General features: G+C 64.9%; 43 protein-coding genes, 1 tRNA gene and 3 pseudogenes. 27 read left to right on the forward strand and 20 right to left on the reverse strand.

Annotated elements, in window-relative coordinates; all coding sequences use genetic code 11:
- Positions 1-149: 149 nt before the first annotated feature.
- Positions 150-599, reverse strand: a pseudogene (gene trhA / locus IV498_RS08660) (PAQR family membrane homeostasis protein TrhA); the annotation flags it as partial.
- 251 nt (positions 600-850) lie between these two features.
- Between trhA and IV498_RS08665 the strand changes: the two are divergent.
- A complete protein-coding gene (locus IV498_RS08665; protein WP_330059339.1) occupies positions 851-1,633 on the forward strand; it encodes an isoprenyl transferase in 783 nt (260 codons plus the stop codon).
- Positions 1,634-2,106: 473 nt separating this feature from the next.
- Positions 2,107-3,414, forward strand: a complete 1,308-nt coding sequence (locus tag IV498_RS08670) for a PhoH family protein (protein ID WP_269046200.1) — start codon at positions 2,107-2,109, stop codon at positions 3,412-3,414.
- Between the two features lie 47 nt (positions 3,415-3,461).
- On the opposite strand, the gene IV498_RS08675 is transcribed toward IV498_RS08670, so the two are convergent.
- On the reverse strand, positions 3,462-4,346 hold the full coding sequence (locus IV498_RS08675) for a hypothetical protein (protein ID WP_269046165.1): 885 nt from the start codon (positions 4,344-4,346) through the stop codon (positions 3,462-3,464).
- Between the two features lie 58 nt (positions 4,347-4,404).
- Here IV498_RS08675 and IV498_RS08680 point away from each other — a divergent pair, with 58 nt between their 5' ends.
- Positions 4,405-4,914: a prepilin peptidase gene (locus tag IV498_RS08680; RefSeq protein WP_269046166.1), complete on the forward strand. Its 510-nt coding sequence runs from the start codon at positions 4,405-4,407 to the stop codon at positions 4,912-4,914.
- Positions 4,915-4,922: 8 nt separating this feature from the next.
- Positions 4,923-5,393, forward strand: coding sequence for an NUDIX hydrolase (locus IV498_RS08685; protein ID WP_269046167.1), 471 nt, complete (start codon positions 4,923-4,925; stop codon positions 5,391-5,393).
- Between the two features lie 29 nt (positions 5,394-5,422).
- Here IV498_RS08685 and IV498_RS08690 read toward each other — a convergent pair.
- From IV498_RS08690 to IV498_RS08710, 5 genes and pseudogenes are all read right to left on the reverse strand, one after another.
- Positions 5,423-7,009: pseudogene (locus IV498_RS08690) on the reverse strand (MDR family MFS transporter).
- Positions 7,006-7,740 carry a TetR/AcrR family transcriptional regulator gene (locus IV498_RS08695; RefSeq protein WP_269046168.1) on the reverse strand — a complete coding sequence of 245 codons (735 nt, stop codon included), beginning with the start codon at positions 7,738-7,740 and terminating at the stop codon, positions 7,006-7,008. Before IV498_RS08695 ends, IV498_RS08690 begins: the two are co-directional and overlap by 4 nt.
- A gap of 64 nt (positions 7,741-7,804) precedes the next feature.
- The gene (locus tag IV498_RS08700; protein ID WP_269046169.1) at positions 7,805-9,238 is read right to left on the reverse strand and encodes a class II fumarate hydratase; all 1,434 of its coding nucleotides are present in this window, start codon (positions 9,236-9,238) and stop codon (positions 7,805-7,807) included.
- A gap of 131 nt (positions 9,239-9,369) precedes the next feature.
- Positions 9,370-10,020 carry a carbonic anhydrase gene (locus tag IV498_RS08705; protein ID WP_269046170.1) on the reverse strand — a complete coding sequence of 217 codons (651 nt, stop codon included), beginning with the start codon at positions 10,018-10,020 and terminating at the stop codon, positions 9,370-9,372.
- Positions 10,017-10,682 (reverse strand): DUF4245 domain-containing protein, encoded by a 666-nt coding sequence (locus tag IV498_RS08710; protein WP_269046171.1) that lies wholly within the window; start codon positions 10,680-10,682, stop codon positions 10,017-10,019. Before IV498_RS08710 ends, IV498_RS08705 begins: the two co-directional genes overlap by 4 nt.
- 160 nt (positions 10,683-10,842) lie before the next feature.
- Between IV498_RS08710 and glpX the strand changes: the two genes are divergently transcribed.
- Both glpX and IV498_RS08720 read left to right on the forward strand, forming a co-directional pair.
- Positions 10,843-11,880 (forward strand): class II fructose-bisphosphatase, encoded by a 1,038-nt coding sequence (gene glpX / locus IV498_RS08715; protein WP_269046172.1) that lies wholly within the window; start codon positions 10,843-10,845, stop codon positions 11,878-11,880.
- 176 nt (positions 11,881-12,056) lie between these two features.
- The gene (locus IV498_RS08720) at positions 12,057-13,103 is read left to right on the forward strand and encodes a lipid II:glycine glycyltransferase FemX (protein WP_269046173.1); all 1,047 of its coding nucleotides are present in this window, start codon (positions 12,057-12,059) and stop codon (positions 13,101-13,103) included.
- 69 nt (positions 13,104-13,172) lie between these two features.
- Here the strand turns inward: IV498_RS08720 and manA are convergent, their stop codons facing one another.
- The 4 genes from manA to IV498_RS08740 all read right to left on the reverse strand — a co-directional run bounded on the left by manA (position 13,173) and on the right by IV498_RS08740 (position 17,913).
- The gene (gene manA, locus IV498_RS08725; RefSeq protein ID WP_269046174.1) at positions 13,173-14,432 is read right to left on the reverse strand and encodes a mannose-6-phosphate isomerase, class I; all 1,260 of its coding nucleotides are present in this window, start codon (positions 14,430-14,432) and stop codon (positions 13,173-13,175) included.
- 21 nt (positions 14,433-14,453) lie between these two features.
- On the reverse strand, positions 14,454-16,070 hold the full coding sequence (locus IV498_RS08730) for an LCP family protein (RefSeq protein WP_269046175.1): 1,617 nt from the start codon (positions 16,068-16,070) through the stop codon (positions 14,454-14,456).
- Positions 16,067-16,609, reverse strand: coding sequence for a 5-(carboxyamino)imidazole ribonucleotide mutase (purE, locus tag IV498_RS08735; protein ID WP_269046201.1), 543 nt, complete (start codon positions 16,607-16,609; stop codon positions 16,067-16,069). Before purE ends, IV498_RS08730 begins: the two co-directional genes overlap by 4 nt.
- Before the next feature lie 83 nt (positions 16,610-16,692).
- Positions 16,693-17,913 (reverse strand): 5-(carboxyamino)imidazole ribonucleotide synthase, encoded by a 1,221-nt coding sequence (locus tag IV498_RS08740; protein WP_269046176.1) that lies wholly within the window; start codon positions 17,911-17,913, stop codon positions 16,693-16,695.
- Between the two features lie 228 nt (positions 17,914-18,141).
- On the opposite strand from IV498_RS08740, the gene IV498_RS08745 reads away from it, so the two are divergent.
- Positions 18,142-18,717: a GtrA family protein gene (locus tag IV498_RS08745; protein ID WP_269046177.1), complete on the forward strand. Its 576-nt coding sequence runs from the start codon at positions 18,142-18,144 to the stop codon at positions 18,715-18,717.
- A gap of 117 nt (positions 18,718-18,834) precedes the next feature.
- Here IV498_RS08745 and IV498_RS08750 read toward each other — a convergent pair whose 3' ends face one another.
- On the reverse strand, positions 18,835-19,548 hold the full coding sequence (locus IV498_RS08750) for a TIGR03089 family protein (RefSeq protein WP_269046178.1): 714 nt from the start codon (positions 19,546-19,548) through the stop codon (positions 18,835-18,837).
- A 380-nt stretch (positions 19,549-19,928) separates the two neighbouring features.
- Between IV498_RS08750 and IV498_RS08755 the strand changes: the two genes are divergently transcribed.
- Positions 19,929-20,519, forward strand: a complete 591-nt coding sequence (locus IV498_RS08755) for a WhiB family transcriptional regulator (RefSeq protein WP_269046179.1) — start codon at positions 19,929-19,931, stop codon at positions 20,517-20,519.
- The gene (locus IV498_RS08760; RefSeq protein WP_269046180.1) at positions 20,465-23,938 is read left to right on the forward strand and encodes a glycosyltransferase; all 3,474 of its coding nucleotides are present in this window, start codon (positions 20,465-20,467) and stop codon (positions 23,936-23,938) included. Before IV498_RS08755 ends, IV498_RS08760 begins: the two co-directional genes overlap by 55 nt.
- A gap of 6 nt (positions 23,939-23,944) precedes the next feature.
- Here IV498_RS08760 and IV498_RS08765 read toward each other — a convergent pair whose 3' ends face one another.
- On the reverse strand, positions 23,945-24,121 hold the full coding sequence (locus tag IV498_RS08765; RefSeq protein ID WP_269046181.1) for a hypothetical protein: 177 nt from the start codon (positions 24,119-24,121) through the stop codon (positions 23,945-23,947).
- Between the two features lie 136 nt (positions 24,122-24,257).
- On the opposite strand from IV498_RS08765, the gene IV498_RS08770 reads away from it, so the two are divergent.
- Entirely contained in the window at positions 24,258-25,604 is a 1,347-nt protein-coding gene (locus IV498_RS08770) for a DUF5719 family protein (protein ID WP_269046182.1), read from the forward strand.
- A gap of 45 nt (positions 25,605-25,649) precedes the next feature.
- On the opposite strand, the gene IV498_RS08775 is transcribed toward IV498_RS08770, so the two are convergent.
- Positions 25,650-26,159, reverse strand: coding sequence for a metallopeptidase family protein (locus IV498_RS08775; protein ID WP_269046183.1), 510 nt, complete (start codon positions 26,157-26,159; stop codon positions 25,650-25,652).
- Positions 26,160-26,507: 348 nt separating this feature from the next.
- Between IV498_RS08775 and IV498_RS08780 the strand changes: the two genes are divergently transcribed.
- The 4 genes from IV498_RS08780 (at position 26,508) to IV498_RS08795 (ending at position 30,251) form a co-directional block, all read left to right on the forward strand.
- Complete coding sequence (locus IV498_RS08780; protein ID WP_269046184.1) at positions 26,508-26,897, forward strand: DUF3499 domain-containing protein; 390 nt, start codon at positions 26,508-26,510, stop codon at positions 26,895-26,897.
- 102 nt (positions 26,898-26,999) lie between these two features.
- Positions 27,000-27,359, forward strand: a complete 360-nt coding sequence (locus IV498_RS19055; protein WP_442951326.1) for a hypothetical protein — start codon at positions 27,000-27,002, stop codon at positions 27,357-27,359.
- 10 nt (positions 27,360-27,369) lie between these two features.
- The gene (ahcY, locus tag IV498_RS08790; RefSeq protein WP_269046185.1) at positions 27,370-28,863 is read left to right on the forward strand and encodes an adenosylhomocysteinase; all 1,494 of its coding nucleotides are present in this window, start codon (positions 27,370-27,372) and stop codon (positions 28,861-28,863) included.
- A gap of 143 nt (positions 28,864-29,006) precedes the next feature.
- A complete protein-coding gene (locus IV498_RS08795; protein WP_269046186.1) occupies positions 29,007-30,251 on the forward strand; it encodes a L,D-transpeptidase in 1,245 nt (414 codons plus the stop codon).
- Positions 30,252-30,303: 52 nt separating this feature from the next.
- Here IV498_RS08795 and IV498_RS08800 read toward each other — a convergent pair whose 3' ends face one another.
- Positions 30,304-31,125, reverse strand: coding sequence for an RDD family protein (locus IV498_RS08800; RefSeq protein ID WP_269046187.1), 822 nt, complete (start codon positions 31,123-31,125; stop codon positions 30,304-30,306).
- 34 nt (positions 31,126-31,159) lie between these two features.
- Between IV498_RS08800 and IV498_RS08805 the strand changes: the two genes are divergently transcribed.
- Together IV498_RS08805 and IV498_RS08810 are read left to right on the forward strand one after the other, a co-directional pair.
- On the forward strand, positions 31,160-32,152 hold the full coding sequence (locus IV498_RS08805; protein ID WP_269046202.1) for a stage II sporulation protein M: 993 nt from the start codon (positions 31,160-31,162) through the stop codon (positions 32,150-32,152).
- A 76-nt stretch (positions 32,153-32,228) separates the two neighbouring features.
- Positions 32,229-33,452, forward strand: coding sequence for a TIGR01906 family membrane protein (locus IV498_RS08810; protein ID WP_269046188.1), 1,224 nt, complete (start codon positions 32,229-32,231; stop codon positions 33,450-33,452).
- Positions 33,453-33,473: 21 nt separating this feature from the next.
- Here the strand turns inward: IV498_RS08810 and IV498_RS08815 are convergent.
- Positions 33,474-35,150, reverse strand: a pseudogene (locus IV498_RS08815) (dolichyl-phosphate-mannose--protein mannosyltransferase).
- A 110-nt stretch (positions 35,151-35,260) separates the two neighbouring features.
- On the opposite strand from IV498_RS08815, the gene rsmI reads away from it, so the two are divergent.
- A complete protein-coding gene (rsmI, locus tag IV498_RS08820) occupies positions 35,261-36,211 on the forward strand; it encodes a 16S rRNA (cytidine(1402)-2'-O)-methyltransferase (RefSeq protein WP_269046189.1) in 951 nt (316 codons plus the stop codon).
- Between the two features lie 57 nt (positions 36,212-36,268).
- On the opposite strand, the gene IV498_RS08825 is transcribed toward rsmI, so the two are convergent.
- Positions 36,269-39,496 (reverse strand): glycoside hydrolase family 2 TIM barrel-domain containing protein, encoded by a 3,228-nt coding sequence (locus tag IV498_RS08825; protein WP_269046190.1) that lies wholly within the window; start codon positions 39,494-39,496, stop codon positions 36,269-36,271.
- A gap of 193 nt (positions 39,497-39,689) precedes the next feature.
- Between IV498_RS08825 and IV498_RS08830 the strand changes: the two genes are divergently transcribed.
- Positions 39,690-40,304: a TetR/AcrR family transcriptional regulator gene (locus tag IV498_RS08830; protein WP_269046191.1), complete on the forward strand. Its 615-nt coding sequence runs from the start codon at positions 39,690-39,692 to the stop codon at positions 40,302-40,304.
- Between the two features lie 124 nt (positions 40,305-40,428).
- Positions 40,429-41,925, forward strand: a complete 1,497-nt coding sequence (locus IV498_RS08835; RefSeq protein ID WP_269046192.1) for an NAD-dependent succinate-semialdehyde dehydrogenase — start codon at positions 40,429-40,431, stop codon at positions 41,923-41,925.
- Between the two features lie 96 nt (positions 41,926-42,021).
- Here the strand turns inward: IV498_RS08835 and IV498_RS08840 are convergent, their stop codons facing one another.
- From IV498_RS08840 to IV498_RS08850, 3 genes are all read right to left on the reverse strand, one after another.
- The gene (locus tag IV498_RS08840; protein ID WP_269046193.1) at positions 42,022-44,658 is read right to left on the reverse strand and encodes a transglutaminase family protein; all 2,637 of its coding nucleotides are present in this window, start codon (positions 44,656-44,658) and stop codon (positions 42,022-42,024) included.
- 146 nt (positions 44,659-44,804) lie between these two features.
- A complete protein-coding gene (locus IV498_RS08845; protein WP_269046194.1) occupies positions 44,805-46,217 on the reverse strand; it encodes a DUF58 domain-containing protein in 1,413 nt (470 codons plus the stop codon).
- A gap of 4 nt (positions 46,218-46,221) precedes the next feature.
- Entirely contained in the window at positions 46,222-47,304 is a 1,083-nt protein-coding gene (locus IV498_RS08850) for an AAA family ATPase (protein WP_269046195.1), read from the reverse strand.
- Between the two features lie 219 nt (positions 47,305-47,523).
- Between IV498_RS08850 and IV498_RS08855 the strand changes: the two genes are divergently transcribed.
- From IV498_RS08855 to IV498_RS08895, 8 genes are all read left to right on the forward strand, one after another.
- Entirely contained in the window at positions 47,524-48,453 is a 930-nt protein-coding gene (locus IV498_RS08855; protein ID WP_269046203.1) for a TatD family hydrolase, read from the forward strand.
- A gap of 324 nt (positions 48,454-48,777) precedes the next feature.
- A complete protein-coding gene (locus IV498_RS18855) occupies positions 48,778-50,091 on the forward strand; it encodes a transglycosylase family protein (RefSeq protein WP_330059345.1) in 1,314 nt (437 codons plus the stop codon).
- Positions 50,092-50,258: 167 nt separating this feature from the next.
- Positions 50,259-51,110 (forward strand): 16S rRNA (adenine(1518)-N(6)/adenine(1519)-N(6))-dimethyltransferase RsmA, encoded by an 852-nt coding sequence (rsmA, locus tag IV498_RS08870; protein WP_442951327.1) that lies wholly within the window; start codon positions 50,259-50,261, stop codon positions 51,108-51,110.
- A 142-nt stretch (positions 51,111-51,252) separates the two neighbouring features.
- Complete coding sequence (locus IV498_RS08875; RefSeq protein ID WP_269046196.1) at positions 51,253-52,215, forward strand: 4-(cytidine 5'-diphospho)-2-C-methyl-D-erythritol kinase; 963 nt, start codon at positions 51,253-51,255, stop codon at positions 52,213-52,215.
- Positions 52,216-52,295: 80 nt separating this feature from the next.
- Positions 52,296-54,200, forward strand: coding sequence for an ABC-F family ATP-binding cassette domain-containing protein (locus tag IV498_RS08880; RefSeq protein ID WP_269046197.1), 1,905 nt, complete (start codon positions 52,296-52,298; stop codon positions 54,198-54,200).
- Between the two features lie 190 nt (positions 54,201-54,390).
- Positions 54,391-54,465, forward strand: a tRNA-Gln gene (locus IV498_RS08885).
- Positions 54,466-54,595: 130 nt separating this feature from the next.
- Entirely contained in the window at positions 54,596-56,242 is a 1,647-nt protein-coding gene (gene glmU, locus IV498_RS08890) for a bifunctional UDP-N-acetylglucosamine diphosphorylase/glucosamine-1-phosphate N-acetyltransferase GlmU (RefSeq protein WP_269046206.1), read from the forward strand.
- Positions 56,239-57,219 (forward strand): ribose-phosphate diphosphokinase, encoded by a 981-nt coding sequence (locus IV498_RS08895; RefSeq protein WP_269046198.1) that lies wholly within the window; start codon positions 56,239-56,241, stop codon positions 57,217-57,219. Before glmU ends, IV498_RS08895 begins: the two co-directional genes overlap by 4 nt.
- The last annotated feature ends 231 nt before the right edge of the window (positions 57,220-57,450 follow it).

Raw genomic sequence — 57,450 nt, forward strand, 5'->3', positions numbered from 1 at the left:
CATGAACCCGCCCTTAACAATGAAAGGACAACGCCTTATGCGTTGGCCTTTCACAGCAGAGCAGTACACCGCCCGCCAGCGCTACCGTGTTCCCGGAAACTTGCTACCAACTACATGGACTGGCGCTACCACCAAGCGCTACTCGCCAGCGGGGCACCGACCCAGAGCACACGAAACAGCACGCCCAGAACGGCGCCCACCCAAATCACCCACAGCAGCAGAGTTGCCTTCGCAGGCGGCAGAAGCAACGCGGATAACGGCGTGTAAGTGCCAGCTATCACCAGCATGATGTTGGAATGATCCAGCCGTTTCAGTACGGCTTTGCCCCGTGGCGACCAATTGCCACGGTGGTACAGGGCGCTGGTGCCAAAAAGCAGGACACCGGTGAAGGCATAGACAGCCGAGGTCACTTTAGCCAAGGCAGAGGGCGCAATGCAGATCAGCACGATGCCCGCGGCGAGGGCCGCAGGCGTGGCACCAAGGTGTATCCAGCCGCGCCAGGTTGGCTTGAAGTCAAGTGCCGGCACCAACTTGTCTGTGGCGGAGCCGGCATGCTGTCTGGAGTTTTCATCGGAGCTGCGGAAAGCCTTGCTCGTCATGGTCAGAATTCTAACAACGAGGCGCGAAGGGTTGGGGCCGCTGTCTCGTCCAAGCAGCGGCGCTGCCGGGGTTGCTGCTGGGCGCATGCGGCGGCACTGTCGTTAGGTGCATGCGGCGGCGCTGCGGGGACGGCGGGGGCTGGTCCGGAATTGGCGCGGCTGCGGGTAACGTAGGAAAAGCTGCGGCAACGCAGAAAAAAGCAGATCATTGTGGCCACAAGGCCCAGCCAGTGGAAGCCAGGTGACATTCTTTGCAGCCGTACTCGTGGCCACAGAGAATACCGGGCTTACTCTATGACTTCTACGAACGGCGGCTGAGGCGCTCGCTGGACCTGGAGCGGATCCCCAACCACATTGGTGTCATGGTGGATGGTAACCGCCGCTGGGCCAAGCAATTCAATGCCCCCACACGCCAGGGCCATCAGGCCGGCGCGGACAAAATCCTCGAATTCCTGGGCTGGTGCCAGGAGCTCGGCGTCAAAGTCGTCACCCTCTACATGCTGTCCACCGACAACATGGGGCGCTCGGCCGAAGAGCTGGACGTCCTGATGGGCATCATTGCCAATACCCTTGACCGGCTGGACGAAGACGCCACCATCAGCGTCCACGCCATGGGTGCGCCGGAGCTGCTTCCGGATTACCTGGCCGAGCGGCTCTCCGGTCTGGCCGCTCGCCGGCCCAAACAGGAGCGGCTGCATGTGAACGTCGCTGTGGGATACGGGGGCCGGCGTGAAATCGTGGATGCGGTGCGCGAACTGCTGCGGGACGCGGTGGCGCAGGGGCGGGACATCGGCGTCCTGGCCGACCAGTTGGATGTGGATGATATTTCCAAATACCTCTACACACGCGGCCAACCCGATCCCGACCTGGTGATCCGCACCTCCGGCGAGCAGCGCCTCTCCGGCTTCCTGATGTGGCAGAGCGCCTACAGCGAGTTCTATTTCTGCGAGGCGCTCTGGCCGGCTTTCCGCAAAGTGGACTTTCTGCGCGCGCTGCGCGACTACGCCGGCCGGCAGCGGCGCTTCGGCGCCTGAAGATACCCCAAAGGCGGCGGACGAAGGACTTCCCAGCGTCCCCGTCCGGACTTGCCGTCGTCGTGCGTGTCCCCGTCCGGACTTGCCGTCGTCGTGCGTGTCCCCGTCCGGACTTGCCGTCGTCGTGCGTGTCCCCACGACACACGGCAACCGTTTATCCACCGCTTCATTACGTGGCCGCGTTCATAGGCGTAGCTTGGTCTTATCGCCACGGCACACCGCCCGGCGGTCGGGAGGCCAGCTATGAAGCGCAGAATTTGCGCAGCATGCAGAGGAGGCCGCGCGCGGTCTTCCGGCGGCCCGCCTTACCCTAACAATTCCGGGTGCGTGCGCCCGGGGCTGGAGTCGATGTGACTATTTCTGAACGGGCACAGGATGTTGCAACGAAGGCTGCTGTGAGCAGCGCGTGGGCAGGAACGGGAGCCAGGAAGGCCGGCACAGCACCTAAGGATGCTGCCGGCCTTTCGCATCCGGTGGTGCAGCCGTCGACGGCAGTACGCAGCTACGTGGTGGATACTTCCGTCCTGCTTTCGGATCCGCGGGCGATCCTGCGTTTCGCCGAACATGAGGTGATCCTGCCGATCGTGGTGATTTCCGAGCTGGAGGGCAAGCGGCATGACCCGGAGCTGGGCTATTTCGCCCGCAAGGCGCTGCGGCTGCTGGACGAACTGCGGATTGAGCACGGCGGGCTGAATAAGTCGCTGCCGATTGGAACGGAGGGCGGCTCGCTGCGGGTGGAGCTGAACCACATTTCGGCGGAGGTGCTGCCGGCGGGGTTCCGAAGTGGGGACAATGACAGCCGGATCCTGGCCGTGGCGATGAATCTGGCCAACGAGGGCCGCAACGTCACTGTGGTGTCCAAGGACTTGCCGATGCGGGTAAAGGCTTCGGCGATGGGGCTGCAGGCGGACGAGTACCGCAATGAGTTGGTGCGCGACAGCGGCTGGACGGGGATGGCCGAGTTGGATGTGCTCGAGGACGAGATCGGAGCGCTGTACGGACACGAACCGGTATTCATCCCGGCGGCCGCGGAATTGCCCACCAACACCGGGTTGGTGCTGCTGTCCAACCGCGGCTCGGCGCTGGGCCGGGTCGGGGCGGACAAGCAGGTCCGGCTGGTGAAAGGGGACCGGGATATTTTTGGCCTGCACGGGCGCTCTGCCGAGCAGCGGTTGGCCATAGATCTGCTGATGGACCCCGAAGTGGGCATTGTTTCCCTCGGTGGCCGGGCGGGTACCGGAAAGTCCGCGCTGGCGCTCTGTGCCGGGCTGGAGGCGGTATTGGAGCGCCGCGAGCACCGCAAGGTGATCGTATTCCGCCCGCTGTACGCGGTGGGCGGCCAGGAGTTGGGCTACCTGCCGGGCTCGGAGGGCGAGAAAATGAACCCTTGGGCTCAGGCCGTGTTCGACACCCTGGGGGCGCTGGTGTCCCAGGAAGTGGTGGAGGAAGTGATGGACCGGGGGATGCTGGAGGTGATGCCGCTGACGCATATCCGCGGCCGCTCGCTGAACGATGCCTTCGTCATTGTCGATGAGGCCCAGTCGCTGGAAAAAAACGTCCTGCTGACGGTGATGAGCCGGATGGGACAGAGTTCAAAGATTGTCCTCACCCACGACGTCGCCCAGCGGGACAACCTGAGGGTGGGACGCCACGACGGCATAGCCGCCGTCGTGGAAACGCTCAAGGGCCATCCGCTCTTCGGTCACATAACGCTGACCAGATCCGAGCGGTCTCCGATCGCCGCCCTCGTGACGGAACTGCTGGAGGAGGCGGAGGTCTAGCAGGGGATGGATGCAGGATTTTGGGACAGAAGCCCGGCGGCCGCGGATCAGGCGGCCGGGCCGATGTCCCAGCTGATGTGCTTGCGGACGTCAGTGAGCCCCATGCTGACCTCCAGGAAGAGGTCATCCAGCATGTACTCATCCACGGCCAGGATTTCCAGGATGTGTCCGGCTCCGGCGGTGGAGCCATCCAGCGACCGGCTGGCGACGCAGACCCCGGTTCCGGCATCGATGCGGATGGCGGTACGTCCGGGATAGAGCAGCGGCGCCGCCGCTAGGGCCGGATGGTAGCTGACATTAGCGGTGAGAATGCTCTCCAATGAGGTGCGGCCGCCTTCATCAACGACCGTTACGGGGCCCACTTCGGCCACGTTGGCAAAGGGAAAGTCCAACGGAACCGGCGCGTTGCCGGCCAATTCCACTGGATCCAGCACGGCGGCGAACCGTGCATCGCCATAGGCTGGCTCCCCATAGGCCGCCTCCGGCCGGCGGCGGACCAGCCCGTCGTCGTCGTACACCGGTGTCACCAGGTAGGCGGGCAACAGCCAGGGCTTCCTGGTGCCACTGGTGAAGAGGGCGTCCTTGGAGTCGTTGATGCCCGTGGTGCTGTGCAGCAGGACGCCGCTCACGGTCTCCACGCGCAGCGCCTGCGGGCGGCGCAACCAGCAGTGCAGAGCTCCCGGGCCGGCATCCGGGGCGTCGGATCCCGGCTCGTTGTCGGTCTCACCGGGGGCCGCGCCTGGCCGGTCGGTGCTGAACCTGTGCTCAGGCCGGGGGTCGGGCATGGCAGCGGGTAAGCGATTGAACAGGTGCTCGGGCGTGGACGCGGACAGCTTGTCAGGGTGTTGCCACGAAAGTTCGAAGCGCAGGCTCTGCCATTTCCAGGGGGAGGATCTGCACAGGTTCCGGAACCGCTCCACCATCGCGTCCATATCCACAGTTTACGCATCGGGATAAGCGGAAAGGGAGGCACCCGGGTAGCATTCGGCTATGATCGTTCGCCTGAGCGGGTTATTGCCGGGCCATCCGGTGTCCTGGTGGATGACGGCGTTGGCATGCGGGTATTTTGTGCTGGTGGCCGTGCGGCTGAGCGTGATTGACATCCGCACCCACCTGCTGCCGAACCGGATCATTTTTCCCGCGTGTGCCGCCGCCGGTCCCGTGCTGGTGCTCGCCTGTCTGCTCTCCGGTGATGCTGCGGCCGCAGCACGCACGGTGCTGGCAGCCGTAGCCCTGTGGTGCTTCTATTTGGGACTTCGGCTTCTGCATCCGGCTGGGATGGGAATGGGGGACGTGAAATTGGCGCTCCTGCTGGGTCTAGATCTGGGTTTTCTGGGCTGGAGTCAGGTGCTCTACGGCACCGTGGCTGCGTTCCTGCTGGGCGGGGTCTGGGGCGTCGCCCTGATTGTGACGCGCCGGGGAAATGGCAGGACGCAGATTCCGTTCGGCCCGTTCATGCTCGGCGGGGCGCTCGCGTCCATGCTGTTGGTGTCCGGATAGTCTGAGGTATGCCAACCCCGGATTTTGTCCTCAAACTGCGCGAAAAAATCGGCCATGACCTGCTGTGGCTGCCCGGCGTGACGGCTGTCGTGTTCGACGACGACGGCCGTGTTCTGCTGGGTCAACGCGCCGACACCGGCCGGTGGACGCTGATCACCGGCATGCTGGATCCCGGCGAAGAACCGGCCATCGGCGCGGCCCGTGAAGTTCTGGAAGAAACTGGCGTTACGGTGCGGATCGAGTCTTTGGTGGCGGTGCACAGTGAGGACGCGATCGAATTCCCAAATGGGGACAAGTGCCAGTTCATGAACCTGGTCTTCCGTGGCCGGGCTGCGTCCGGGCAGGTCGCAGTCGGTGACGACGAGTCACTGGCGGTTGGCTGGTTTGAGCTCGACGCACTGCCCGAGCTCGCCGGCACGCACCGGGCGCGGCTGCAATGGGCGCTGGACTTCAGCGGGGAAACTCACTTCCAACGCTGAGCGCCCAAACCCGGGAATTGACCGCGGAATCAGGAGATGAGTTGCCCGGGCCCCGCGGCATGATCATCGTCCATGCCGGCGGTACTGCTCAGCGGGATCACCTTCAGGGTCAGCGCCAGAACCAGGGCCACGACCAGGAACGGCACCAGGTTCAGAACACCGGGCCCAGCGAATCCGCGTAAGCGGTGATGATGGCGTCCCTGACGGCGCCGGGCAGCGCAGCGAGTGTTTCGGGGTCCAGTGTCGAGGTGGCCTGGGGTGCTGCGTCCGCCGCACTGGCTCCTGCGCCGGTGAAAGCCTGGGTCAGTGAGGTCGCCAACCGTGTCGTGAAGATGGATCCAAATACTGCCACTCCCAGCGCAGCGCCGACCTCTCGGAAATAGTTGTTCGTGCTCGTGGCGGTGCCGATCTCAGTGACCGGCACGGCATTCTGGACCACGAGGACGATGACCTGCATGATCAGGCCCAGGCCGGCTCCGAAGACGAACAGCTGGATGCAGATGATCCAGATCGGCGTGGAGGCCGTCAGGGTCGTGAACCACAGCATGGCGGTGATGGTCAGGATGGCACCCAAGATCGGGTACATCTTGTACTTGCCGGTCTTGGAGATGGCGATGCCGGAGTAGATCGATGTGCCCATCAATCCGACCATCATCGGCAGCATCAGCAGCCCGGAGACGGCGGCTGAAGTTCCGGAGGACATCTGCAGGAACGTCGGTACGAAGGCGAGGGCTGCGAACATGCCCAGACCGAGGGTGAAGCCGATCGCGGTGGAGTTGACGAAAATACGGTTCCGGAACAGACTCAGCGGAATGATTGGATCCGCCGCCTTCCGTTCGACGGAGACGAAGGCGATGGCGGCCAGCACCACGACGGCCCCGCAGGCCCAGGTTAGCAGCGAGTCCCAACCGTAGAGGTTCTGGCCGGCCTTGTCCGCCTTGCCACCGAAGTCCGTGAAGAAGATCAGGGCGGCGGTGAAGAGCGAGAGCAGGACGACACCGGCAATGTCCACCGGCTTGGTGGCCTTCTTGTTCGGCAGGGTCAGCGTGACCCAGGCGATGGCGAAGGCGGCGATCCCCACCGGGATGTTGATGTAGAACGCCCATTCCCAGGTCAGGTGGTCCACGAAGTAGCCACCCAGGAGAGGGCCGCCGACAGCCGAAAGACCGAAGATCCCGCCCAAGGGTCCCATATATTTACCGCGCTGGTCCGCCGGGACGATGTCCGCAATGATGGCCTGCGAAAGGATCATCAGCCCACCGCCGCCCAGGCCCTGCACGGAAGACGACGAAGGTCCAGAAGCTCGTGGAGAAGGCGGCGCCGGCCGACGCCAGCGTGAACAGCGCGATGGCAATCAGGAACAGGTTCCGCCGTCCCAGAACATCGCCAAACTTGCCGTAGATGGGCATCACGATGGTGGTCGCCAGCAGATAGGCGGTGGTGATCCAGGCCTGGTTTTCCACGCCGCCCAGCTTGCCGACAATGGTGGGCATGGCAGTGGAGACGATGGTCTGGTCAAGGCTGGAGAGCAGCATTCCGGCGATCAGCGCGGAGAAGATGATCCAGATCCGCCGCTGTGTGAGAAGCAGCGGTGGGGCAGCGATGGCGGTGCTCATGAGGGTCCTCGGGTGGTGACGGAGGGGGTGGTGACGGAGGGGGTGGTGACGGAGGGGGTGGTGACGGAGGGAGTTGTGAGGGAGGGGGCGGTGACTGCTTGGGAGAAAAGTTCGACCGCGGCATGGACGTTGGTCAGCAGGAGGGCACGATAATCCTTGCTGGCGCCCGGGCTGAAGTACTGGGAGCTGGACTTTCGTGCGATGGCCCCAAAAAGCAAAGTGGCCATCTGCACCATCGGGTGATCTGATCTGACGCCCTCGCGCCGGGCAATGAGTTCGGCGAAATCCTCCTCGCGGGTTTCCGAGGCGCCCACCATCTTGGCCATGATCTGCGGCTCCTTGCCGATGACCTCAATCAGCTGGGCGATGTCCTCGCGCGGCATGGACATGCCCGAGGCGATGCCCAGCAGGAATTCCAGCAGATCCTGGAGCAGCGTGGGGGAAATAGTGCCAGCCGGAGAATCCTTTCCACCGGCGAGAAAAGCCGCTACCAATTCTTCGGAAACCTCGTCGTCAAAATGGCCGATGAGGGCGTCTTCCTTGGTGGGGAAGTAGTTGAAGAAGGTGCGGCGGGAAATGCCCACCTGCTCACACAGCTCTTCGACCGTGTATCCGTGCAGGCCGCGTCCCGCCGTGAGGGAGCGCGCTGCCGCGGTGATGGCCGCCCGGGTGGCGGCGCGCTTGCGCTCGCGGAGGCCACCGCCGTCGTCCAACTTTGCACTATCGCTCATTAGTACATATTTGCACTACTTACGTCATGGTGCAAATTTCTCCCGACCCCTGTACCCAGTTTTGTTACTGCGGCGGCTTCGTCATGGAGAGAACATCCAGCGCCTTGTCCAACTGCTCCTCGGTCAGTTCGCCGCGTTCCAGGAAGCCCAGCGCCAGCACGGATTGACGGATCGTAAGGCCGTCCTTGACCGCGTGCTTGGCGATCTTGGCCGCGTTCTCGTAGCCGATGAACTTGTTCAGCGGGGTCACAATCGAAGGCGAGGCTTCCGCGAGGAAGCGTGCGCGCTCCACATTGGCGCTGATGCCGTCGATCATCTTGTCCGCCATTACCCGGCTGGTGTTGGTCAGCAGCCGGATGGACTGCAGCAGGTTGGCGGCCATCACCGGGATCCCCACATTGAGCTCAAAGGCACCGTTCGTGGAGGACAACGCAATCGTGGTGTCGTTGCCGATCACCTGCGCGGCGACCATGATGGCCGCCTCGCAGATCACCGGATTGACCTTGCCCGGCATGATCGAGGAGCCCGGCTGCAAGTCGGGGATCGCGATTTCGCCCAGCCCAGTGTTCGGTCCGGAGCCGAGCCAGCGCAGGTCGTTGCTGATCTTCATGATCGAGTAGGCGATATTGCGCAGCTGCCCGGAGGCCTCGATCAGGCCGTCGCGGTTGGCCTGTGCCTCGAAATGGTTGCGCGCTTCGGTCAGCGGAAGCCCGGTCTCTTCGGCCAGCAGGGCGATGACGCGCTGCGGGAAGCCGGCTGGGGTGTTGATGCCGGTGCCGACGGCGGTCCCGCCCAGCGGCACCTCGGCCACCCGCGGCAGGGATGCCTGGATGCGTTCGACGGCGTAGCGCATCTGTGCGGCGTAGCCGCCGAATTCCTGTCCCAGCGTTACGGGCGTGGCATCCATCAGGTGGGTGCGGCCGGACTTGACGACGCCGGCGAATTCCTCCGCCTTGCGCTCCAGCGAAGCGGCCAGGTATTCCAGCGCCGGGATGAGGTCATTGATCAGCGCCGACGTTGCCGCAACGTGCACCGAAGTGGGGAAGACGTCGTTGGAGGACTGTGACGCGTTGACATGGTCGTTCGGATGCACCACCTTGTCGCTGCCCGCGGACTTCAGCGCGCGCGAGGCGAGTTCGGCGATGACCTCGTTGATGTTCATGTTCGACGACGTTCCGGACCCGGTCTGGAAAATGTCGATGGGGAAGTCGTCGTCGTACTTGCCTGATGCGACCTCCTCGGCCGCCGCCTCGATGGCCCGGGCCAGGTCGTCGTCCAACACGCCCAATTCGGCATTCGCCGTGGCAGCTGCCTTCTTAATCCGGGCCAGGGCCGCAATATGCGCCCGTTCCAGCGTGGCGCCGGAGATCGGGAAATTTTCGACCGCACGCTGCGTCTGGGCACTATACAGGGCGTTGACCGGAACCCGGACCTCGCCCATCGTGTCGTGTTCAATGCGGAACTGCTGGTCGGTCACGGGGGCGGAAGTCTCAGTCATGATTCCAAGAATAACGCCCGCCGCAGGCTCCGCCGAAACCGCCGGTGCGCGGATGCGCCGATGTGGAGCACAGGTTCCACGGATGATTCCATGGCTTCGGGGCCGACCTGCGGGAGCTGCCGCAGGCGTCGCTAGAGCGTGCCGAAAGTCGAGACCAGTTCCGCCCGTCCCTCGTCGAGGCGATAAGACAGCCCGACGACGGCGGTTCGCTGCTGTTCGAGCGCAGCGGCGATGACAGGGGAGGTCTCCACCAGCCGTTGCGCGGTCTGCTTGACGTGTTCGACCACCATTTCGTTCACTTCGGTCTCGCCATTCCGCAGCGAGGTGAGGACCGAGGGGGTGATGCGCTCCACCAGATCGCGGACGAAACCAGCGGGCATCGCACCTGTCTCCACCGCGCCCTTGGTGGCTGTCACGGCACCGCAGCTGTCGTGGCCAAGAATGACGATCAGCGGCACCTGCAGGTAGTCAATGCTGTACTCCAGCGAGCCCAGCACGGTGTTATCAATCACATGTCCCGCGGTCCGCACCACAAAAGCGTCCCCGAGGCCCAGATCGAAAATTATTTCCGCGGCCAGGCGTGAGTCGGAGCAACCGAATATGACGGCAAACGGGTGCTGCGTATTCACCAGGGCGGCGCGGTGAGAGGCATCCTGGTTAGGGTGTGAGGACGTACCGCTGACAAACCGGTTATTGCCGTCCCGCAGCTTCGTCCAGGCCTGTGCCGGCGTCAGCACTTGGCCGAAGGGGCGATCGGCGGCGCAGTCTTTGTGCCCGCTCATTTGCTTGCTCCCGCGGTGCTGCGTGAAGCGTCAAGAGAATTGACGACGGCGGCCGCCAGCACATCGAATTCCTTCAGCTGCGCGCTGCCGGTCAGGACCAGGGTTGTGCCCCCGTGCTGCAGGATAAGACTCTTGTCCACACCCGGTTTGTCCCGCAGTTGCCAGTCGCTGTTGCCCACCGGCCGGTCGCCGGTAATCGGGGCGTTGTTGGTGTGCTGCGACAACCAGGTTGGGTTCGACTTGGCCGTCTGCGTCAGGGCGATGAATTGCTGATCCGGTGTCACGTAACCGACCTCCCAGGTGGGTACTCCGTCGGGTCCGGCGCCGGACCAGCGGGCATAGTTGGTGCTCCAGCCGTCCGGGAGGACCGCTGCGGCAGGGGTAAATCCGGCGGCGTCCTTCGCCTGCGCGGCCACGGCAGCCACGTCCACCGGTGGCCGGTAGACCTGGGACTTTGGGTGCACATTGAGCAGGATGATGGGCAGGATGACGGCGAAACTGACCAGCAGGGCCAGCACCATGCCCATCACAGAGGCGTTGGCACGTTTGGCCGCCGCCGCCGGGATCACCGGCTTCGGGGCAGCGGGGACGGGATCCGCGGCGCGATCCCGGCCGGGCGTTGAGGTGTTGGCGGCCGGGGCCGGGTTCTGCGTTTCACTCACCCTTCTATAGTCGCCTATCCGGGCACTCTTTCGCGCATGAGACGAAACACACGGCGCTGTCAGGGCCACGGCGAACTATGATCGTAGGGACGGGAAGCCGCTGTGCACCTGCTGGTGCGGCGAACCCGAGTGGCCAACGAAACTCAAGGATGAGGTAAACGTGACTGACGCAAAACAGGCAGCCCGCTACTCGACACTTTCCCCGGCGCTGGCCGTGGGCGACGACGAACCGGACCGGAATCTGGCGCTGGAACTGGTCAGGGTTACCGAGGCCGCAGCCATTGCCGGCGGACACTGGGTGGGCTTCGGGGACAAGAACAAGGCCGACGGTGCCGCCGTTGACGCCATGCGGTCGTTGCTCTCCACTGTGCACTTCAACGGCGTAGTCGTCATCGGCGAGGGCGAAAAGGACCAGGCCCCGATGCTGTATAACGGTGAGCAGGTCGGGGATGGCTCCGGGCCCGAGTGCGACGTCGCCGTGGACCCGATCGATGGAACCCGGCTGACCGCCTTGGGCATTAACAATGCACTCGCCGTGCTGGCTGTGGCCGAACGCGGCACCATGTTCGATCCGTCTGCGGTGTTTTACATGGAGAAGCTCGTCACCGGGCCCGAGGCGGCGGACATGGTGGATCTGCGCCTGCCCGTTAAGCAGAACCTTCACCTTATCGCCAAGGCCAAGGGCGTAAAGGTTAACCAGCTGACCGTAATGGTTTTGGATCGGGACCGGCACCGGCCGCTGATCGATGAAATCCGGAACGCGGGTGCCCGCACCAAGATCATCATGGACGGAGACGTGGCGGGTGCCATCGCGGCGGCGCGGATCGGAACCGGCGTCGATGCCCTGATGGGGGTTGGCGGGACGCCGGAAGGAATCGTGGCGGCCTGCGCCATCAAGACCCTCGGTGGCGTGATCCAAGGACGGCTCTGGCCCACCAACGACGAGGAGAAACAGAAAGCGATCGATGCTGGCCACGATCTGGACCGTGTGCTCTCCACGAACGACCTGGTCACCAGTGACAACTGCTATTTCGCCGCAACCGGCATTACGGATGGGGACCTGCTGCGCGGCGTGCGCTACGACAAAAACAAGGTGCTCACCCAATCCATTGTGATGCGCTCCAAATCCGGCACCATCCGTTTCGTCGACGGGGAGCACCAGGCGCACAAATGGGAGTCCTACGCCCGCCTGTCTTAGTTGGCGCGTCCCCGGAGGCTTGACCGCAAAGGGGCAGCGATCGCGCAAAATGACGGCGTAAGGGACAGTGATCCCGCGAAATGACGGCGAATTACCGAAAAGCTCTGTCGCTTCGCGGGATCACTGTCGTGCGGGCAGCAGAGGCCGGTAGCGGCGGCTGCGGATAGGGTTGGGGTATGAGTTTGAGCGTGGAAGTGTGCACTGACCGGAACCGATGGGACAGCGAGGTCAACGCCGCTGGCGGCCATCCCATGCAGTTGTGGGGCTGGGGCCAGACCAAGGCGGCGCATAGCTGGACCGTAGAGCGGCTGCTGGTCAAAGGTTCGGCCGGTGACGTTGTTGGCTCAGCACAGGTGCTCTTCCGCCGGCTGCCGTTCCCGTTCCGATCGCTGGCCTACGTTGCCCGCGGACCTCAGGCGGCAGAAGGGCACAGCACCGAGGTGCTGGACGCCGTGGCCGCCTTCACCAAGGCCCGGCACCGCCCGGTTGTGCTCAGTATTGAACCGGACTGGCGGCAGGACTCCGGCCAGGCCACCGCGCTGGGAGCCGCTTGGTGGAAGCCGTCCAGCAATACGATCCTGATTCCGCGCACGCTGATCCTGGATCTGAATCGGTCCGAGGAGGAACTGCTGGCGGCGATGACCAAGAAAACCCGCCAGTACATCCGCAAGTCCTCCCGCGAAGACTTGTCCTACCGGCGGGTGGATCGCAGCGAACTGGCCCAGTGCCTGGCCGTCTACCGGCTCACCGCCGCGCGCGCGGGTTTCGGTATTCACACGGACAGCTATTACCTCGATCTTTTCGACAACCTGGGCGAGGATTCGCCGGTATTTGGCGCCTTCCGCGGTGAGCGCGTCGTGGCGTTCCTGTGGCTGGCCGCCAGCGGCAGCACCGCCTTTGAGCTATACGGTGGAATGAACGACGACGGCAGCACGCTGCGGGCGAATTTCTCCCTTAAGTGGACGGCGATTACGGCGATGAAGGAACGCGGCATCTCCCGTTACGACTTTAATGGTCTGCTCAATGACGGGGTTTCCCAGTTCAAATTCGGTTTCGCGGACCATGAGGATCAGCTGGCCGGAAGCTGGGACAGGCCGCTGTCGCCGCTGTATCCGCTCTACGCCCGGGCCCTGCCACTGGCCCGCAGGGGGATCCGGAAGGCGCGGGGCCTGCCCGGCCGGCTCAACCCGCGAAACCCGGGCAAGGCCGCCAAACCCGAGTGATACAGCTGGGGTTTCGCGGCAAGCTTGGGTTTCGCGGAATTACCGGGGCTGCAGCGCGGCGGGTTTGGGTCAGGGCTGCGGAGGGATGGTCACGGCGAAGACGACGGCGTTCTCCGCGGCACCGCTGACCGGATGCAGCAGGATCGGACTTTCGTAGGCCGGGATGAAGGCGCTGCCGCCACGCTCCAGACGCAGGTCTCCGCGCGGGGAGTCCAACAGGACGGAGCCGGAGACCGCGATCAGCAGCAGCGGGCCGTTCTGCGCCAGCGGAACCGGCCCATCGTCCGGACGCAGTTCCGCCCGCTGCAGCGCGAACTCCCGGAACGGCGGGGTCCAGAGCTGCTGGCCCAGTTCGGTTGTTTGTTCGGCGATCAGCGGTACCGGCTGGGCCGCGAAATCCACCGTCTTCATCAATTCCGGCACGTCCACATATTTTGCCGTCAGGCCGCCACGCAGCACATTGTCCGAGGAGGCCATGACCTCCACTCCCATGCCCCGCAAATAGGCGTGGATGTTGCCGGCCGGCAGGTAGATGGCCTCGCCGGGGGAGAGTGAGACGCGGTTGAGCAGCAGCGAAATCAGGACCCCCGGATCCGTCGGGTAGAGCTCCTGCAGACTGACGACCGTGGATAATTCCGCGGCATACTGCGAATCCGCGCTGTGCGGTGCGCCGGAGCGCAGCAATGCAGCGGTGGCGGCCGTGGCGGCTTCCACCGCAGTTCCGCCGCTAATCAGGAGTTCAAAGGCCGCACGGAGTGCCGCACGCTCGTCCTCGCCGGCAAGAAGGTGGCGGACCTCGGCCAATACGCTCGGTTCCGGCTCGCCCGCCTCCTCGAAGCGGGAGGCCAGGTCTTCCAGCAGGCTGAGCGTTCCGGCGATGGGACGGAATCCGCAGAGAGCCGCGAAGTGGGTCAGGGCCAGAATCATCTCTGGCTTGTGGTTGTCGTCCTTGTAATTCCGCTCTGCCGCCGTCCGGGGCACACCGGCCGCCTCTTCAGCCGCAAAGCCTGCCCTGGCCTGCTCCTGGGTGGGGTGCACCTGCAGCGACAAAGGCTGCTCGGCGGCCAGGATCTTGAGCAAGAACGGCAGCTTGTCGCCAAAGGCGGATTGGGCCACGGAGCCGAGGGCAGCCTCCGGATCGGCTTGGATCAGTGCGTCGAGAGCCATGGCCGTGCCATCGGGCAGGACCGCCTGCGAAGGCGAATCCGGGTGCGCCCCCAACCACAGCTCGGCCTCGGGAGAACCGGACGGCTCTCGTCCCAGCAGCTGTGCTATCGCCGTCGTCGAGCCCCAAGCGTAGGGGCGCAGCACGTTCGTCAGGCTATACATCGGTTCTCCTTGAGGAAGCAGCTATCCGGGCGTGCAATTGCCGTTGTTGGCCAGCAGCCCCTCCAGGGCCGCGTCATTGCCCTGTTCGGCCAACTGTTGCAGGTAGGCCTGCGTGACTTGAGGCTTCGGCGCCGCAGGTGCGGCAGGTGCGGCAGGTGCCGCAGCTGCGGGAGCCGGGGACGACTGGCCCGCCGCTGCAGGGGCCGAGGGAGCCTTTGCGGCACCGCCGGAAGCCGCGGACGGCACCGGCGCCTTCGTCTTGCCGGAGATCAGATCCTGGACCCGTGCATGGATCGTCGGGAAATCGGGATAGGTGGAGAAATTTATTCCAAAGTCCGGCGGCCCGATTGTGAGTCGCTGGAGCGGATGCTGTTTGGACTTCAGCGCCAGGTCCACGAAACTACCCAGCTGCGCGGCAGGAATGTCGGACTCAATAACTTTGGTTCCAGCATTGGCAATGGATTCGAATTTTGTCAGCACAGTGGTCGGGTCCATCTGGTGCAGCAGCGCCTGCTGGATGCATTGCTGGCGCTGGCTGCGCGAGTACTCCAGCACCCATTGGCGCGAGCGGGCGTACCACAGCGCGTGGTACCCGTCCAGGGTTTGTTCACCCGGGGCGATCCATCCGGTGGGGGGCAGATGTGTGCCGTCGCCGTTGACGTCATCTCCGCTGATCGGCACCCAGCCGCCGGCATTGATTTTGACCCCGCCCAGGGCGTCGATGAGCTTGGAGAATCCTGCCATGTCGATGAGCACGTAACCCTGGATTTTCAGGCCGAGGGTACCTGAGGCGGCATCCATCATCGCGGCCGCTCCAGGGTCCGGCCGGCCGGGATATAGGTTGGCGTACTTTTGTGTCACTTCGGTATAGAGGAAGTTGATGATGCAGTTGTCGCCGCAGTTGTAACCATCCGGATAGATAGCGTGCATCGGTGAATCTGCCGGGAACTGGGCGTTCTGCAGGTTGCGCGGGATGCTGATGGTGACGGCCGCGCCGGTCGTTGCATCGACGCTGACCACGATGATGCTGTCCGGTCGGCGCCCGCTGCGGTTGGCGCCGGCGTCGCCGCCCATGATCAGGAAATTGTAGCGGCCGTTCACCGGTGCCATGGTAGGCCCGCTGGCGTTGAAAATGTCGCTGATGGCGTTGCGCCCAACGTTGATCAGATAAGCACCGTAGCCGATGGAACCGGAGGTGAGCACCATCAGCACCACCAGGGCGCCGCTGATGATGCCGCGCATGCCCGGTTCCAGCAGCGGCGGCCGGATGATCCGCAGCGTGTCCAGGAACAGGAAGGCCCAGCCCAGCGCAAGGAACACCAACAGGGCGATCACGAAGATGGAGGTGAACGGGTTGGTGAAGACGGTGAGCAGTGCCACGCGGCTGAAAAGGGCGAGCAGCACGGCCAGCACGGCCAACAGCCACACCAGGAAGGTGACCCGCAGCGCCACTCGTCCCAATTTCCGGTTCCCCGCCACCACCTGGGCGCTGCCGGGCACCAGCAGGGTCATCAGCAGCAGCAGGAAGGCGCGTTTGATGCGCACCGGAGGCGGAGCCGCCTGCGGATAGCGGACCGGGTTGGTCAAGACCATCGGTTTTCTGGACGAACGTGAAATCTGCCCGCTGGTGATGCTCATGGATCCTGCCTAGCGGTCTGCCCAGGGGAGGAGTGTGCCTGCGGAGACGGGAAAACGGTTTGGACTTTTTGGGCCAGTGCGGCGCCTTTGGCACTGGCCACACGATTCAGCTCGCTGGCGAAATCTGCCAGCTCAATGCGCAGCTGCGCGGCCAGCGGATCCGTCCCAGCGGCGAGGATGCGTACGGCCAGCAGCCCGGCGTTGCGGGCTCCGCCGATCGAGACTGTCGCCACCGGGACGCCGGCTGGCATTTGGACGATGGAGAGCAGCGAATCGAGCCCGTCAAGGGTTTTCAGTGCCACCGGAACGCCGACGACGGGCAGCGTGGTTACGGAGGCCAGCATGCCCGGCAAGTGAGCCGCGCCGCCGGCACCGGCGATCAGCACGCGGAGGCCGCGCGCCGCGGCACCCTGTCCATAGGCCAGCATCTCTGCCGGCATTCGGTGCGCGGAGACGACATCTGCCTCAAAGGGAATACCGAACTCGGCCAAGGCTTCCGCCGCGGCCTCCATCACCGGCCAATCCGAATCCGAGCCCATCACCAAACCGACCAGCGGCGCTGCCCCCGACCCGGCCGTTCCAGTTCGGCCTCGGTTCAGCCGGTTCCTGTTGCTTTGCTCGCTCATCGGCTTTCCTTCTCTGCTGTTTCGGCGGCGGTCCCGGGGATCTCCCGGCCGGCTGCGGTGTCAGCCGGGCCATCACGTAGTATGGCCGCCACCAAGGCGGCCCGGTTCCGCAGCGCGGCAATGCTCTCGCCGGCGCCGCCCACCACACTCACGTGGCCAATCTTCCTCCCGGGACGGACGGACTTGCCATAGCTGTGCACTTTGACTGCGGGATCTGCCGCCAGAGCCGCCGGATATGCCGCAAAGATGTCCTGATTGTCACCGCCCAGAAAATTTTTCATCACCACCGTGGCGCCGAGCACCGTCGTCGCTCCTAAGGGCAGGTTCAGCACGGCGCGCAGGTGCTGTTCAAACTGAGACGTGGCGGAGCCGTCAATGGTCCAGTGCCCGGTGTTGTGGGGACGCATGGCCAATTCGTTAACCAGGAAGCCGACCTCGGAGCCGGGCGTTTCAAACAACTCCACGGCCATAACGCCGGTGACGCCCAGCTCTGCGGCAATCCGCAGCGCCGCTTCGGTGGCCGCGGCCGCGACCTCCGGCGCAAGCCCCGGTGCCGGCGCAATCACTTCGTCGCACACGCCGTCGCGCTGGATCGACTCCACAACCGGCCAGCCGTGTGCTTCCCCACCGGGGGTGCGCGCCACCAAGGCGGACAGCTCCCGGCTGAATTCCACCTTGGCCTCCACCAAGAGCGGGTTCATCGCCCCGAACCATTCCTCAGCGGCGCCGGCGGCCGCGGCGTCGTCGAGCATTTTGACGCCCTTGCCGTCGTAGCCACCGCGTGGCATCTTCAGCACCACGGGCCAGCCGTGGGCGTTACCGAAGGAGACGACGTCCGCCACGCTCCGGACCGCTGCCCAGGCCGGATTCGGCAGCCCCAACCGTTCGATGGCGGCACGCATCACCAGTTTGTCCTGTGCGTGGATCAGTGCAGCGGGCCCGGGCTGGACGTTGATGCCCTCGCCTATCAGGGTGCGCAGGTGCTCGGCCGGAACATGCTCGTGGTCAAAAGTAAGGACGTCGACGCCCTTGGCAAACCGGCGCAGGGTGTCCAGATCGCGGTAATCGCCCACCTCGGAAAAGGCCGCCGCTCCGACGGCGGAGACGTCCGGCGCTTCGGCCAGGACGCGGAGTTTGAAACCAAGGGCGACGGCGGCAGGGGCCATCATGCGGGCCAGCTGGCCACCGCCAACAACGCCAATAACAGGAAAAGTCACGACCCAAGCGTACCCAACGGTTTGGGCTAAACCGGGGTCGGCAGGGCCGACGCGGGCAGCTGGGGCACTTTGCCAGCCGCGGCTCGGCAAACGTCAAGCCTTTGCCCGTAGAATAACTTGTTGGCCGTTAGCTGGGGCCGCCCGCCGGAAAACGCTGATGCAGGCGGCCCGCGGGCGTCGGGAGTCCACGCCACAAGCCACCTTAGGACGCGGCCATTCTGGAGGATCATGTTTCAGTCACTTATCGAGCGCTTTAAAGGCCTTGTCGGGCTCTTTTGGCGCGAGGTCGCCAAATTTGGTGTGGTGGGTGGAATCGGTTTCGTCATCGACACCAGCATTTTCCTTTGGCTGCGAAATGGCTCGCTGGCCGATCATCCGACGAAGGCGAAAATAATCTCCGCGGTCGTGGCCACGATTTTCTCCTGGGTCGCGAACCGCTACTGGACTTTTCGGCACCGGCGACGCGCCAACATTGGCCGCGAAATCCTGCTCTTCGCCCTGATGAATGGCATCGGTATCGGCATCGCTGGCGCCTGCGTATATGTCTCACACTGGGTACTCGGTTTTACTTCAGCCTTTGCCGATTTTATGGCCGGAAGCGTTGTAGGCCTGGTGCTGGGCACCATCTTCCGGTTCTTTGCTTATCGGTTCTGGGTCTTCACCGAGGAGTTGGATGAAGAGCCGGGCTACGCAAGGGACCATGAGCTGATTGAGGGCGACGGACGAGAAGCCGCACGAAAGAAGGCGTCCCTGGGCAACGTGGCCGTGGACACCACCAAGCCGGAGACCGACTCCAAACACTGATCCGGGACCGGGTATGTCCGCAGCAGGACGGGAGCCTCGGGTCTGCGGGTCCTGCCCCGCGCAGGGTCCGGCTTCGAGTGGGCAGGGTCCGGCTTCGGACCGTTCGGACGGTCGAGACTAGCTGACGGTGACCTTTTCCGAATTAATCAGGGCCTCCGTAACCTCGACATCCGGATGGACCAGCACCAGAGAGCCGCCACCGGCCCAGATCCCCAGGGCAGCGCGCACCGCCTTCTCCAGCAGATCCGTCTGCAGCAGTACCCGCCCCGGCTTTGCTGCCGGCTTCGAATAATCGGTCAAGAGGTCACCGTAGGTTATTTCTTGACCGGCAGCCATGAGGGCCACGTCGTTATCGGAGGCTTTGGCGAAGGGTGCGAAAACGTCGCCATGAGCGCGCACCTGGTCCGCGTAATCCACCATCCCGGCGGGCAGAGCGCCGCGCCAGCGCATGTCCAAGGCACCCAGAGCGACGGCGACGGTCGTCGCCGCCGGCGGGGAGTCTTCGGGCCGTGAAGTCGCGGCGATCTCTACTGGTGCGGCACCCGGGCTTTCGGGGCTGAGCCAAAGGTTTGTTCCGCACTGCCAGCCAGCCAAGGCCCAGCACAGCGACTTCCAGTGCGCGGGCAGATCGAGCAGCAGCGTGGTTCCCGGCTCGGCGTCGAGTTCGTCGGTCAGGAAATTGGCCGTCTTGGCGGCCCAATTGTCCAGCACCCGACCGGAGAGTTCGATCCGCTCCTGCTGTGGTCCGTACCAGGTCAGTCGGGGCGCGGTCGGATCCCTCTGACGCAGGGCGGCCATCAATGTAGCGATACTGGAGCTTGGCGACGTCATAGCAGGCATACTTGTATCTTGCCATCGTTGGACCGGACATCGTTGGACCGGCTGTAGTTGGACCGGCTGGGAGGTCGCGGGACCGGCCCCGGTTACCGCAGTGATCTCAGGCACAGTCGGAAAAGTTTGCCGCCGCGCCTGGGACAGGTGCAACCCCAGAAATCCGGGCTTCTGTCCGCCGCTTTCCCGGTCGGATTTCGCCACGCCGGAGATGGTCCGCGAAATTTCCGGGCGTGGCGTGCCGGTCCGGAAGGGTCGGATGTGGATAAGATCAGCGGCCGCTTGACGCGGACCGTATTACACCGCTGTAATTAGAGCAATACAAAGTACCCGTTGACGCCTGCTGACAGGATGCGGCGGACACCTCAGGAGGGGCCATTATGGGACAAGCAGAGCGCAGTGCAACGGCATTTGCAGAGCCGTCCACGGCAGGTTCAGCAGCCCAGGCCAGCCAGTCGGCACTGGCATCGCAGGCATCCGCCCAGTATGGGTCGCGCGGTGTGCCCGCCGACTGGTACGTCGACCCGGCAGATCCCCTGGCCGCCGAGCGGTACAGCGCGGGTACCCGTGAGTCGCTGGACGACCAGGCTACTGCCTTCCTGTCCGACCACGAAGCCTTGGAACGCGACGCGGATCTGCGCTCTGACCTTCGGCGGGGACCGGCGGAACTGTTGCTGCCGCAGAACCCGCAGCCGGTGCAGCCCGTGTGGATCGGACTGCCGGCGCGCAAGGACGACTTCAGCGATGAAGGCGAATTGGGATGGCAAACGGATGCCCTCTGCGCGCAGACCGATCCGGAGGCCTTTTTTCCCGAAAAAGGTGGTTCCACCCGCGACGCCAAGAAGGTCTGCGGTGCCTGCAATGTCAGGTCCCAGTGCTTGGAGTACGCGCTGTCCAACGATGAGCGCTTCGGTATTTGGGGCGGACTCTCCGAGCGGGAGCGGCGTCGTCTGCGGAAGCGAGCGGTCTAATTCCTGCCGCAGTAACAGTTACCGCCATTGTCATAGCGCACGACGGCGGCCATTACCTCCCCCGCGTCCTCGCGGCCGTAGCGGCCCAGACCCGGTCCCCGGACGCCGTATTCGCCGGCGATGTGGGCTCGGACGATAACTCTCCGCAACTCCTCGAAGACGCCATCGGCAAGGACCGTGTGCGGCACGACGTGCCGACCAAGGGCGGATTCGGTTCGGCCGTCAAGGCAGTTCTGGAGCAGTTTGCTCCGGCTGGAAGCGCGGGAAGCGGGACCCGGACCGATGCGCAGTGGCTCTGGCTGCTCCACGATGACGCGGCGCCGGCACCTGATGCATTGTCGGAGCTGCTCCATGCTGTGGAACGGGCACCGTCGGTGACAGTGGCCGGCTGTAAACAACTTGAATGGGCGCAGCCGCGCAAACTCCTGGACGTTGGGCTGTCGGTCAGCCGCTGGGCCGAGCGCGTTGCCCTGATCGACGTCGAGGAACAGGACCAAGGCCAGTATGACGGGCGCAGCGACGTCTTCGCCGTGAACTCGGCAGGCATGCTGGTGCGGCGCGACATTTGGGACAAACTGGGGGGATTCGACCCGGCGCTGCCCAGTACCGGTGACGATGTGGATTTTTGTTGGCGTAACAGGCTCTCCGGAAACCGCGTGGTGGTGGTTCCCGCGGCCCGGATGTTCCATGTTCCCCGGCGACCGCACTCGTTGACCACACCGAGGTCCGCACGCAAAGCCGAGATCCATCTGCGGCTCAAACACGGGCAGTGGTGGACGGTTCCCTTCCTGGCCGCCGGCGCGTTATTCGGTGGCATTTTCCGCCTGATCGTTGGCATTGCCTTGAAGGATCCGGGCCATGGCGGGGGTCAGTTCACGGCAACCTGTGCGGCGCTGTGCCGTCCTTTCGCTATAGCGCGGGGCCGCTCCGCCGCATCCCGCACCCGAACGGTCGGACGTTCCGTGATCCGCGGCCTGCAGACATCCCGGCAGGAGATCTGGTCGCACCGGCGATCCATGCGCGAGTCGCTTGCCGTGGGAGAAGACGCCCGGGACGACGCGGACCTCAGGGACGCCGCCGCACCGATGCCGGTCCCGAGCGGAGACGCCGCGAATGACTTTGCCGCCCTGAGCAGCGGACCGCGCGGCGCCAAAAGCGCCGGCGTCCTGCTCTCATGTCTGCTGCTGCTGGTGGCCGGGGTGCTGGCGCTGTCCCGGCTGCTCGGTGCCGACGCGGTGGCTGGCGGGGCGGCGCTTCCGCTCTCCGACAGCCTGGGCGACATTTGGGAGAACGCATCCGCCTGGTGGATCCACACAGCGGCTGGCATGCCTGGACATGGGGATCCCTTCGGCTATGTTCTGTGGCTGCTGGCGGCGGTTGGCTTCGGCCATGGCTCGGCTGCGGTGGGATGGTTGCTGGTTCTTGCCCTTCCGCTGGCCGGTCTGGGTGCCTGGTTCGCTGCCGGCTCGCTGACCCGGCACCGCGGCGCCCGTTTTCTCACCGCCCTGATCTGGGGCGCTGCACCTGCACTGCAGGTGGCCATCGGGCAGGGAAGGCTGGGTGCACTGCTGGCTCATGTCCTGATTCCGTGGGTTGCACTCGGTGTCCTCCGGGCCACCGGCGCGGCCATCGGCAAAGGTCAGCAACGCCCGATCGGCCGTCCGGGTTCCGGTGGCACCCCGTCCTGGACAGCGGCCGCAGCCGCCGGGTTGGGCCTGGCTCTCGTCACGGCCTCGGCGCCGAGCCTGCTGCTGCCGGCGATTGCCGTCGTCGTGCTGTCGATGCTCCGCCTTGGCCGGCGTGGGCGGACGCTGTGGTGGTCGCTGCTACCCAGTGCCGCCCTGTTCGTGCCCTATTTGGTGTCCACGCTGGAACACCCGCGCGCCATTCTGGCTGATCCCGGCGTGCCGTTGCCTTACGTCAATGCCCCGCTGTGGCAGCAGGTGCTTGGCCAGCCTGTGCAGACTGGAACGGGCGCGGGTATCACTGGTCTGTCCTGGTTTGCCGACGGTAATTTTCCCTGGGCGCTGACGGCGATGCTGGCCGTGGGCGCACCTGTGGTGCTCCTGGCCTTGGCTGCGCTGCTGTTGCCCGGCCGCCGGCGCGGCTTGGTCAGGGCGCTGTGGGGCACGGCCGTGCTGACCCTGGCCAGCGGATATTTCTGCGGGCGGATCGCCGTTGCAGTTGGCGGCACGTCGCTGGTGACGCCGTTCAGCGGGCCAAGCGTTTCGGTCACGGCGTTTGCCCTCCTGGCTGCCGCTGTGCTCGGCCTTGACGCACTGCTGCGTCGACCGGGACGCGGACAGGATGTGCGCCGCCAACCGGTACGTGCCGCCGCCGTCGTCGTGTCTGTAGTGCTGGCCGCGTCCCCGCTGGCCAGCCTGACGCTGTGGACCGTACAAAGTATGACGGCGGCCGCCGGCACGGACGCGGCGGCCACTGCGGGCGCGGATGGTTACGGAGTGCCGACGCTGATTCATGCCAGTGCTGCGCGAACCCTTCCGGCCACTGCCGCGGATCGCGGCAGCGGACCCGAACGCAGCCGCACACTGGTGATCGCACTAAACGCCGATGACAGCGTCAGCGCCGCCCTGATGCGCGGCGCGGGGACCACGTTGGATTCCCTCTCCACTATTGCGGCGGCGGCCCGGATCGAAGGCGCAGCCGGTGCGGAGAACACTTCGGCACCGGGGAGCGTCAGCGCTGTTATTCGTAAATCGGTGGCGGCGGTTGTCGCCGGAACCGGCGTGGATCCCCGTCCCGAGCTCGCCACCTTGGGCGTGGGCTTCGTGGTCCTGCAGCACGGTACTACCGCCACCGAACTGCTCGCGGCACAGATCGAAGCCGTGCCTGGGCTCGCCACAGTGGGCCCCACCGATGTTGGTTGGCTGTGGCGGGTCAGCCCGGCCGCGACCGCAGCCGGACAGAATCCGGATATCGGTTCACGCGTGCGGATCGTCAATGGCGCCGGCGGCGTTCTTTCGTATCTCCCGTCGGAAGACACAGAGGTGGACACCACTGTGCCGGCAGGAGCCGATGATCGGCGGCTGGTGCTCGCCGAGTTGGCCGCCCCGGGTTGGAGCGCTTCCCTGAACGGCCGAAAGCTGGTCCCGCTAACCTCGGATTGGGCGCAGGCATTCACCTTGCCGGCCGGAGGAGGACACCTGGAGGTGGGCTACCACAGGCCCTGGTCATTGCTCTGGAATATCATCACCGTGGTGGTGCTGGGGCTGACGGTGCTGCTGGCCATCCCCATCCCCGCCACCCGGCGCCGGGTGGGTGCCGGCCGCACCGAGGCCTCGATGCGCAGCTCATCCGTCCCCGCCGCAGTTTCCTCGAACGCAAACAATGCGCAAGCAGCCGGACAATCCGGATCTGGCCGCACCAGGACATCGCGCAAGGTGGGTACACGTGCTTGAGGACATTCAGCCGAGCACGGACCAGGCCCCGCCCGCGGCTTCGTTCCGCACCCGGACCACCGGACGACGACGGCGCATGGTCACCTCGTTGTTGGCAGGCTTAGGTGTCGCCGTCGCTGCGGCTGGCGTCATCACGGCCGGGTCGATCCTGCCGGCTCCTCCCGCATCCAGGACGACAGACACAGTTCCTGTCGCCCTACCCGCCGGGCAGAGCGTGCGAAGCTGCCCCGGACCGGCCCGGTTGCTGACGGGCACCGGGGCCGGCAGCGATCCGCAGTTTTCACCCGTATCATCCAGCTCTAAGACCGCGGTACGCGCGATGCTGCTCAGCTCGGAGCGCGGGGCGCTCCCCAAGACGGTTCTGGACCCGCTGGGACCGGGCGGCCCGCTGGCCACACTGGCTCCCGCGCCATCGGCCGCCGAAGCCGCTGCCGCAGCCCAGGCCGTACCTTCGCAGCCGGACGCACCGGATAGCCGCAGCGCCGCCATACTGGCGCTGCACAGCGTCGGCGCACCGTCGGTGCTGCGGGCCGAGCCGCTCGGGGGGCGGCAGACGACGGCCAACGGTCTGCTCACCTATACCGCTGTCGACGGAGACTTGGCCGGACTGGCCGCGGCCAATTGCCAAGCGCCGTCGAATGAGGCATGGCTAATGGGTGCCAGCACCACGGTGGGACGCACCGCCGTGCTGAACATCGTGAACCCGTCCTCCACGGCGGCCACGGTCAGCCTGGATCTGTACGGCGACCAGGGAGTTCTGCCGGCTCCCGGCGCCAAGGGACTGCTGGTTCCGGCAGGGACCAAGCGGTCAATTGTGCTGGCTGGTCTCGCTGCCGATCAGAAGAACCTGGCCGTGCGGCTCAAAAGCACAGGTGGACCGGTTGCAGCCAGTATCCAGCAATCCGTCCTGCGCGGGCTGACTCCCGGCGGCGTGGAGATTCTGAACCCCGTGGCAGGGCCCGCGGTGCGGCAGGTGATTACCGGCGTCGACGTTCAGGACCCCAAGCTGGCGGCGGACCTCACAGCCCAGGCCGGCTATGCCGACGCAGCCGCCGCCCTGCAGGTCGTTGTGTCCAGCGGTGCTGACGCCCTCGTCCAGGTCAAGGTCTATGGCACCAGTGGTCAAAGCCCGCTGCCCCACGGCGGAGTTTTTACAGCCAAGGCCGGCAGCGTCTCGCAACTGCCGCTCACCGGACTTCCAGCCGGCACCTACACCGTGGAGGCCCGCTCTGACTCCGCCTTCGCCGCAACCGCGCGGGTGGTTCATGGCAGCAAGGCCGGGCAGCGGCTGGACTTCGGGTTTTCCGCAGCGGCCGAACAGTTGGGCAGTGGATCGTTGATCATCCTGCCCAAGGATGCGGCCTCGCGACTGTCGTTCGGGGTGCCGGAGGGCCGGGCGAAAGTCGCGCTGGTACCCGTCACCAGCGCGGGGAAACTCCTGCCGGTCAAGACCGTCGATGTTGCGGGCGGAACCACCGTACTGGTGGACCCACTGCAGCTGGGAGGCAGCTCGGCAGCAGGATTTATCGCCTCGGCCACCGGCGACCCGGTCTATGGCGCGCAGCTGTTCACGGGCAGCGGAAAGGACAATACAGCAGTGTCGGTACTGGGCATTCCCCGCAGCGTGGCAGGGGAACAAAGCGTGAACGTCATTCTCGGGTATTAGCCCGGCAGAACCTCGGCGCGTGCATCCAGACCCTGGTTGGCGAACCTAAAAGCGCCGTGGCCGCCGGAAAATCGGATCCACGGTTTCCGGCGCGACATTGAGGATTCCGGCTGCCTGCTCGATGACCACCTCGTGGACTATCTCGCGCAGTTCATCGAAATTATCCGCGATCTGCTCGATCGGCCGGCGGTAGATGATAATGCTCGCCGCCCCCTCGACCCCCGCGGCGCGGCAGATTCCCAGTGGAGCCCGCTCGCCGGCTGCGACCAGCTCCTCGAGTGAGCCTGGGATGTCCTCGACGATAAAGTTCACCGCTTCCATCGCAGCACCCCACAGCTCGTTCAGCCGCTCCGCGGATTCCATCACCACTTCGTCAAATTTATCCCCGCGGGTTCGGATGCCGGGCAGCGGTGGCAGCAGCAGATCCCCCCGCAGACCGCGGCCGTGCCGGTTCCGCCGTCGGGCGCGGAATGACCGCCCCCGGGAGGTTACTGAACCGTCGATCCGGGGCTGCAGCGTGATGCTGAAACCGGATACGTTGGACTCGAACTCCATACCTCGACTCTACCTCCCCAAACCCGTTTCCCGTCGTTAAATCCACAGCTCAAGCCGACCCTCGCACGGCCCTCCGTGGCCCGTACTGTGACCGGCCGGTGGTGGGCCCCGGTGGCGTTACGGCAATTCTGAACCAATGCTGTCCGCCGGCATCGGATTTGGCATCCGTCGGGACCGGAGCGGTTGCGGACGGGCATCGGACCTGGCATCCGTCGGGACCGGAGCGGTTGCGGACGGGCATCGGACCTGGCATCCGTCGAGACCGGAGCGGTGCAGGACCAGGCGCAGCCTGCAGAGCGGAACCGCGGTTCTGCCGGCCTTTGCGCCAAAGCCGGGTAACCTTGAAGCGTGGGAAACATGCGCCAGTGTTCAAGATCAGCGTGCCGGGAATCGGCAGTCGCAACGCTGACGTATGTCTATTCGGATTCGACGGCGGTGCTCGGGCCGCTGGCTACTTTCGCTGAACCGCACTGCTACGACCTGTGTCCATTGCATGCAGGCCGACTGACCGTTCCGCGCGGCTGGGAAGTCGTCCGGCTTACGCTGCCGGCATTGGCCCCCGCCGCAGACCCGGATGACCTGCTGGCCTTGGCTGACGCCGTGCGCGAAGGAGTCAGCGTTCCTCCCGATGATGGCCCCTTGACCCAGCGCGGCGTCCGGTCCTCCCTGGAACCACCTGCCGGTGCCGCAGCGAGCCAGGGCATGCGTCGCGGACACCTGCGCATTCTGCGGGACTAAGGCGTCGGCGCTACGCTGGAGCCAGCCCCCGTTCCGTCCAGCTGGATTTTCTTTGAGCGATATTCTGTCAGCAGATCCCATCGAGTGAGGAAGTAAATTTCCATGTCCCTTGTCAGAGATGAGCTCCTGGCCGTTCTGCGCTGCCCCGTAACGAGGTCCTCGCTGGTTCCTCAGGGCGACGAGCTGGTCAGCACGGTTGATGGCCCCGACGGTCACAGGCTGCGGTACGGCATTGAGGACGGGATCGTTCTGCTGCTGCGTCCGGAGCAGCTCCCGGCCGCTTCCGCAGCTGGTTCCGACCAGCACGACGGCGGTGCCCCCGTCGTGCTTTCCGCTCCATCCGCGGCGGCAGAGCCTGCAGCCGCTGCCCCGCCCTCCGATGCTGCCCCGCGCTCCGACGCTTCCCCGCATCCCGAAGCTTCCCCGCATCCCGAAGCTTCCCCGCACCTCGACGCCTCCTAAGGACCAGCCCGTGACCTTCGATTTCAAGATTGCCGACATTTCCCTGGCCGAGGCCGGCCGGCACCAGATCCGCTTGGCCGAACACGAGATGCCCGGACTGATGTCGCTTCGCCGCGAATTTGGCGCCGCCCAGCCGCTGAAGGGAGCCCGGATTGCCGGTTCACTGCATATGACAGTGCAGACAGCGGTGCTGATTGAAACTCTGGCTGCCCTTGGCGCGGAAGTCCGCTGGGCGTCCTGCAATATTTTTTCCACCCAGGACGAGGCGGCTGCCGCCATTGTGGTCGGGCAGGGTACGCCGGCTGATCCACAAGGTGTCCCGGTCTTCGCCTGGAAAGGCGAATCGCTGGAGGAATACTGGTGGACGGCGCAGCAGATTCTGAGCTGGCCGGGAGCCGAGAGCGATCCGGCGCTCGGTCCGAACATGATTCTCGACGACGGCGGCGACGCCACCATGCTGGTGCACTTGGGCGTCGAATATGAGGCGGCGGGCGCCGTACCTGACGCGTCGGAGGATGATCCGGGGGAGTTCGGCATCATTTTGGACGTGCTGCGCGCCTCGCTGCGCCAGGATCCGCAGAAGTGGACCAGGATCGCCGGGGGAATCCTGGGTGTGACTGAGGAGACCACCACCGGCGTCCACCGCTTGTATCAGCTGGCTGAGCAGCGGAAGCTGCTCTTTCCGGCGATTAACGTCAATGACTCGGTCACCAAGAGCAAGTTCGACAACAAGTACGGCATCCGGCACTCGCTGCCCGACGGCATCAACCGGGCCACGGATGTGCTGATGGGCGGCAAGGTCGCCGTCGTCTGTGGCTACGGCGACGTGGGCAAGGGCGCGGCGGAAGCACTCCGCGGGCAGGGTTCGCGGGTCATTGTCACCGAAATCGACCCCATTTGCGCCCTGCAGGCCGCCATGGACGGCTATCAGGTGGCGAAGCTTGAATCGGTGCTGGCCACCGGCGATATCTTCATCACCACCACCGGCAACAAGGACGTCATTCTGGCGGAGCACATGCTGGCCATGAAGGACAAGGCCATCGTGGGAAACATCGGTCACTTCGACAATGAGATCGATATCGCCGGGTTGGCCAAAACGCCTGGAGCGCGTCGGGTGGAGATTAAGCCACAGGTCCACGAATGGGTCTTCGCGGCCGACGAAGCGGCCGGCAGCGCCGAGCGCTCCATCATCGTGCTCTCCGAGGGGCGACTGCTGAATCTCGGAAACGCCACGGGTCATCCGTCGTTTGTGATGAGCAATTCGTTTGCCAACCAGACCATTGCGCAGATGGAGATTTTCACCAAGCGCGGGCAGACCGATGCCGAGGGAAATCCGGAATACGCGAACAAGGTCTACGTGTTGCCCAAGATTTTGGACGAAAAGGTGGCCCGGCTGCATTTGGCCGCGCTTGGTGTGGAATTGACCGAACTCTCCAAGGAACAGGCGGAATACCTCGATGTGGACGTCGCCGGCCCCTACAAGGCTGATCACTACCGCTACTGAGCTGGTTGGCCGGAAGTTCCGCTATGCGGGTGCCGCTGGGAGGTATGGCGTAAAATTTAGACAGTAGCCTTCGTGGGCTGCACGCACGAGGGCCGACAGTCACGGGGTCGGCATTCATGCCGCTATGCCTGATGGGGAGATAAATGCGGGTGTTTCGAGCTAGTAAACGCAGCGGCAAAGGCTGGAAAATCGGAGTTGTCACGGCGCTCTGCGTGACTGCCGTCGCGGGCGGCGTCGGAGCGGCATCCGCCCCGACGTGGGCCGGATCTGCCGACGTCCCGCACGCACAGGGTCCACTGCGCAGCTCCGAAGCGGCGGCGGCCCCGAACGTGAAAACGCCGCGCTTGGCCACGACTCCGACCGACGGCGCGCAAGAGGTCAATCCGGCGGCACCCGCCAGTGTCAAGGCCGTGGACGGCACCATCACGACGGTGGCTCTGACCGAGACGAACTCCGGCGCCGCCGTCGACGGCACCATCAGCGCCGATGGCTCGAGTTGGACGGCCGCCGGACCACTGACATTCGATACCGCGTACAGCTACGACATCGCGGTCACCGACACAGCCAATCGTCTCACGCATCGGACGCAGACCTTCAGTACCGTCCCGGCCAGGAACGAGGCTGACGCCGCCGTTTATCCACAGGATTACCAGAAGGTCGGAGTAGCGCAGCCGGTCCAGATCACCTTTAGTGAACCAGTGACCAACAAGGCGGCCGTGGAGAAAGCCATTCGGATTACGACGACGGCGCATCAGGTGGGTGCCTTCCGCTGGTACAGCGACAAGATGGTTCGATTCAGACCCAAGGATTTTTGGGCCGCCAACAGCACCATCAAGGTAGACATGAAGCTGTTTGGCGTCGACTTCGGCAAGGGCCAGATCGGTAACTTCAACAAATCCATCACCATTCCGATCGGCGACAAAAAAGTGATGATTGCCGACTCCACCCACCATGTTGCCGACGTCTCGATCAATGACAAACCGGCAAAACACTTCCTTGTCACCATGGGCGATAAGCGCTTCCCCTCGGCGTCCGGGTACCTGGTGCTGATGGGCCATCAGCGGCGCGCGCATTTCGTCGCCGCGAGCATCGGACTAAAGCCCGGCGACCCGGCCAACTATGGTGAGTTGGACGTCAATTACGCCACCCGACTGACCACCAGCGGCGAATTTATTCATCAGGCCACTGATTCCGCTGTGGTATATATCGGCAAGCTGAACCTCTCGCACGGCTGCATCGGGATGAACGCGGACGGTGCTTCCTGGGTGTTCAACCACATGGGGGTGGGAGACGTGGTGAAGGTTATCAACAGCGCCAGCGAATCGGCCGCAGCAACGGATGGCTTCGGTGACTGGAACATCCCTTGGGCCAAGTACGCCTCCCGCTGAAGCAGAGGAATCGCACCAGCCCCGCGCCGGTGCATCAGTCCCATCCGATGCGTCAGTCCCGGTCGGGCTGTTCGTCCTGGCTGAAAGGCAGCCGATAGAGCCTTCGGGCGAGCCGGTCCGAGCGGTCCCGGGATGCGCTGAACCGACGCAGATCCCGGTCCCGGCGCTCGGCTGTCAGCGCGGCCAGGAAGGCGTCCGGCAGTGTCCCCGGCGGCGGTGGCGGGGAGACAAAGGCGCTGGCTTCGGTGGCCAGCGAGGCTGCTAATTGGATCCGGGAAGCAGGGGACATCCGGGAAGCCTGCCGCAGGAACACGGAAATGCGGCGTGCCAGGGGATCGGGCAACCGGCCGATGTCCGCCAGCTGCGCCCATGGTTGCAGGTAGGCCGGAGTGTTTAGGATCAGCCCCGCGGCCGGGACCACCCGCTCACGCAGCGAGTAGGTGCCCGCGAGCATGTCACCGAGGCGCTTTGAGCGCTCGTTAAACAGCGAGACAAGAAAAGCCACGGAACCGAACGTGAGATAGAGCTCGAAGAAGCCCAGCAGACCACGAATCAAGGCGTGCCGAAACCGGATGGCGCCGCCGTCGTCGCGCACCACCCGCAAACCCATCACCAACTTACCCAGCGACTTTCCCCGGCTGAGGGTCTCGACCGCTATCGGCAGGGCAACGAAGATCGAGAGCACGCTGGTCAAGATTAGAACCTTGGCTGCGGCCGGGTCCAGCACATCAGGGACCGCGCCCAGGACAATGAAAAAAGCAAGCGCCAGCAGAATCTGGACAACGACGTCGATTCCGGCACCCAGCGCCCGGCCCGCAAAGGAGGCCGGCCGCAGTTCCAGGATCACGGCCTCGCCCGTGATGATCGAGCTCATATGTTCAGTCTAGAGCGCAGGATAGGCTGTGACTGTGGACCCGGATGCCTTTGCGGCAGTACATCAATCCCAGTGGGACCGGCTGGACGTACTGGGCCGGCAGCGGCGTTTGAGCGGATCCGAGGCCGACGAGCTGCTCAGGTTGTACCAGAGCACCTCGGCCCACCTGTCCCTGCTCCGCTCCGTCGCCCCGGAAGGCGCCCTGTCCGCGCTGCTGTCCACCCGGTTGGCACGGGCCAGAACGCGTTTTACCGGAGCCCGGTCAAATTTCATGGAGGATGTGGCCCGGTTCTTTGTGCTGTCGCTGCCGGCAGCCTTTTACCGAATCCGTTGGCTGACGCTGGCGGTAGGCGGTGCTTTCGCAGTGATCGCGGTGCTGTATGGACTGTGGGCGCTCAATAACCCGGACGTGCTGCGTGCGTTGGGCAGTGATGCCCGGCTGCAGCGTCTGGTGGACCGCGATTTCGTCGACTATTACTCGCAGAACCCGGCGGCGTCATTTTCCGGCCAAGTCTGGACCAACAATGCCTGGATCGCTGTCCAGTCCGTGGCGCTCGGCATCACGGGGGCCTTCGTGCCGTATCAGATTTACCAAAACGCCCTTAACGTTGGGCTGACCGGTGGCGTGATGTTCGCCTACGGCCGCGGTGGCGTGTTTTTCAGCTACATCCTGCCGCACGGGCTCATGGAGCTCACCGCGATCTTTGTGGCAGGTGCTGCCGGGCTGCGCATTTTTTGGTCCTGGATATCGCCCGGGCCACGCCCGCGGGCGACGGCGTTGGCACAGGAAGCACGCTCACTGATCACCGTGGCCATCGGCCTGGTTTTTGTTTTCCTCGCTTCCGGGCTGGTGGAGGGATTTGTAACGCCGAGTGCGCTGCCGGTCTGGGCCAAAATCGGCATCGGCGCCGCGGTCCTGGCCGGGTACTGGGGATACACACTCTATTTCGGCGGCCGCGCCTATCGCGCGGGGGAGCGGGGAGACCTTGACAGCCAGGACACTGGCGACCAGATAACCGCTGCTTGAGTGGCGCATCGTGGATCAATGCGGTGCCCGCCCGGGGTGGCAGTGCGGCCATGACCGGCCGGAAAGGTACCCTCAAATGGTGAGTGAGAACAAAACCCCCGGCCGGCAGCAAGAGACGCAAACCATTGTGCAAGGTGGCGTGCGCGGCGACGGCTCGTCCGATGGAGCACGGCAGTCCGAGGAATCGGTCCTGGATGCGGCCAAACACGATGATGACGCACCTCCGCGCAGTTCCACCAAGGAGTCTGCCGGTGGCGAAGACCCACCGTCGACCGCGGCTCTTCCGCACCCTCCGCTCAACCCGGATGGAGCGCCGGATAATGCTGCGGTTGCGCCACACGGCGCCCACTCCGCCGCTGCGGAGGTGGCTCCGCGGTCCGGCGCCGCAAAAAGCGCCCTCCCGATGCGTCCGGCCGTCAAGCTGCCTGATCTGTCCTCGTATGAAAGTCCCGCCCAGGCCTCGAACCCGCAGGGCGCAGAAGTTTTCAGCGAACCGCTGCCCACCGCCTCCCTTCAGGTCCGTCCGCCCCAGGACGAAGTGGACAGGCGCTCCTCTGAACGGGACCGTGCAGCCACGGCCCAGCCGGTGTTGCCCCGCGTTATGCAAGTGCTGTTGGGCGTTTTCTATCCGGTCGTGCTCCTTGTCCTGGCCATTCGGTTGATCACCACGCCGCTGTTCCTCTGGGTCGAGTATCACCGCCCGGGATTTCCGCCGGACACCTTCGGATTCAGCACCGACGACCGGATAACCTATGGGTCCTACACTGTCGACTACCTGCTCAACGTCGCCGGCCCGCGATACCTGGGGGGACTGGTTGGCACCAACGGCCGCCAACTGTTCGCCACAGGTGAAGTGAGCCACATGGCGGACGTTAAGTCGGTCATTACGATGGCCTTCACCGTCTGCGCCATACTCGCGGTCGGAATGATCATCGCATTGGTTTATCTGCGCCGGCATCGCGTGGGCGGAATCCGGCGGGGCCTTTTCGCCGGCTCCATCATCACCTTGGTGCTGGTGATTGGCTTGGGGATTCTCGCCTTCCTTGGCTGGGAGACCTTCTTCACGGACTTCCACCACATCTTCTTCAAGAACGGTACCTGGACGTTCTACCTTGACGACACCTTGATTCGGCTTTTCCCGAGCCAGTTCTGGATTGACTCGGGTTTGGTTATCGGCGCCGCAGTCTTCCTGGTTTCGACTTTGACGCTGGCATTCACCTGGCCCACCAAGCGGAGGAGGCAGCTCAGCGCCCGAGCGAAGAACCCGGTCCAGGGCCGCAGGGTGGCCACCGAAAACTGAACCGGCTCGTTGCGGGGAAGCTCAGATCCAGCTGGGCATCCACATGTGGTTTTTCCAGTCCTGGTAGGGAATCATCTGGGCCGTCCAAATGGGATAGAAGTACGCCGAGACGACGATGGCCAGCACCAGGAAGAGTCCAACCAGAAGCGCTCCCTGTTGTCTGCGCCAAGGTGGATCCGTGGCGCGGCCGAGCACCAGACCGATGACAAAGACCAGTGCCAAAATTAGGAACGGCTCGTACGCAATGGCGTAGAAGAAGAAAATGGTTCGGTTGGGGTACATCAGCCACGGCAGATAACCGGCGGCAAGACCGGCGAGGATGCCACCCGCACGCCAGTCACGGCGGGCGATCCACTAGACGATCAGGAATACCGCCGCGAGGGCTGCGGACCACCAGATCACGGGGTTTCCCACCGAGGAGACCACGGCGGCGCAGCTGTCCGCCAGGCAGCCTTTTTCGCCATGCTTTGGATAATCGGTATAGAACGACGTTGGCCGTCCCATCACCAGCCAGGACCAGGCGTTGGCTTTGTAAGGGTGGTCGGAGCTCAGCCCGGTGTGAAAGTTGTAAGCGGTGACGTGGTAGTGCCAAAGTGAGCGCAGCGAATTTGGAATCCAGCCCCACGATCCCCCTGGATTGGACTCGGCCCAGTGCCGGTCGTAGGAATTGTTGGCCAGGAACCACCCGGTCCAGCTGGCAATATACGTGACGGCGGCTACGGGCACCAAGGCCACGAAGGCAAAAAGACCGTCCTTGAAAATGCCGGCCGCCATCCACGAGCGGATTCCGGCGACCCGTCGGGCACTGATATCCCAGCAGAGAGTCAGCAGGCCGAAGGCGACCAGGAAAAACACGCCGGACCACTTTGTCCCCATGCAAAGTCCCAAACAGATCCCGGCCACCAGCCGCCAGGGCCGCACCCCAAGCCACGGACCGTAGGCGAGGCTCCGCACCCGCGGCAGGCCGCCAGCCTTGCCGCGGGCGCCAGCCAACGCTGCCACCCGTCTGGCCAGCCGCCGTCGCCCGTCGTCACGGTCCAGAAGCAGCGCTCCGAAGGCGGCCAGTGCCCAAAACATCACGAAAATGTCCAGCAGCGAGGTGCGGGACTGAACGATTGCGTGCCCATCGACGGCGAAGAGCAGTCCGGCAATGGCACCGAGGATCGTGGATCGGAGCATCTTTTGCGCGATCAATGCGATCAGAAAAATGGAGATCGTTCCGACGACGGCGGCCGAAAAGCGCCAGCCGAACGTGCTGGACGGGCCAAAAAGCCACATGCCGAAGGCGATCATCCACTTGCCCACGGGCGGGTGGACCACGTATTCCGGTGTTTGCTGGAGGACGCTGAAATCGCCAACGTTGAAATGGTCGTTGGCCTTGTCCGGCCAGCTCCGCTCGAAGCCGCTCTGCAGCAGCGAGTATGCGTCCTTGACGTAATAGGTCTCGTCAAAAATGAGCGAGTTGGGCTGCCCGAGGCGGACAAACCGTAAAATCCCACCGAGGACCGCCATCATCGCCGGGGCGAGCCAGAACCACAGGCGCAGGGACAGCGGTGTCTCCCGCCACCGCCAGCGCGCGCCGGCAAGGCGAGCCATCAGGGCCGGGAAGGTGAATGCCGTCCGAGGATCCTGTACCCAAGTGGCAGTGGCAAGCTGCGCCGGCGGCAGCGGCGGAGCCGGGGTCCCGGCGGCGTTCAAACTCACTTGCCCATGCTACCGCCGCACCCTGACTGGACCGCTCGGGTCCGGAACATGTCGGCGGATGCGACATAACGGCGGCAGGCATCCACGACAGTAGGCTGGTGAGCATGGACGAACAACAGTTTGGCAGCATTGGCCCCGACGGTGGAGGGCCAGCCGGCGCTGGTGGATCGGTCCAACCTGGCGAAGAAGCGGGGCCGCCGCTGGAACAACCCGGAAGGGCTGGCGTCGGGTACATCATTCTGGCGGCGACACCAATTGGGAACATGGGGGACGCTTCCGCGCGGCTGATCGAGTGGCTCGCCGCTGCTGATCTTATTGCGGCCGAGGACACCCGGCGACTGCACCGCCTCGTTCAGGCGCTGGGTGTCTCGATCACGGGCCGAGTCATCAGTTATCACGAACACAATGAGGCCAGCCGGACGCAGGATCTGCTGGAACAGGTCGGTGCCGGAAAGACGCTGCTGATGGTGACGGATGCCGGCATGCCGGCGGTATCGGATCCGGGCTTCCGGCTGGTTGAAGCCGCTGCGGCCGCGGGAATCAGAATTACGGCTGTTCCGGGACCATCCGCGGTCCTGACGGCATTGGCGCTGTCCGGCTTGCCCACCGACCGATTCTGCTTCGAAGGGTTCCTGCCGCGTAAAACCGGTGAACGGGCCGGGCGGCTGGCCGAATTGGCTTCCGAGCGCCGGACGATGGTCTTCTTCGAGGCTCCGCATCGCCTGGAACCGATGCTGCGGGCACTCGACGAAGCATTTGGCCCGCAGCGCCGTGCCGCCATTGCACGCGAGTTGACGAAGACGTATGAACAGGTACTGCGGGGTTCGCTGCGGGAAATGCTCGAATGGGCTGAAGCCGCGGACGTTCGGGGTGAGATCGCCGTCGTCGTCGCCGGTGCCTCCGAAAGCTCGGCGTCCCGGCCGGAGGACTCCGTGGAGGCGGTAAATCAGCTGATGGCTACCGGGATCCGGCTCAAGGATGCCGTTGCGGCCGTCGCTGAGGATGCCAGAATCAGCAAGCGGGAACTTTACAGCGCAGTCCTCGCGGCGCGCTGAACCGGCAGCGCCGAACCGGCGCGCTGAACCGGCGGCGCCGAACCGGCGCGCCTCCTGCTACTCCGCTGCCGAGATGCGCAGCGTCAGGGTGCGCGCCTCCGGCCGCAGTGCAAAGTCCGGCCATACGTCAGGACCACACGCGCGCGAACCCAGCCCGTGCTGGGCCGCGTCGAGGTAGAGGTAACTGTGCTCGCTGCGGGGCAGCTCGTGTGGATGGCGGGCGGCACTGAGCTGTTGCGCCGTGTGCCGCACCAGCGTGAAGCCGGGACGGCGGCCTAGGGCATCGGGAATGGCCTCGATGCGCAGCCACGGCTCCGCATCACTGCTGAGTTCGAGGGTGCGCAGATCGCTTCGGTGGCCGCTCTCCTGCGGCTTTTCGTATCGCACAGTGAGGTCGTCCAGCCCCGCGGAATAGTGCCCGACGAGCGCGGCATGTTTGCTGTCCGGATACGATTCCCGGGGCCCGGTCCCGAACCAGGAGGCATGCTTGACGGATGCCGGCAGGTCGAAGCGCACACCCAGCCGCGGCCACACCATGTTCCATTCCGAAGTTGGCGCCATGTCTACGCGCAGCCAGAGCACGCCGTCGAGAAGCTGCCACGATTCCTCCACCAAAACCGCGTTCCGGCTGTCGGCGGGTGCCCAACGGGTGCGGCGGTGGAGGCCGCCGTCGATCGCGGTAATCGCCTCGACCCGGGCGGTGAGGCGGTCCAGTCCGGCTGTGCGCCAGATCTCGGCCGACGACGGCGACGGAACGCCGTTTCCGTCGTGCAGCCAGGGGTCGGCCAAGTCGTAGCTGCCGCGCCCCTGCCCATTGTCGTTGTCGGTCGGGGCGCGCCACAGTTCCAGCCGCGGTCCGGCGACGGATGCGCCGGCCAGTTCGCTCAGACGGCCTTCGTCGAACACTGCTGGACCCAAAGTCGTGGAACCCGATGCGCTGAGCCCGGACGAGGCCGCCGCGGCAATGCCTCTAAAGTCGTTGCCCCTTAAATCGATCTGTTCGGAAGTGGATGTGGATGCCGCCGGCCGGGGCGTCCGGTGCCGTGGCCTGGGCGCAGAGAGATCCAGCTGCACCGCGGAGATCACATGGCCGGCCGGCGCCCAGGGGGTGGCTTCGCGCAGCACGGCTTCAAGGGTGAACCAGGTTTCGCGATGGGCGTCAGTGGAAAGCGCGGGCAGCGGGACGGATGCCGATTCCCCCGCGGCCAGTGCTGAACCCGACAGCCCCGTGACGGCGAGCTCGCCCGCTTCACTTGGAACGCCGTCGAACTCCACGCGCCAGCGAAACACGAGGTCCGCCGCGTTCTTCGAATGCCGCAGGTTCGTGACGGTAACGTATCGCCCGCGGTCAGCCGGGCCGCCGTCTGCCGGGCCACCGGCAGTGTCAAAGTGCAGTCGGATCGGGGCTGCGACCTGCTTATATTCGAACAGTCCCGGACTCGGCGTTGAGTCGGAGAGCACCATGCCGTCCATGACGAAATTGCCATCGTGCACCACCTCGTCGAAGTCGCCACCGTAGCCGAAGAACTCGGTTCCATCTGCCGAATGGGTGCGGATTCCGTGATTGCGCCATTCCCAGACGAAGCCGCCATGCAGCCTCGGGTAGCGGTCCACCAGATCCTCATATTGGTCGATGGCACCCGGGCCGTTGCCCATCGCGTGGACGTACTCACACAGAATGAACGGCTTTGTGCGCTGCCGGGCCGACTCCGCCGCGGAGCAACCGAGCAGCAGCGAGCGGGAGTCGCCGCGCCCGATGGCCGTAGTCTCGGGCACCGAGGAGTACATCCGCGAGTAGACGTCGGTGTAGGCCCCGCTGTAGTCGCCCTCATAGTGCACGGGCCGGGAGGCATCCTTGGCATGTGCCCAGGCCGCCATCGCCGCGAGGTTTGCTCCCGTCCCCGATTCGTTGCCGAGCGACCACATCACAATAGAGGGATGGTTCTTGTCCCGCTCGATGGTGCGCTCGATGCGGTCCAGGAACGCCGCACGCCAGGCCGGCTCGTCACTGGGGTTGTCCACCCAGTTATGTGCGACAAAACCGTGGGTCTCAACATCGCACTCGAGCACCACCCAAAAACCCAGCTCGTCGGCCAAGTCCAGCAGGCGCGGATGCGGCGGATAATGGCTGGTACGGATCGCATTGACGTTGAACTGCTTCATCATGGTCAGGTCGGCGCGCGCAAACTCCTCATCGAAAACGCGGCCGCGATCGGGATGCGTCTCGTGCCGGTTCATGCCGTGGAAGACAACCCGACGTCCGTTTACCAGGAAGCGGTCGCCGGAGATCTCCACGGTGCGGAAGCCCAGCCGCAGCGAAATCGTTTCGGCGGGGCTGGTGACACTCGCTTGGTAGAGCCGTGGGTTTTCTGCGGACCATGGTTCGACGGCGTCGACAGCGACAGGGGCGACCTCCTCGACGGAGTTCCACGTGACGTCGATACCTAGCTCAGGCACGGAGAGCGTAATCGGGTACGCAGCATCCGATGCGCTGATCTCGGGGTGGATCGTGCCTGCTCCGGATCCGCCCGCACTGGCGCCGCGGGCGCCGGACGTGCTTCCGGTACCGGCCGTGCCATCGAAGGACGTGCGAAGCCATGCGTCGTCGATTCCGCCGACGGGCCGTGCCTGCAGTGTCACGTCCCGGAAGATCCCAGGCAGCCACCACTGATCCTGGTCTTCAAGGTAGCTCGAGGCCGACCACTGGTGCACCCGCACCGCCACGAGATTTGAACCGGGGTGCACGGCGTTCGTGACATCGAATTCCTGCGCCAAGCGGCTGCCAACGCCGACGCCGATCAGGTTGCCATTAACCCAGACCTTGTACCGCGACTCAACACCGTCGAACCGCAGTACGATCGATTCGGCATCCAGCCACGACGCGGGCAGATCGAAAGATCGCCGGTAGTCGCCCGTTGGGTTTTCATCCGGTACATTGGGCGGGTCGGTCGGGAAGGGAAACTGCACATTGGTGTAGATGGGCTTCCCGTAGCGTCCCTCGCCCTGCAGCACCCAGTGCGCCGGCACCGCGATGCTGTCCCAGGAGGAATCATCCAAGCCCACTTCGGCGATGCCTTCCAACGTCTCTTCCGCCGGCAGGACGCCGCGTCCGCCCGGTGTTCCGGGCGCGCCGGCCAGCAGTCGAAACTGCCAGTTCCCATTGAGTGACAGGGCAGGCGCGTCGGTGTGCAACCAGGATCGGGCAGGCATCCGGCGGCCGGAGCCGGGGCCCCGATCAATCAGATATGACACGTCGGGATCGGTGCTGTGCTCGGGTGCTGTCATTGGTTCACTGCTCCTTCTTCAAGTCTGCCGTGCAGGACGACCAAGGCACGGTCACGGTGATGTGGACACGGAAACTCTGGGAAAGCTGTGCGAGCACCCGCTGAAGCGGATGGAAGCGAGAATAACATAAATCTCGAGTGGACACTCGAAATTCGAGATTTCCTGTCGGGGGACTGCTGTACAGTGACATGCCATGGCTACCGGCGAGAGTGTCCCAGACCGCCGGCGGGGACCGTACGCAAAGTCGACGGAACGCCGTCGTACCATCGTTGCCGCAGCGCACGCCGTTTTTGCGGCCCGCGGCTACCGAGGCGGTTCCCTGCAGGACGTGGCCGATCGGGTCGGCATGAGCCAGACGAGCCTGCTGCACTACTTCCCGACGAAGAGCGACCTGCTGCTCGCGGTGCTGAATTGGCGCGATTCGATCACCGGTGACGGCACTGCACCCTCCGATCCTGACGAGGCTTTCGTCGATGAGATCATCCGGCAGGCCCATTTCAACGAGAGCATCCCCGGCGTCATTGAGCTGTACACCGTGCTTTGCGCGGAATCGGTGACGGAGGACCATCCGGGCCGGAAATACTTTCTTGAACGGTTTGCCACGCTCCGCGGAGTATATGCGCGCTCGCTCACTTCACTCGCCGAGCAGGGAAAGCTGCGTTCGGGAGTTGATCCGGAGCGCGCCGCGGCCTCACTTATCGCGCTTTGGGACGGAATCCAGACTCAGTGGCTGCTCGCGCCGGACAGCATCGATATGGCCGCTGCGCTGCGGGACTATTTCGACCTCATCCTGGCACCCCGGCCGTGAGAAGTTTCCCTCTGTGCAACTGCACAATCGTTGTGCTGGCCCGCCGTGCGGGACTGCGTAGACACCGCCAAGGCAGGAGAACTACGGTGAAGTGAATCAACCGCGCCCCGACGAAGGAGTCCGCATGGCCACGAGTACCCAGACCATTACCGCCCAGCGTGAAAGCGAGCTGCTCGCCAGCATTCCCACTGGATTACTGATAGCTGGTCAATGGCGGCCGGCAGCCTCCGGGAAGACGTTCGACGTCGAGGATCCGTCCACGGGACGCAAGCTGCTTTCACTCGCCGACGCCGGTGCCGAAGATGCGGCCGCGGCCCTGGACGCTGCTGCGGCGGCGCAGGCCTCCTGGGCCCGAACGGCCTCCCGGGAGCGTGGCGAAATCCTTCGCCGTGCTTTTGAGCTGGTCACTGCGCGGGCCGAAGACTTCGCGCTGCTGATGACCTTGGAAATGGGCAAGCCGCTGGCCGAGTCCCGGGGGGAGGTTGTGTACGGCTCCGAGTTCCTGCGCTGGTTTTCCGAGGAGGCCGTTCGTGCCTTCGGGCGCTACTCCGTGAGTCCGGACGGCAAATCCCGCCTGCTGGTGACGAAAAAGCCGGTAGGCCCATGCCTGCTGATCACCCCGTGGAACTTCCCGCTCGCCATGGCCACGCGCAAAATCGCCCCGGCGGTCGCGGCGGGCTGCACCATGGTGCTCAAGCCGGCAAACCTGACCCCACTGACCTCGCAGCTGTTCGCCCAGGTCATGCTCGACGCCGGCCTGCCCGCCGGTGTGCTGAACGTGATCGCCACGACCACGGCCGGACCCACCACGGGCGCCCTGATCAAGGACTCCCGACTGCGCAAACTTTCCTTTACCGGCTCCACCGAGGTTGGGCGGCGGCTGCTTTCGGATGCCTCCGAGATGGTCCTGCGCACGTCCATGGAACTGGGCGGGAATGCACCGTTTGTCGTGTTCGAGGATGCAGACCTGGATGCCGCCGTCGCAGGTGCCATGCTGGCTAAACTGCGCAACATGGGGGAAGCCTGCACGGCAGCCAACCGCTTCATCGTGCACGAGTCCGTCGCCGCTGAGTTCGCGGCTAAGTTCGCGGCAAAAATGTCGGAAATGACGGCTGGGCGAGGGACCGAGGAGAGCACCAAATTGGGGCCGCTCATCGATGCCAAGAGCCGCGATAAGGTCCATGAATTAGTCCAGGATGCGCTCGACGGCGGTGCTGTCGCCATCACCGGCGGCGCGCCCATCGACGGGTTGGGGTACTTTTACCAGCCCACGGTCCTCAAAGACGTCGCCGCCGACGCGCGGATCCTGCGGGAGGAAATATTTGGACCGGTGGCCCCCATAGTGACGTTTGGTACCGAGGAGGAGGCCATTGGCCTGGCCAACAACACCGAGTATGGGCTGGTGGCTTATGTCTACACCCAGGATCTCAACCGTGGCTTGCGGATGGGGGAGCGCCTCGAAACCGGCATGCTTGGCCTGAACGCCGGTGTGGTGTCCAACGCCGCTGCACCCTTCGGCGGAGTCAAGCAGTCCGGTCTGGGCCGGGAGGGCGGCTTGGAGGGGATCGAAGAGTACCTGTACACGCAGTACATCGGCATCGCTGACCCCTACGCCAGCTGATCTCTCCGCCGCTTAACCTATGGATCGACTGAGCCGTTGGTGCTCGATACGGGCGCGTATCGAGCACCAAGTGCACACTCGATGGGTGGTGGAGGGTCACTCCGCCGGGCGGTCGCTGGGGTGGCGGAAGACCGTCCTGCGCCCCGTCGGGTTCAACCGGCCGTGCCACCAGGGGGACCAACGGCTCAGTGTTGAGGCTGGCAGCAGGCGTGCCCGCAGTCTGAGTGCGGGCGAAGCCTCGGCGCGCAGCAGCAGGTGCACTTTGTCCAAGTCGCCAGCGAGTTCTGGCCCCCGCCCACGTCCCTGCGGGAGGGAGGCGAGGGGAACCGGGGGGCCGTACGTGCTGCGCTCATAGGACTGCAGCAGGCTTGCCACGGATCGGGCCGCGGTTGTGCCGACGGTGCCCGGCGCATCCATTCCCGGCACTTCCTGCGTCGGCACTTCCTGCGTCGGCACTTCCTTGGCCGACAGGTCCCTGCCCGGCACTTCCTGCGTCGGCACTTCCTTGGCCGACAGGTCCCTGCCCGGCACTTCCTGCGACGGCACTTCCTTGGCCGACAGGTCCTTTTCCGGCATTTCCTTGCGCAGCAGGTTGCTGTCCAGCAGACGCGCCGCAAAGCCACGTGGAGTGTCACTCGCCAGCGGGGTCAGGCCGTAGTCGCCGGCCAAATCCTCCAACTCAGCCCAAGCCACAGCGGCTGGATCGGGGGCAGCCGCTGCGGACCACTCCGCTCGCCCAGCGCCGGGGCGTCCAATTCGGCGGCCAGAACCGCCAATGGAGCTTCGGCCAAGCGGCTTGCCGGAGGAGGACTCCCGGGAGCCCGACTGCAGCAGCGCCATGCGCTGTCGGCGCAGGTGTTGGCGGGTCAGATACGGTGAAGCCAGGATGAGCAGCACCAGCAATGCCCCGAGCGCTGGCCAAGTCACTGTCCTGAGCGTGGATCCTAAGTCAGCCTGCCCACCGCCGCCGGTGGTCGTCGGGACGGCAGGGGCGTCGGAGGGGGATGGCTTCGACCTTGAGGCGCTGTTGGGCGTGAGCGAATCGTCCGGGTTGGTGATGTCGGCCCCCGGCACCACCGGAGCCTGCGCATAAGCGGGGACCTGCCCGCGGCTGGGCGTTGGTTCGAAGGGTACCCAGCCCAAGCCCTCAAAGTACAGCTCCGGCCAGGCATGCGCGTCGTGCGCGTCAACTGCGTACCGGGTCAGCACGGTTCCATTGGAAACCACCTTGGTGCCGGTGACCCGACCGGGGGCATACCCCACGGCAATCCGGCTGGGGATCCCCGCCTCCCGGGCCATCACGGCCATCGCCGCCGCGAAGTGGACGCAGTATCCACTTTTGACCTGCAGGAACGTTGCCAGCACGTCCATTCCGCTGCCGTCGTACCCCTGTTTGGCTGGTGTCTGTTCGGAGTACGTAAAATCCGGTCCGCGCAGATAATTTTGGATGGCCATTGCCTTGTCATACGGCGCGGGCGCGGTGCCGGTGATCGCGAGCGCCGTGGAACGGATGATCTCGGGGGTGTCCTTGGGCAGTTCCACAAACTGCTTGTCAAGCGAATCGCGGGGGGCATTAACCACCTCGGACAGCGCCTTTCGGGTCAGTTCGGGCATGACCGAGCGCACGGTGTATTTCTGGTGTGCCGAATTGGCATCCAGTCCCCGGATCGAAAGGGTTTCCGGGTCCCAGGTCCAGCGGCCGTCCAGCCCGTTGACGCTCAAGGGCGCATACGGTGCCGGCAGCCACGGACTGCTGAAGTCCTGGGAATCAATCTCGGTGGTGCTGACGGTGCCATTGATCACGGCCGCGGTGGAAACGTCGTCGTTCATGCGGCTTGGGTCCAGCCGCCGCTGCCCGGTCCTGTCCGTGGGTTCCCACGAATTGCCGGCAAAGTCCTCCAAGGTGGTGGAGCGCAGATATACGGGAGTGGCGGAATCGGTCGCATAAAACATCTGGCCCTGGCTGTTTGGATTGCGCAGATCGTTGCCCAGCGTGACCATCGGGTTCAGTCCGGAGACCTTTCCGAACGGATTGAAATGCGAGCCCTCCGGGAATGTCCCGCTGCTGAAGCCGGGGATAGCAAGCGGCAGGAGGACGGTGACGACGACGGCGGCAGCACCAATGCCGACGGCTCGCCGGCCGAGTCCGCCGGCAGCGGCGGGAAGACTCCTATCCGAATTGTGCGGTGCAACTCTCTGGCTGCAGGCCAGGATCAGCAGATAACCTGCGGCCGCACCGAGGAATCCCAGCGGACCCACACTGTCCACTTTGACCAGAGCGGGGACAAGCAGCACCGCCAGCATGCCCAGTCCACTGGCAGCCGGCATGCTCAGGCTGACGGCCAGCACATCGACCAGCAGTGTTGCCAGCCCCAGCCCAACGCAGGTCACCAGCAGGATTCCCGGGCGGGGATCAACCGGGGCCACACCCCCAATCACGGTGTCGGAGGTCAGCCGCAGCAGCGGTCCCAGTTCAGCGAGGGTGGCACGGGTGGGAATGAGCCCCAGAAACGAGCTGGAGTTGAAAAATTCCAGCGTCAGCACCACGACCAGTATCCCGGCACCAAGCACCGGGACCAGGACCTCCGGCACCCGCAGTGCACGGCCCACGGCGGTGCCCAGCAGGACGGCGCCGACGGTGAAAATTGCGTAGCCCAGCCACAGCCAGCCGCGCAGCACTCCATTGAGACCCAGTGCGCTGCCGGTCATGGCGACGAAGATGGCACCCGCCATCAGCCAAGGCCGCGGTCCAATCGTAAACCGGCCCGAACCTCCCGACGAGCGACCCCGTCCGAACACGGACCCCGTGCTTCCCGGCCGGGGAACCGGGGACGCGGGGCTGCCCGCAGCCCCGCCGCCACTCTCCTTGGTCGGGGCGCTCATGAGCGTGGGCCCACGGTGGGAGCCCGGCCGGAGTCGAGGGCCGTTTTGCCGCTGGGCGCGGTGAAAAATTGTACTTCGTCAAAATATGCCCAAGCGGAGGGCAGGGACGTCCTATAATTGGCCGCCATTGCACGCCAGCCACCCAGCCGCAGCGTCTCCAGAATCGGGTGGGCCTCCTGCGGCCGGTCTGTCACCACGATGGCGAAGGCATTGGCGCCGAATTCCGCGGCCGGGGCCAGGCGGTGTGCCTCGGCCGAAGTGAGATTTCCAAGCAGTGCGATCAAAGGACCGCGCCGGCGATGCATGGCCAGTTTTTCCAGCAGCGCTTCCCCGAGTACGGGGTGCCCGCCGTTGGTCCTTGTTCCGGTGGCACTCTCGTCCTCGTCCAGTTCCAGGGCTGCCAGCGAATCGGCCACAGCGGACAGTCCCGAGGAGCCGGAATAGATCTCTTCTTCCGGCCAGGGCGCGGAGGATGAGGTATGGAAGCCGGGTGCGGCATGGACGTCGAGCACCCGCAGCGCGAAGTTTTTTTCCACCAAGTGTGCGGCGATGGACATCGCCGCCACAACTGACCACTCGAAGTTTTCGGTGGTTATCAGCTCTGGATGTTTGCCGTCGGGTCCTGGCGTGGCGAAGGGGCCCATTCCGCCAGCAAAGGCGCTGAGCCGGGTGTCCAGCACGAGCGTCGCTTCCGGCGTGGTGACGGATTCCTCCTGCCGTATCATGAGCGTGCCTTGCCTCGCGGTGGCTGGCCAGTGGACGCGGCGCATGGGATCGCCGTAACGGTATTCGCGGGTCATGACATCGTCGTCGCTGGGATTGGCGCGCTGTGTGGTGGCCGTGATGCCGTCATTTCCACGCGCCCCGGAGAGTCTGGTGTCGGGCAGATTAATGGCCGCGGGCGTGACGGTCAGCAGATCTGACCCATTCACCTCATGCCGGTGCAGGCTCAGACCGAATGGGTCGGAGAATTCGGCGCTCACGGGACCGATGCGGAACTGGCCGCGTTTGCCGGATCGCAGATGATATTCATACCGGCTCAGGCCGGACGCCGCCGCCGAGCGGGACGGGTAATAAAAGGACGGCGGCTCGCCGAACCGCGGCGGCAGCTGCTCGGCCATCATCACCCGACCTCCTGGAAAACCGTCTCCGCTGATGGCGAGGCTGACCGTCGTCGTCGACTGTGTTTCCACCGATGCCGGCGAGAACTCGCGGTAAACGGCGAAACCGGGTTTGAGCAGCCGGATGCCCAGCACCGCCAACAGTGGCAGCGCGATCAGGAAAATCCCCAGCGCCAGCAGGTCGCGGCGGCCCATCACCTGGGCCAGCAGCAGGGCAAAAATTCCGCTCACCAGCAGCCCCCAGCCGCGCGGGCGGAGGAATCGGTGCGGGAACCAGCTGAGATCCATGGCGTCAGCCCCGGTGGAACGCCCTGGCGGCAGGGCTGCCGCCCTCGATATCCACCGGCAGCGAGGCCAGAATGGCCGCGATGATGCTTGATGGCGTCTCACCGGCGCTCGCGGCCTTACGCTCCAGCAGGATCCGGTGTGCCAGCACCGGATCTGCCACGGCCACCACGTCATCCGGCAGTACGTAGTCGCGGCGGCGCAGGGCCGCATAGGCCTTGGCCGCGCGGAGCAGCTGCAGCAGTGCCCGCGGGCTGGCGCCAAGACGCAGCTGCGGATTTTCCCGGGTGGCCCGGCCGAGGGCAACCGTGTACTCCTTGACCGCGGCGGAGACATAAACGGCGTGCACGGCGACGACCATATCCTGGACCTCCGTGCCCGTCGCGACGGCGGAAATGCCCTCCAGCGGCGAAACGGACTGGTGCGTCTGCAGCATCTCGACTTCCGCGGCGGCGTCTGGGTAACCCATTGAGATGCGGGCCATGAACCTGTCCCGCTGAGCCTCCGGCAGCGGATAGGTACCTTCCATCTCAATTGGGTTCTGAGTGGCCACCACCATGAAGGGCTCGGTCAGGCGGTAGGAGGTGCCGTCCACGGTGACTTGGTGCTCTTCCATGCATTCAAGCAGGGCGGACTGGGTTTTCGCGGACGCGCGGTTGATTTCGTCCCCGATGACGATGTTGGCGAAGACCGCGCCCGGCCGGAACTCGAACTTCTGCGTCGACTGGTTGTAGATGGACACCCCGGTGATGTCGGAGGGAAGCAGGTCGGGAGTGAACTGGATACGGCTGACGGAGCAGTCGATGGTCCGCGCCAGGGTCTTGGCCAGCAGTGTTTTTCCGACGCCGGGGACGTCCTCCACCAGCAGATGGCCCTGCGCCAGCAGAACCGTCAGTGCCAGCTCCGCCGCTTCGGCTTTGCCGTCCATGACGGTGTTGATCGAACGCAGGATCCGTTGGCTGATCTCGTGAAACCGCTCGGCCGTCATGGTGGACGGGGTGCGCGGACTGCTCACTGGCGTGCGCGGTCGGTGGCCGTTCGTTGGCTCCGGCGAGGCTTCCTGGATCAGCGTGGGGTTCTCGGAGTCCATCAGCGCACCTTTCGGGCGAGCATTCGCGGCCGACTGCGATGCCGGGATACGGCACGAAGGTCCAACCAAAGGTCAATATTGTGATCAACGTTACTAGCTCAACCCGCTGCTGTCCGAAGGAGTTCCCGGATGGGTTTGTCCGCGGCTCAGTACCGGTGCTTCCGCGACCCGGACCCGCGGCATCCGCGGCTCTGCCTGGGCGCCGGTAAAGTTGGCGCCATGTGCAGCAGCGAAGTTCCCGGACCCTACCGCAACGACAGCAGCGATGGCCGGGCACCGTCGGGTGGAAGGACCCGGACCGACGACGGCGGCCGCCGGGTGCTTGCGTATCCACCCGCCCCGGAACCGCTGCCGGTTGCGGTGATGGACAACCACACGCATCTCGATTTCCAAGACGGTCCAGTCCAAGTCAGTATCGGCGCGGCCTTGGATGCTGCGGAGTCGGTTGGCGTGAAGGGTGCCGTCCAGGTGGGCACCGACCTGGAATCGTCCCGCTTTACCGTAGCGGCACTGGATTTGGACCGCCGACTGCTGGGCGCCGTCGCCCTCCATCCCAACGATGCGCCGGAACTGGCCGCCGCGGGAACCCTGGAAGCGGCCCTGGACGACATCGAATCCCTTGCCGCTCACCCGAGGGTCCGGGCGATCGGCGAGACGGGACTGGACTATTTCCGCACCGATGCCCCCGGGCGTCCCGACCAGCGATACTCCTTTGGGCGGCACATCGACATCGCCAAGCGGCTCGATCTTGCCCTGCAGATCCATGACAGGGACGCCCATCAGGACGTCGTGGCGACGCTGCACTCCGAGGGCGCTCCGGAGACCGTGGTGTTCCATTGCTTTTCCGGCGACGAGGATCTGGCACGGATCTGCAATGACAACGGCTGGTACATGTCCTTTGCCGGAACGCTGACCTTCAAGAACGCGGACAACCTCCGGCGCGCGCTGGCGGTTGCGGATCCGGCGCTGGTGCTGGTGGAGACGGATGCCCCTTTTTTGACCCCGCATCCCTTCCGCGGCCGACCAAATGCCAGCTATCTTGTGCCATATACCGTGCGCGCCATGGCCTCGGAACTGGACGCCGATCTGTCCGAATTGTGCGGCCGGCTGGCGGCGAACACGGAAGCCGTCTACGGCTCCTGGGATTGAGTGGAGCCGGCTGCTGTCTGGTGCCCGGTCCGACTACTCTTGGTGCCCGGTCCGACTACTTGTTGGTTAAAGATCACGGTTAGGTTACGCTGAGGGACTATTAGCCGGGGTCGGGGAAGACCAACGGGTAATTTCACCCTTGTTTTGGCACCGTTTCGGCGGTGTTCGGGAGTGCCGTTCGCAGTGCACCATCTGTCGCGAATGAGCGCGCCCAAATCGTGATTTTGCCGGCGCACGCGCCTGCCAGCTGGAGGCCGACTTCGTCCTCCGCGGCGTGCATGCGCAATTCCCCGTGCCCGGATGCTTGAGTAGTTACGGGTCGCAGTGAACAATTTCTTGTCAGCCAAGGGAAGGCCCGGTCCGGCCAAAATCGCTGGCCAGGCGCTGGTACTGGTAACACTTGTGTCGGGTCTGGTTGCCTTCGCAGGCAACAACAAGACCATCACGGTCCGGGTCGACGGACAGGCCAGTTCCGTCCAGACGTTCGGCGGTTCTGTCAGCCAGGTGCTGGACCGGGCCCACATCACGGTCAAACCCGCGGACCATGTCAGTCCCGCGCTCTCCGCCGCCGTCGATGACGGCACCGTCATCACGGTTAATACGTCGAAGGAAATCCAGGTCAATCTGGACGGCGCGCAGGCCACGGTTCAGACCACATCGGCCAAGGTCGCGGATTTGGTTGACCAGCTGGGCATCACGGATAGTGCGACAATTTCCGCACCGCAGGGGATGCTGCTGGCCAGCTCGGACATCATTGACATCACCACCCCCAAGACCGTTCGGATTCTGGTGGACGGCCGGAGCTACAGCAGGACGACGACGGCGGTAACGGTGCGGGATCTGCTCGCGTCCGCAGGCGTCACGTTGCGTTCCGCGGATCGTGTGTCCCAGCCCGCTGAGGCTCAGGTGGTTGAAAATATGGTGGTCAAGGTTTCCCGGGTTAAGACGACCCGCAGCACCGAAACCACGCTCATTCCCTTCCTGAGCGACAAGATTATGGACGGGACTATCTACAAGGGCCAGCAAAGGGTTACCCGCGCAGGTGTGATGGGTAAACTCCTGACCAACTTCAGGGTGACCACCATTGACGGCCACGTGGTCAGCCGGGTGCAGACCGGGCGCCGCGTCGGAACCCCCGCCGTTGCCCGGCAGATTGCTGTCGGTGCCAAGGTGCATCGTGCCGCGCCCGTCCCCGCCCCGGTGGCGACCCCCGCTGCGCCGCCGCCAGCTCCGGCCCCCACCGCGGTCGTGGCACCGGCAGCTCCGGCCCCCACCGCGGTCGTGGCACCGGCAGCTCCGGCCCCCACCGCGGTCGTGGCACCGGCAGTTGTCCCGGCGCCGGTCAGGGCCGCCGCGCCGTCCGCCGGTAATTCCGGCGCCAGCGCGCCGGCACCGAACCGCGCCGGGATGTGGGATCGGATCGCGCAGTGCGAGTCCGGGGGCAACTGGTCCATCAATACCGGCAACGGCTACTACGGCGGATTGCAGTTTGACATCGGTTCCTGGCTTGCCAACGGTGGCGGCGCCTATGCTCCGCGTGCCGATTTGGCCTCCCGCAGCCAGCAGATTGCCGTGGCCAACACCTACTATGCCAAGGCCGGCCTGGGTCCGTGGGGCTGCGCCGGAGCTGCCGGATAACTGACCTGAATCCGCGCCCGTTCCTCGTTTCCGTTCCGGTCCGCCGGTACCCAAACGGGGATCGGGCGCAGTTTTTGCCGGCGGCCAACTACGATGGCAGAGTGAATGACCCCGACGCCGTTGAGCCGGCTACGTCCAATCCGGAGGCGCCTGGCGCAGGGCGGTCCATTCCCCAGTTGCTGGGCGCGACGGAAATCCGCCGATTGGCCGAAGAGATAGGTATCCGTCCCACCAAAACCCTTGGTCAGAACTTCGTGATCGATGGCAATACCATCCGCCGGATTGTCTCCGCCGCGCACCTGGACCCGGACGAAACCGTCCTCGAAGTCGGACCAGGGCTGGGATCACTGACCTTGGGGTTGCTTGATGCAGCCGCCCGCGTGGTCGCCGTCGAAATCGATCCGGTGCTGGCCGCGAAGCTGCCACAGACCATCGCCGCCTTTCGGCCCCAGCTGGCAGCGAACCTGGACGTAGTTCTTTCCGACGCGATGCGGATCACGGAACTGCCTGCCCAGCCCACTGCGCTGGTGGCCAATCTGCCATACAACGTGGCCGTTCCGGTCGTGCTGCACCTATTGGAGCACTTTCCTTCCCTGCGGCATGGACTGGTGATGGTCCAGGACGAGGTGGCGGACCGGCTGGCCGCTCCGCCGGGCTCCAAAACGTACGGCGTTCCCTCGGTCAAGGCGGCCTGGTACGCGTCCACCCGCAAGGCGGGGGTGATTGGCATGAACGTCTTCTGGCCGGCACCGAAAATCTCTTCCGGGCTGGTGTCCTTCACCCGGCGCGAGCCGCCGATCACCCGGGCCAGCCGAAAACAGGTCTTTGCCGTCATCGACGCCGCCTTCGCCCAGCGCCGCAAAACCCTCCGCGCCGCGCTCGCGGGGTGGGCGGAAGGCGGTGCCAAGGCCGAACAATATCTGTTGGCAGCGAATGTGGACCCGAGCGCCCGCGGCGAGGTGATCGACATCGCCGCTTTCTCCTGCATTGCCGAAGCCAGGCTCGACGCACTCGCCTGAGCTTCCCTGCCGTGGACAGCCGTGGCACCCCGGTCGGAGCTGCGGCGGTGCGCTCTGAGCTGCAGCAGGGGGCCCGCCGTTCTGGGGCGCGGCCGCCTGCGACAGTTGGCCGCAGTAGTTGAACTGGCTTAGGTTTGAGGATATGAGCTCAGTGCGGAATAATTTTGCCGCCCGAACGGTCCGGGTAAAGGCGCCCGGCAAAATCAACGTCTCCTTCCGGGTCGGCCCGTTGCGGCCCGATGGCTATCACGCGGTTGCAAGCCTTTATCTGGCTGTTTCCCTCTACGAGGAAGTCACGGCCACCAGCACCTCGGCGAGCGGCGTCACCGTTTCCATCAAAGGCTGCAGTACCGCGGAGGCTCAGCGGTCCGGTATTCCGCTGGACGAACGGAACCTCGCCGTCCGGGCGGCGCTGCTGATGGCCGACGTGACGGAACGAACCACCGGTGTGCATCTTGAAATTACTAAGCGCGTTCCCGTCTCCGGCGGAATGGGCGGTGGATCCGCGGACGCTGCAGCCACCCTGCTGGCCTGCGATGCCCTCTGGGACAGCGGCCTGGCACGGGAGGAACTGGCCCATCTGGCCGTCGAGCTGGGTGCGGACGTGCCCTTCGCACTGCTGGGCGGTGCCGCCGTCGGCCTGGGCGTCGGTGAATTGCTGACTCCCGCGCTGGCGCCGTCGCCACTGCACTGGGTTTTGGTGCAGGCCGATTTTGGCCTGTCCACTCCGGAGGTGTTTGGTCAATTGGACCGGCTCCGGCTGGCGTCCGGCGCAGAGCCCTTAGATCCCGGCCAGGTCGATCCCGCGGTCCTGCAGGCATTGCGTGCCGGAGATGCCCAGGCGCTGGCACCGGTGCTGGGAAACGATCTGCAGCCCGCATCGCTGGCCCTTGCCCCGCAGTTGGCGGAGGTCCTAGACCACGGCAAACAGCATGGGGCACTGGCCTCGATCGTTTCCGGTTCCGGCCCCACCATTGCACTGTTGGCCGCGGACGAGGCCAGTGCCAGCGGCCTCGCCCAGCGACTGGTTGCCGCAGGTTCCAGCGCCCAAGCTGTGCACGGACCCGTGCATGGCGCAAAACTTGTCTCCGACCTGGTGCACTGAGCCGGCAGCCAGGGCCCCGGCGCTGTCGCCGGCGGTTGGTAGACTGGTACGCCTTGATTCATATCGAAAGCAGATGATCAGTGGCACACCTCCTCGGCGGCGAAAACCTCACCGTCCAGTTCGCGACCCGTACTATCCTCGATGGCGTCTCCGTCGGACTCGAAGAGGGGGACCGAATCGGCATTGTGGGCCGCAATGGTGATGGAAAATCCACGCTGATGCGTTTGTTGGCCCAGCGTCAAACTCCTGATTCCGGCAGGGTAACGGCGCGCCGGGATGTCAACGTTGGCTATCTCGACCAATCCGATGTGCTGGACGCCGATCTCACCGTCGGTGAAGCCATCGTGGGGGATCAGGCCGATCACGAGTGGGCGTCCAATCCCAAGATCCGCGAGGTCATGGGTGGGTTGGTAGGCGAGGTGGACTGGCACGCCAATGTGCACGCGCTTTCCGGCGGCCAGAAGCGGCGGGTGGCACTGGCGAAGCTGTTGATCGGCGACGACGACGTGATCATGCTCGATGAGCCCACCAACCACCTCGACGTGGAGGGTGTTGCCTGGCTGTCGCGGCACCTGAAGAGCCGCTGGCGCGCCAATGCCGGCGCCTTCGTCGTCGTCACCCACGACCGCTGGTTCCTCGACGAGGTCTGCACGCGCACGTGGGAGGTCCACGACGCCACCGTTGACCCGTTTGACGGCGGATACGCCGCCTACGTTCTGGCCAGGGCCGAACGTGACAGGTCCGCGTCTGTGGTTGAAAGCAAGCGGACCCAGCTGGTCAAGAAGGAGCTGGCCTGGCTGCGGCGCGGCGCTCCGGCCCGCACAGCCAAGCCTAAGTTCCGCATCGAGGCGGCCAATGAACTGATTGCCGACGTGCCCGAGCCGCGCGACTCCGTTTCGCTGAGCAAAATGGCCACAGCGCGGCTGGGCAAGGACGTGCTCGATCTGGAGAATGTGACGCTCAACTACGGCGGGCCCGACGACGGCGGCAGGCCCTTGCTGGAGAACATCACCTTGCGTCTGGCCCCGGGCGAGCGGCTCGGCTTGGTGGGGGTCAACGGTTCCGGTAAAACCACGCTGCTGCGCCTGCTCAACGGTGAGATAACGCCCACCTCCGGTCGGCTCAAGCGCGGTTCGACGGTGCAGACCGCCGTACTCAGCCAGGAGGTTACGGAACTGGACGACGTGCTGGACCTTCGTGTGATCGAAGTGATTGAGCGCGAAAAGCGGTCCTTCAACGTCGGTGGAAAGGACCTCTCCGCCGGTCAGCTGGTGGAGCAGTTGGGCTTCACGAAGGATAAGCAGTGGACGCCGGTGCGCGACCTTTCCGGTGGTGAACGGCGTCGACTTCAGCTGTTGCGGCTGCTGGTTGGGGAGCCGAACGTGCTGATGCTGGATGAACCAACAAACGATCTTGACACCGACACACTGGCCGCCGTGGAGGATGTGCTCGACGGGTGGCCCGGGACCCTCGTGGTGGTTTCGCACGACAGGTACCTGCTGGAGCGCAGCACCGACCATCAGATGGCGCTGCTGGGAGACGGCCAGATCCGGGACCTGCCCGGCGGAGTGGACCAATACCTTGAGCTGCGCGAGGCCACCCTGTCCGGCAAGCCATCCGGAAATTCGTCCGGCCAGGGTCCGGGCACCGGCAGCACGGTTCCGGCTCTGGCATCCTCCCGGCAATCGGCGGGCGAAACATCCTCGAATAGTTCCGCAGCAGGGGGGTCCGGTTCTGCCGGTGCAGCTAAGGCGGCACCGGGGCCCAGCGAAGCGCAAAAGCGCGAGGCCCGCAAACGACTGAACCGGATCGAACGCCAGCTCGGAAAATTGGCACAGCAGGAGCAGAAACTTCACGACCAGATGGAAGCTCGGGTGGGCGACCATGAGTTGCTGTCCGGGCTGAATAAGAAGCTGCAGGAACTTGGGGGGCAGAAGGAAGCGCTGGAGCGCGAGTGGATGGAAGCCACGGAAACGCTGAGCTGATGCTTGCCCGGATAAAGCTGATGCTTGCCCTCAGGAACAGGCCGTGTTGGTCCAAGCCGGACGCCGCGGCGCCTCCGGTGTCGGGTCAAGTCGCAATTGCCCCCGTGGACATGGCAAACTAGATTCTTGTGCAGCCGTCCGGTCGGCTCCCGTTCCTGCGGGGTCCTCCGGAACCAGTGGTAATGCATGGTCCGCCCTGGTGTAATGGCAGCACCCCAGCCTTTGGAGCTGTGGAGTATAGGTTCGAATCCTATGGGCGGAACCACTGAGCCCGCGCACTTGACCAGCAAGGAGTCCCGTCTGTGAGTCTTGAGTCCACCAGCTCCGAAGCTGAATCGACAACAGGAACGGGGCCGGCAGCGGTCATCGTGCTGGCCGCGGGCGCAGGAACCCGGATGAAATCCCGTAAGCCGAAGATCCTGCACGAATTGGGTGGAATCTCGATGGTGGGACACGCGTTGGCAGCGGCCAGGGGCCTGAATCCCAAACTGCTCGCCGTCGTCGTGCGGCATGAACGTGATCTGGTGGCGCGGCACATCGCCGGGCTGGACGAATCGGCCGTTCTCGTGGACCAGGACGACGTTCCCGGCACCGGCCGCGCTGTCCAGATAGCTCTCGTGGCATTGGACGGTCCCGGTACTGCGGACGAAGCCACGGCCGACGGCGGTGCTGCTGCGCCCGGCGGGCCGGACGGTCCCGGTACTGCGGACGAAGCCGGGGCCGACGGCGGTCAGACAGCTGGGCCCATTGCGGGCACGGTGGTGGTCACCTATGGCGACGTGCCGCTGCTCAGTACCGACCTGCTGCGGGAGCTGGTTTCGACCCACGAGCGGGACGCGAACGCAGTCACGGTGCTGACGGCCGTCCTTGAGGATGCCACAGGGTACGGCCGCATTCTCCGCTCCGGCCCCGGCCCGGACAGCGCGGTGCTCGGGATCCGGGAGCACAAGGACGCCAGCGCAGCCGAGCGGGACATTCGTGAAATCAACTCCGGCATTTATGCCTTTGACGCCGCTGTGCTTCGCGCCGCGCTGGGTCAGGTCACGGCGGACAATTCGCAGGGCGAGATGTACCTGACCGATGTCCTCGGCATTGCCGGCGCCGCTGGCGGCCGGATTGCCGCGGTCGTCACGGCAGATCGGTGGCAGGTGGAGGGCGTCAACGACAGAGTCCAGTTGGCTGTGCTCGGCGCCGAGCACAACCGCCGCACGGTTCAGGCTTGGATGCGGGCCGGCGTCACAGTCATTGATCCGAACACCAGCTGGATCGATTCCACGGTGCTGCTCGAGGAGGACGTCACTATCCTGCCCGGCACTCAACTGCACGGCAGAAGCACCGTGGCCCGGGACGCCGTCGTCGGCCCCGACTCCACCCTGACCCACGTTCAGATCGGCCCGGGAGCAACCGTCACCCGCACCCATGGTTCCGGTGCCGTGATCGGCGCCAATGCCAGCGTTGGCCCCTTCACCTATCTGCGTCCCGGCACGGTACTCGGCGCGGATGGGAAGATCGGCGCTTTCTATGAGACGAAGAACGTCACGATCGGCCGCGGTTCCAAGCTCTCACACCTGGGCTACGCGGGTGATGCCGACATTGGTGAGGACACGAATATTGGCTGCGGGAACATCACCGCCAATTACGATGGCGAGCACAAGCACCGCACAGTGATCGGATCAGGCGTCCGAACCGGGTCCAACACGGTTTTCGTTGCACCGGTAACCGTGGGCGATGGCGCGTACAGCGGTGCGGGCGCGGTGATCCGCAAGGACGTCCCGGCTGGAGCCCTGGCACTCAGCATTGCCCAGCAGCGCAACGCCGAGGGCTGGACGCTGGCCAACCGCCCCGGTTCTGTCTCGGCCGAACTCGCGGCGGCCGCCACGGAATCGGCATCAGGGTCCGCGTCCCCCGGTTCCGCGTCCCCGGGTTCCGCGTCCGCTGAGCCCGCGTCCGCAGGGTCCGCGTCCGCTGAGCCCGCGTCCGACGGCTCCTCCTCCTCCTCCTCCCGCAGCCAGGAACCAACAGAAAAGGGCAACCGATCATGAGCGAAATTACCGCACGTGGCGAGAAGAAACTGGTTCTCGCAGCCGGACGGGCGCACCCGGAGCTCGCGCGGGAAATCGCCAAGGAGCTGGACACCGAGCTGCTTCCGATGGATGCCTATGACTTCGCCAACGGTGAAATCTACGTCCGTTCGGCGCAGAGCGTCCGCGGAACGGATGCCTTCGTGATCCAGGCGCATCCGGCGCCGCTGAACAATTGGCTGATGGAACAGCTGATCATGATCGATTCGCTCAAACGCGCCTCCGCCAAGCGCATTACCGTCGTTTCCCCTTTCTACCCCTACGCCAGGCAGGACAAGAAGGGCCGGGGCCGGGAGCCGATCTCAGCGCGGCTGGTGGCGGACCTGTACAAGACCGCCGGTGCGGACCGGATCATGAGCGTGGACCTACACACCTCGCAGATCCAGGGCTTCTTCGATGGTCCCGTGGACCATTTGATGGCCATCCCGCTGCTGGCCGAGTACATCCGAACACGCGTCGGAGCGGAGAACATTACAGTCGTTTCCCCGGACACCGGCCGCGTCCGGGTGGCCGAGCAGTGGGCCGAGCGTCTCGGTGGTGCGCCGTTGGCCTTTGTGCATAAGAGCCGCGACCTTACGGTACCCAACCAGGCTGTATCCAAGACCGTGGTGGGGCAGGTGCAGGGGCGGACCTGCGTGCTGATTGACGACATGATCGACACCGGCGGCACCATTGCCGGTGCCGTCCAGGTGCTCAAGAACGCCGGGGCCAAGGACGTCATTATCGCGGCAACGCATGCTGTGCTCTCCGATCCGGCCGCCCGCACGCTCTCCCAAAGTGGAGCCCGCGAGGTGGTGGTCACCAACACGCTGCCTATCCCGGCGGAGAAGCGCTTCCCGCAGTTGACGGTGCTCTCCATCGCGCCGTTGATCGCCCGGGCTATTCGTGAGGTGTTCGACGACGGCTCGGTCACCTCGCTGTTCGACGGTCGGGCCTGAGGCATCCGGAGACTCAACTGGGAATGCATCCGTTGCGGATCTGTTTTGTTCAGCCATCACCGGGTGGACTGGGCAGGTTACTGATCTGGGCGAGTTCTAGCGAACGTTGCAACACCCCCGACTAATCGGGAGTTGCAGCACCCATGGAATCAGCAGCAGTAAGTAGTTCATCGTTTTTGGGGAAGGGTTCGTCTTTTACGCAAGGGTCGGGTTTCCCGGTCAGGTCACGTC

Source organism: Paenarthrobacter sp. Z7-10 (genome assembly GCF_026932795.1).
Taxonomy (GTDB): Bacteria; Actinomycetota; Actinomycetes; order Actinomycetales; family Micrococcaceae; genus Arthrobacter_M.

Coding starts and splice junctions, on each gene's coding strand:
- IV498_RS08720 (WP_269046173.1), top strand. CDS start 12,057: ATGAGTTTGAGCGTGGAAGTGTGCACTGACCGGAACCGATGGGACAGC.
- IV498_RS08835 (WP_269046192.1), top strand. CDS start 40,429: ATGGCCACGAGTACCCAGACCATTACCGCCCAGCGTGAAAGCGAGCTG.
- IV498_RS08855 (WP_269046203.1), top strand. CDS start 47,524: ATGTGCAGCAGCGAAGTTCCCGGACCCTACCGCAACGACAGCAGCGAT.
- rsmI (WP_269046189.1), top strand. CDS start 35,261: ATGGACGAACAACAGTTTGGCAGCATTGGCCCCGACGGTGGAGGGCCA.
- purE (WP_269046201.1), bottom strand. CDS start 16,609: ATGGGCTCGGATTCGGATTGGCCGGTGATGGAGGCCGCGGCGGAAGCC.
- IV498_RS08795 (WP_269046186.1), top strand. CDS start 29,007: ATGCGGGTGTTTCGAGCTAGTAAACGCAGCGGCAAAGGCTGGAAAATC.
- IV498_RS08825 (WP_269046190.1), bottom strand. CDS start 39,496: ATGACAGCACCCGAGCACAGCACCGATCCCGACGTGTCATATCTGATT.
- IV498_RS08770 (WP_269046182.1), top strand. CDS start 24,258: ATGCTGCTCAGCTCGGAGCGCGGGGCGCTCCCCAAGACGGTTCTGGAC.
- glmU (WP_269046206.1), top strand. CDS start 54,596: ATGAAATCCCGTAAGCCGAAGATCCTGCACGAATTGGGTGGAATCTCG.
- IV498_RS08755 (WP_269046179.1), top strand. CDS start 19,929: ATGGGACAAGCAGAGCGCAGTGCAACGGCATTTGCAGAGCCGTCCACG.
- IV498_RS08875 (WP_269046196.1), top strand. CDS start 51,253: ATGAGCTCAGTGCGGAATAATTTTGCCGCCCGAACGGTCCGGGTAAAG.
- IV498_RS08850 (WP_269046195.1), bottom strand. CDS start 47,304: ATGGACTCCGAGAACCCCACGCTGATCCAGGAAGCCTCGCCGGAGCCA.
- manA (WP_269046174.1), bottom strand. CDS start 14,432: ATGTATAGCCTGACGAACGTGCTGCGCCCCTACGCTTGGGGCTCGACG.
- IV498_RS08840 (WP_269046193.1), bottom strand. CDS start 44,658: ATGGCGGGTGCCATCTTCGTCGCCATGACCGGCAGCGCACTGGGTCTC.
- IV498_RS08810 (WP_269046188.1), top strand. CDS start 32,229: ATGGTGAGTGAGAACAAAACCCCCGGCCGGCAGCAAGAGACGCAAACC.
- IV498_RS08895 (WP_269046198.1), top strand. CDS start 56,239: ATGAGCGAAATTACCGCACGTGGCGAGAAGAAACTGGTTCTCGCAGCC.
- IV498_RS08685 (WP_269046167.1), top strand. CDS start 4,923: ATGCCAACCCCGGATTTTGTCCTCAAACTGCGCGAAAAAATCGGCCAT.
- IV498_RS08675 (WP_269046165.1), bottom strand. CDS start 4,346: ATGGACGCGATGGTGGAGCGGTTCCGGAACCTGTGCAGATCCTCCCCC.
- IV498_RS08750 (WP_269046178.1), bottom strand. CDS start 19,548: ATGACGTCGCCAAGCTCCAGTATCGCTACATTGATGGCCGCCCTGCGT.
- IV498_RS08800 (WP_269046187.1), bottom strand. CDS start 31,125: ATGAGCTCGATCATCACGGGCGAGGCCGTGATCCTGGAACTGCGGCCG.
- IV498_RS08695 (WP_269046168.1), bottom strand. CDS start 7,740: ATGAGCGATAGTGCAAAGTTGGACGACGGCGGTGGCCTCCGCGAGCGC.
- IV498_RS08705 (WP_269046170.1), bottom strand. CDS start 10,020: ATGAGCGGGCACAAAGACTGCGCCGCCGATCGCCCCTTCGGCCAAGTG.
- IV498_RS08745 (WP_269046177.1), top strand. CDS start 18,142: ATGTTTCAGTCACTTATCGAGCGCTTTAAAGGCCTTGTCGGGCTCTTT.
- IV498_RS08775 (WP_269046183.1), bottom strand. CDS start 26,159: ATGGAGTTCGAGTCCAACGTATCCGGTTTCAGCATCACGCTGCAGCCC.
- IV498_RS08845 (WP_269046194.1), bottom strand. CDS start 46,217: ATGGATCTCAGCTGGTTCCCGCACCGATTCCTCCGCCCGCGCGGCTGG.
- IV498_RS08730 (WP_269046175.1), bottom strand. CDS start 16,070: ATGAGCATCACCAGCGGGCAGATTTCACGTTCGTCCAGAAAACCGATG.
- IV498_RS19055 (WP_442951326.1), top strand. CDS start 27,000: ATGTCCCTTGTCAGAGATGAGCTCCTGGCCGTTCTGCGCTGCCCCGTA.
- IV498_RS08700 (WP_269046169.1), bottom strand. CDS start 9,238: ATGACTGAGACTTCCGCCCCCGTGACCGACCAGCAGTTCCGCATTGAA.
- IV498_RS08830 (WP_269046191.1), top strand. CDS start 39,690: ATGGCTACCGGCGAGAGTGTCCCAGACCGCCGGCGGGGACCGTACGCA.
- IV498_RS08680 (WP_269046166.1), top strand. CDS start 4,405: ATGATCGTTCGCCTGAGCGGGTTATTGCCGGGCCATCCGGTGTCCTGG.